A 53,833-nucleotide genomic window follows, 5' to 3' on the forward strand; every position below is an offset into this window, starting at 1 on the left:
GTTGGGCGGGGGCGCGCGTAGGGCCTCCACGGGGGTTTGGGTGGGCGCAACCCCCCCCCGCCCCCGCAGTTCCTGGGGGGGGGGGGGGGGGCGCGGCCGGGGGGGGGGGGGCCCGGGGGGCCCCCCGCCCCTCCCTTCTGTCTATGTGAAGAAGACCAGCTCCGCCTCCGTCACCCCGCTCAGCTCGTACCGGGTCCCGGCGAGCGGCCGGTTCCCGTAGAGCCGCATCAGGGTCGCCGCGTCCCCGACGTACACCGCATCCGCGTCCCCCGTCCCCTCATCCGCCCCGAGCCGTACCGTCCCCCGGTCCCCCAACTCGGCCCGCAGAGCAGCCGACTTGCGCACCCGCGTCAGATGCGCCAGCAGCTCCAGCGCGGGCCCCACGCTCCTCCCTCCGTACGCCCCGCCCACCCGCCACGCGTCCCGCACGTCCCCCGCATGCACCCACTCCCCGAACGCGATCGCATCCCACGTGCCGTCCTCCCGCCCCGCCATCACGGCCCCCGCCTCGCCGAACCCCCAGTCCAGCTCGTCGATCAGCCGCGCCAGGGGCCAGTCCGCCCGCTCCGCGATGTCGCGCTCATTGGTCTCCGGCGAGAAGGCGCCCTCCTCGAACCGCCCCGTGAGCACCCGGTCCAGCGCCGCCGAACAGTGCGCGACCACATGCCGCACCGTCCACCCGGGACAACAGGTCCGCACCGCGAAGTGCTCATCGGTGGCCCGTGACCTCAACAGCCTGACGAACGCCTCCTGTTCGGCCAGCAGCAACCGCTCCGGAAGCCGCGCGTCCCGCACTCCTGCACCCTCATCAGCCGTACGCGTCATACGAGTCATGCACCCACGCTAAAGCCGGTCGGTCCTTGATCACCGTGTCCCGCGCCAGCTTCGGTGATAACCATCGGCTATGGACGCACACACCCGAGACCTGCGCTATTTCCTCGCCGTGGCAGCGGAGTTGAGCTTCGCGCGCGCCGCCGAGTCCCTCTTCGTCCCGCAACCGGCCCTCAGCAAACAGATACGCCACCTCGAACGGGCCCTGGGAGCCGACCTGTTCTTCCGCGACCGCCGTGAAATACGCCTGACCCCGGCAGGCAGGACACTGCTCCCGTACGCCCAACAAACCCTCACCTCCTGGCAGTCGGGCGCGGAAGCCCTGGCCGCGCTCCGCCCGGCGAGCGCGGCCGCCCTGCGCATCGGCATGAGCGCCGGTCCGGGGCGCGGCGGGCTGCTCCCGGCGATCCGCTCCCGTTTCACGGCCGAGCACCCGGAGGTGTCCCCCTCACTCCGCCAGGTCGACCGGTCGGACCCGACGGCGGGCCTCGCCGACGGCACCAGCGACCTGGCCTTCGTCTGGCTCCCGCTCCCCGAACCGTCCCGCTACGCCCACCTGGTGCTGGCCGAGGAACCCCGCCTGGTCGCCCTCCCCACGACCCACCCCCTGGCGGACCGCATCGCGATCGACTTCGCGGACCTCCTCCACGAGCCCTTCCTCGCCCTCCCGCCCTCGGCCGGCCCGCTCCGCGACTACTGGCTGGCGACCGACGCCCGCAACGGCACGCCCCCGAGGATCGGTGCGGTGGTGGCAGGCCCCGACGAGACGTACGAAGCACTGGTGGCGGGCAAGGGCGTGGCCCTGGTCGCCACCGGCAACACCCATCTCCCCCTCCTGCACGGCGACGTGATCACGGTCCCCGTCATGGGCGTCACCCCGTCCCGCTTCGCCCTGGCCTGGCGCAGGGACGACACGCGCCCGCTGGTCCGCGCGTACGCGAGGGCGGCGCGGCTCTCGGGGGGCAGCAGGGCGGCACCCTAGGGACGGGGTACGCGGTCACGGCCGGGGTGCGCGTCCACAGCCCCGGGGCACGCACCCGCTCGCACGGCCGACGCGGGCTCCCGCTCCCGCTCCCGCTCCTGCTCCCGCCGGTCCGCCCCGGCCACCTGGCCGGTCAGCAGCCGCAGCGCGTCCGTCGATGCCGTGTCGTTCGGGGTATACACCTCCAGCCGGTGGTCGGGGCTCTCCGGCTGGAGCCACACCTGGTAGTCGACGTCGAGCCCGCCCACCGTCGGATGCCGCATCCGCATGTTCCCCACGGTGCAGTCGGCCACGTCCCCCTTGGCCCAGAGCTTCGCGAACTCCGCACTGCGCATGGCGAGTTCTCCGATCAGCTCGGCCAGCCGGGCGTCACCCGGGTGCCGCCCCGCAGTGAGCCTCAGGTAGGCCACGTGGGTGCGGGCCAGCGCGTCCCAGTTGCCGTACAGGTCCCGGGTCAGGGGGTCGAGGAAGAACATCCGGGGCACGGACGGCCGCCGCGCGAGGTCCCGCGGCGCGTCGAAGTCGACGTGTTCCGCGACGAGGGCGTGCCCGGTGCGGTTCCAGGCCAGTACGTCGCCGCGGCGACCGAGGACGACGGCCGGAGCGGACTCCCCGAGGAACGCCAGCAGCGACAGCACTCGTGCGTGCGGCTTCTCAGGGCGGGGACGTACCGGACGTGAAGTGGCGGACTTCCGGGCGAGGTTGTGCAGATGCGCCGTCTCGACCCGGTCGAGCCGGAGCACACCGGCGAGCGCGTCGAGGACCTGCCCGGAGGCCGTTCCGGCCTGCCCCTGCTCCAGCCGCGTGTAGTACCCGGCGCTCACCCCCGCGAGCTGGGCGAGTTCCTCGCGGCGAAGCCCCGGCACGCGGCGGGTGGTTCCGTACGTGCGCAGCCCGGCGTCGGCGGGTGTGACGCGGTCGCGACGGTTCTTGAGGTATGCCCCGAGGCTCTCCGGTTCCATGACGTCGAGCGTAGATCGAACACGACCGGAACGCCCCGGCCCCGCCTACCCCTGCGAGGTGTACCCACGGCACGGGGATGGCTGCCGTACGGGCCCGCCAGCAGGCTCTCCCCCATGAACAAGCGACGACCGAACAAGCGACAGCCGAACAAGCAACAGCAGCAGAACAGGCAACGACCGAGCAACCAACACCCTCCCCGCTCCCCCTGGCTCGGCCTCCTGGTGGTGCTTGGCCCCGTACTCCTGGTCGCGATGGACGGTTCGGTCCTCTTCCTGGCGATGCCCACGGTCTCCGAAGCGCTCTCGCCCACCGCCGACCAGGCACTCTGGATCCTGGACGTGTACGGATTCGCCGTCGGCTCGCTGCTGGTCGCGTTCGGCAACATCGGCGACCGCTACGGCCGGCTGAAGCTCCTCCTGGCCGGCACGGCGCTCTTCGGCCTGGCATCGGCGGCAGCGGCCCTCTCCACCACCCCCGAACTCCTCATCGCCTCGCGGGCGTTGATGGGAATCGCGGGCGCCACGCTCCTCCCCTCCGCCCTGGCCGTACTCAGTGAACTCTTCACCGACCCGCGCGAACGCACCAAGGCGATCGGCATCTTCGCCGCGACGTTCGCCGCCGGTTTCGCGGTCGGCCCGGTGGTCGGCGGACAGCTCCTCAACAGCTTCTGGTGGGGGTCGGTCTTCCTGATCAACCTCCCCGTGGTCGCGGCCTTCCTGGCCCTGGCGCCGCTCCTGCTCCGCGAGGTACGCACCACCCGCCCCGGCCGCGTCGACGCACCGAGCATCGTGCTCTCCGCCGCAGGGCTCCTCTTCACGGTCTACGCGATCAAGCACACGGCGGCGGAGGGCCCGGCCGCCGCCCCGCTGGCGATCGGGGCCGTCGGCACCCTCGCCCTCTCCCTCTTCGTACGCCGTCAACTCCGCCTGGAATTCCCCCTGATCGACTTCCGCCTCTTCCGCGACCGGGTCTTCACGATCGCCGCCATCACCGGCCTGCTCCCGCTCGCCGCCTGGTCGGCGGCGGCCTACCTCGGCGGGATCTACCTCCAGTCCGTCCTGGGCCTGACCGTCCTGCAGGCGGCGCTCACCGCCCTGCCGGGCGCCGCCGTACTGACCGTCACCTGCATCGTCACCCCGGCTCTCGTCTCCCGGATCGGCACCAAGGCCGCCCTGGTCACCTGCCACTTCCTGATCACCGGCGGCCTGCTGCTCCTCCTGGCCACGACCGTCACGTCCGGTGTCGCTTGGTACATCGCGTCCACCGTCGTCGCCGGCATCGGGTACGGAATCTCCTTCGCCGTGGTCGCGGACACCGCCATCGCAGCGGTTCCCGCAGAACGCGCCGGGTCCGCGGCCGCCATCGCCGAAACCAGCAACGAGATCGGCAACGCCCTCGGCATCGCGCTCCTCGGCTCCCTGGCCGCCCTGATCTTCCGCCTCCAGGGCCCGGACGCCGCAGCCACACTCGACGAAACCCTGAACCTCCCCGGCCTGACGGACACGCTCGCCACCGACGCGAAGTCGGCCTTCGTCACAGGCCTGCACGCGGCGGCACTGGTCGCAGCACTGCTGCACGCGGCCTTGGGCACGTTCGCCGTACGCCACCTGCCGAAGAGGCTGCCGGCCGAGAACAACTCAACACCGGAAGAAGCATTCAGCCCGTCCGGCGCTTGAGGACGGGCAACTTCAGCCCGTCCGGCGTTTGAGGACGCGCGGCGCAGCCGTGCACCGGGCGCAGCCCGGGACATCAGCCCCACCGGCACCAGCCGTAAACCGTCTTTGCCCCGCGGCCAGCGCCACGCGGCGGAGCCGCAAATGTCACAGCGGGAAGGGGCGGGGAGGGGCCCAATCCGCGAAGCGGCCCACCCACCCGCACCGGTGCAACGCCCCCTCAGCCCCCCAGCCCCCAGCCCTCAGCCCCACCACCCCACCGCCCCGTCACACTGGTCCCATGACGCCGACGCCCAGCGACACCCCCGACACCCCCGACCTGCACCGCCGCTGGTCAGCCACCATCCAAGCCACCCGCCCCACAACCCGGGAAGCCCAGGAGGGGCAAGGAGCCCCAGACCCCACCCCGTACGCCATCAACCTCCTCACCCGCTGGTCAGAACCCCAACGCCACTACCACACCCCCACCCACCTGGCCGCGGTCCTCACCCACCTCGACACCCTCGCCGCCCACGCCGCCGACCCGGACCTGGTCCGCCTGGCCGCGTGGTTCCACGATGCGGTCTACCACCCGGAACGCGACACCAACGAGGACCGCTCCGCCCGCCTCGCCGAACGCGCCCTCCCCGAACTCGGCCTCCCCGCCACCGCCACCGCGGAGGTCGCCCGCCTGGTCCGCCTCACCATCACCCACGACCCGGCCCCCGACGACACCAACGGCGAGGCCCTCTGCGACGCGGACCTGGCAATCCTCGCCGCGCCCCCGGAGACGTACGCCGCCTACGCCTCCGCCGTACGCGACGAGTACGCCTTCGTCCCGGACCCGGACTTCCGCAAGGGCCGAGCAGCGGTCCTCGCCCAACTCCTCGCTCTCCCCCGCCTGTTCCGCACCCCCCACGGCACGAAGCACTGGGAGACGCCCGCCCGCCACAACCTCACCACGGAGCTGACCCTGCTCTCCGCATAGCCGTACGGCCCACCGGGTGAAGACACCAGGTAGGCCGTACGCGAATGAGCATGGCGGGCCCTCCGGTTCAGAAGGCGTGCGCCATCAGCTCCGCGAACAGCTCGTGCTCGTCGACATCGAGGCCCCGCGAGCGGAACCAGCCGCAGATGTTGGCGCAGTCGCGCTGGAGGAAGTTCATCCCGTTGAGGTTGCCGACGAGGTCGACGATCTGTGGCAGGTCGATGATGACCAGCCGCTCGCCCGCCGCCAGGATGTTGTACGCCGAGAGGTCGCCGTGCACGAGGCCGTTCTGCACCAGCGTCGCGAGCGCGTCGGTGAGCTGCTCGAAGTACGACGCCAGCAGCTCGGGCGAGGGGCGGACCTGGGCGAGCCGGGGCGCGGTCCCGACGGTGCCGTCCTCGTCCACGACGGTGATCCACTCCATCAGGATCTCGGTGCCGTCGATCTGGACGGGGTAGGGCACCGGCAGCCCGAGGTTCCAGAGCCGCACCAGCGCACCCCACTCGGACACCGCCCACTCGCCCGCCGCGACCTGCTTGCCGAAGGTGCTCTTCCGCTTGACCGCCCGCTCGTCACGTGAGCGCTTCATCGAGCGCCCCTCGGTGTACGACGCGGCGCGGTGGAAGCTCCGGTGCTCGGGAGAGCGGTACCGCTTGGCCGCCATGACCACGCCGGTGCCGGGGGCGAGCGGGTCGGCGCGCTCGACGAGGTGGACGTCGGCCTCTTTGCCGGTCTTGAGGACGCCGAGCTCGGTGTCGATCGCGCCCTGCGAGGTCACCACCCAGTCCGGGAGCGGCTCGGGGCCCCGGCTGAGGGGTTCGACGCTGAGCCAGGTCGACCAGCGCTGGCCGTCCTCAAGGTCGTCGTACGTACGGAAGTCGAAGACGAACCGGTCGTCGACGCCGCCCCGGTCGTCCGTCGACGGGACGCGGCGGTGGGCGTCGCTCCTGAAGCCGTCAGGAAAGGCCGGGCTCTGAGAATGCTGAGGGTGCTGCAGGTACTGCGAGAGATCGTCGTGAGACATCGCTGAAGGTGCTCCATGAGGCGAGAGGAAGGCGGTCTGCGGGCAGGCCGAGGACAGTCGTGGTCACCGTCGTGCCTCCTCTCGTGAAGCACCGGGCAGCTCCCGGCGTCGCGCCCATGATGAAGGTCGGACACGGGGACCGGCAACCGAATAAAGACCCACCCCGTGCCGAGCACCCGGACAGTCCCGCGGGCTTCGGCACAACCCTCCGCACCGGGCCCGTCCGGGCCCTGGGCCGATTCGCTACCGGCCGACCCAGGTACCCGATCGACCCCCGACGCCCAGCGCGAGCGGGACGGGAGCCCCGTACCTCCCCAGGAGGGCAACGACGGCGCCGACCGTGCTGCACCACGACATCCGGGACAGCTACTCCGTCCGCACCGGGCAGCTCCACGGCCGGACCGTCCTCGACGTGCGCACCACCCGGGACCTGTCACGCTGCGACCGCGACTTCCTGCTGCAGGTTCTGCTCATTGCCATCCGGCAACCGAGCGGCCGCCACCTGGACCGACGTGCTCCCGCTCATCCGGCAGCGAGCCGCGAGCCAACAGTCGTCCCTGGCCCGCTACTCCCTCCCCGGAAACAAAACGAAGACCTCCGCCCCACGCTCCTCACGAGCACGGACCAGCGGGCCTGACGGAGTCCTGCTAGTGATGCCACGGCAACCGCACCGGCTCCACCGGAACCCGCCCAGCCATCAACTCACCCACCAACTCCGCCAACCCGAACGGATGTACGGTCTCCGCCGTCTCCCTCAACTCCTCGACCGTCCACCACCGATGCCCGGCATGGTGATCCCGCTCGACCGCCACCAACCCGCTCGCGTCCACCTCGTACGCACCCACCTGGCACTGAAAGAACACGTCACGGAACTCCCCGACCGCCCACCCCAGATCGGCATGCCCGGCGGTCTCCGCAACGACCCCGCCCAACGCCTCAGCAGCAACAACCAACCCGGTCTCCTCCCCCAACTCCCGTGCAGCCGCCTCCGCCAAGCTCTCCCCGCTCTCCACACCTCCACCGGGCACACACCACCCGTACCCGCCCCCGTGTCCCTCCCCGAACTCCCGGAACCGGAACAGCAACACCCGCCCCTCGCCGTCCCTCACCAACACCCGTGCGGACTCCCGCCGCGCTACCTCCTGTTGCTCACTCATACCCACAGCCTAGGAACCCGCGCCCCCCATCACGGCATGCTCATCCAATGGCCAATACCGGTGTATCCGCCGGGCTTTGAAGTTCCGTGCGACAGACGGATTCGCCTAGTGTGCTGCCAAAGGATCAACATCCACAGGGTGAAGGAAGGACAAGGGCATGGACCCCGAGCGCCCCGATGCCCCCAAGTTCGGCAGCAGCACCCCCGACTTGGCTTCAAGCCCCAGCCAGAAGAAGGCCGCTGCCAATGCGATTGAGAGACATCTGCAGCCCGACACGTCCAAGGACGGCAAGGCAGCCGCAGACGCCACTAACGCTGCAGTGCGCGAGTTCAGCGGCAAGGACGGCCACGGCTGGGACACCTCGGCAGCCCTGAAGAAGGCGCACGAGACCTGGGGGAAACAGGTCAAAACGCTGATCGATCGATTGGCCACGGAGAAGTACGCCCTTCGCGACACATCGGGTCTTCTTCGTAATCAGGACGTTGGTATCGGGACACAGATTCGACCGCGGTCACCGTTCGACAAGTTCTAGCCAGATCATCGCCGCACCTGAGGGACACATGCCGACCTACCACGAAGTCATGACCACGGATCTGGGAAAGCTCACCACTGCGGCGGCCAAGTGGAGCAGCATGGCTGAGTCGTTCAGGAAACTGGCGGATCGCTACCGAAGAGATGTACACGGCATCTCGCTGGGCCCTTCCTGGGTGGGGCTCAGCGCACAAGCCGCGAACAGCAGATTTGACGTCACGCTGAAGGAATTCCAAGGAGCTCAAGCAGAGGCGAAGGCAATCGCCACCGCCCTGACTGATGCACATACACAACTGGTGGGAATTCAGAAGAGGCTCAAGGCTGCGCGTGCGGACGCAATCCGAGCCGGCATGTCGGTATCAGAACAAGGCCATGTCTCCTACGACTACGAGCGCCTGGGCCAGAGCGAAAGAAGCACCATCCAACACGACCCCGACCTTCAGGAAGGCGTACGCAAGGCAATAGCTTCATGGACTGCGCACATCACCCAGGCGGTCCAAGCAGCGACTGATGCCGACGACGGGATCAGAATTGCTCTCGACAGCCTCACTCGCGACACCAACTTCTTGGACGGCACGGTCAACGGGTTCAACAGGAATCCTTCACCCAGCGGATACCCCTCATTCGAAGAAGCCGGTAAAGCAGAGCAGATCCCGAAAGACCGCGCGAAGATCTTGGAATGGTGGAAGTCGCTCGCCCCTGCAACCCGGGCGGTCCTCCTGCAGGAGAAGGGTGACGAGTTGAAGCGCTCGGGGATTCTGGACCCTGCCTACAAATGGAAACCTGCGGATGAAGGGGCCGGAGAATTCAACTCGGAAGATCCGACCCCTAGCGACCTCGGTTACCTGGCACTGGCACAGAGCATTTCAGCAGCAGGCGATATCACTGGCGAGACCGCTGCCTCCCGAAACATGGAGCACTATCTCAGGGCCACCGGGGACCCACTCGAAGTAGACGTGGATAAAATGCTGAACGACAACCCCGAGTACCGGTCCAATGCAGTGCAGACGCACATTACTTCCCAACAGGAGGAATGGAAGAAGCAAGCCCTGGATGAGTACCGAAAGGCGGGCGGCGACAGACCAGTAGTAATTCCTGTCGAGTCCGAGAAGTTCGGAAACAATGAACTAAACTCTGGTGAATGGTTTCACGCGATCGGCTCTCACCAGCAAAACGTTTCCGGAATGGTGACAGTAACTCCGGACGGGAATCGGGAGCCCAAGGTCTCGCTCGACTACCAAGTCAATATCTGGGATCGCTACAATTGGGACGAAGGAAAGCAGACGGAGTTCCCTGGGGGAATCACGATTGAAGACAAGGAGATGGCCCGCCTGCACAAGGTAGGATTCGCCCAAGAATTCGACATGCGCGGCAGCAGCTCTGTGTTCCATCACGATCTCGGTGGTGACACATCACCACAAATTCCCTCAGGTGAATCCGGCCGAGAGGGAACACGGGGCGATGTTTCCCGAGGCGACGAGGAGAACCGATGAATCCCACACCTGCGGCTTCCTGCAAAAAGCGGCCAAGCACTATCGCCGGTCTCACATCATCAATCGCCCTTCTCGCCGCAGTCACTCTGACTGCATGCTCCGCACAGAGCTCCGGAAGCCCTATTACCCGTGGCACAGATCCACATTGGCTGAAGGGTGCAGGAAGCAAGGAAGTCTCGACCGCGATGAAAATTGATGTACCAAGCGGGGCTTCCGAAGTGAAGGGTGCTGTACGCGTTAATCCCCGAGAGGACGATTATCTCCTGTCCTTTATCACCACACAGGACACAGCGGAGAAAATCGCCCGCGATCTGAATCCTGACAAACCACTGGGCCCAGCACGCAAGGGGAGGTCGACGAAGGACCTCTTCGGACACGTCGGGCTGGCCGCCCCCGAGTCACTGGAAAGGGTGCAGTGGGCCGGGGTTTGCCCACTCTGCACGGACTCGACCCGGAGCTCGCTCCAGTGGATCGAGATCTATGTAGCCCCCTTGCCCGATCACCGAGCCCGCGTCTACCTACAGGCCTTCTGACCGGCCGACCCACTGACCCCAGCAAAAGAGACCGCCGCAAGCCGAAGCTCACCCCCGTACCCAACTCCCAGCCCCGAAGCCCGCTTTGAAGTTCACCCTCCTGCTGGGACCGCCGTCGGGAACACCACCGGCCCGTCATGGCCCGCGAGCTCGGGTGAGATCATGACCGGGTGTCCATGATCTTGCGTCGCGCCGCCGCCGTCATCATCCTGCTTGCCGGGATCACCCTCGGTTTCTGGGTCGTGTTCGGTTCGCCCCACGACTGGTCGGGCGGCATGCGGCTGCTCAAGTTGGCCCTGGGGCTGACGTCCGTATGCGTGATCACCGCCAGCACCTGGCTGATGTTCCCCGGCTCTCCCGACGAGAGCGACGAGGCCGACGCGTCGGCCGCCCCGGTGGTGGGCCCGCTGAACGCCCTGTAGGCCGCGCGGGCGCCACAACCACCGCGGGAACGTGCCAGGTACACGCGCGTCCCCGCTGCAGGCCTGTTGATCGAGTTGGCCCCTCTGATACCAGCCGGCCCGCCGCTACCCCTCCATCGCCGCACGCTCCTCCGCGCTCCGCAGCACGCAGAATTCGTTCCCCTCGGGGTCGGCGAACACGACCCACCCGCTCCCGTCCGGCTTGCGTCGGTCGTCCAGGAGGTTCGCGCCGAGCGCCACGTATCGCGCCACCTCGTCGTCCCGCCGCCCGTCCGGCTGGAGGCACAGGTGCACCGGGTTCTTGGCGGTCTTTCCGACGCCGCCGGGCTTCCGTTCCGGGACCTCCGCGAAGAACAGATGCAGCCCGCCGGGCATCATGACCCGCGCCGTCGAGTCCCCCGGCCGGTCCGCCTCGTCCATCGGGTGTCCGACCACCCGGCTCCAGAACTCCGCCAGTCGGTACGCATCCCCACAGTCGAAGTTGACGTTGAACACGCTCGCGCTCATCGACCCCCACCTTCCTCGTCTCCGCAATGGCGAACACCCTTGCACAGGAGGGGTCATGGGCGTCGATGACGATGTGGTGCAGCGAGACGGGCATGTCGGGTCCGCCACGTACGTACCCTGCTTCGGGTCCGTGTCGGTGGGAGCGGGGCTGGTTCTCAGCCGGCCAGGCGTTCCACCAGCAAGAAGACGCCGATGGCGATCATCATGACACCGCTGATGCGGGTGACGGCCCGGGCGGCCGACGGCCTGGTCGTCAGGACCGTACGGGCGAGGACGCCGACGGCGAGGTAGACGACGGCGCACGCGGTCAGGTGCATCGTGCTGAGCAGACCGGTCTGCACGGCAACCGGCCAGCCGTCACCGGTATCGGTGTCGATGAACTGCGGAAACAGGGAGAAGTACAGCAGCAGCGCCTTCGGGTTCAGACCGCTTATCCCGATCCCCTTGAGCATGACCTGCATGCGGGAGGCGTCCGCGTTCCCTCCGGCGGCCGCCGGTACCGCGGACTGCCTCAGAACGCCCCAGCCCAGCCACAGCAGGTAACCGGCGCCTGCCACGGTCAGGGCGGTGAGCACGGCCGGCGAGCTCGCCACGATCACCGCCAGACCCGCGACGGCCACCAGCGCGTAAGCCGCATGTCCGGCGACCAGCCCCGTGACTGCGGGTGCGACCGAGCGCCCCCGCAGTCCGGCGGAAATCGCGTAGGCCCAGTCCGCGCCGGGGGTGAACACCAGCAGCAGATCCACTGCCAGGAATGCCGCCAGCGTCGTCGTATCCATCGATCGTTCCCTCTCGCACTTCTTGATCCAGAGGGAAGGCTAGGCCGGATATGCCCGAAGATGTTTGCGTCTTTACCTCATGATCGCGAGATCTGGGAGAGAATCTTCTCCATGGATGCCCTTGACCGGAAGATTCTTACCGAGCTGCAGTTGGACGGCCGTCTGACGATCACCGAGCTTGCCGCCCGTGTGCAGCTCAGCGTCTCGCCCTGTCACCGGCGGCTGCGTGACCTCGAACGCGAAGGTGCGATCCGCGGCTATCAGGCGGTCATCGACCCGGCAGCCGTCGGCCTGAACTTCGAGGCCCTCGTCTTCGTCACCTTGCGCTGGGAGGCTCCCGACACCGTCGCCGCCTTCGAGTCGGCCGTCGCCGACATCCCGCACGTACTCCAGGCCCAGCGCCTCTTCGGCGAACCCGACTACCTTCTGCGCGTCGCCGCCGCCGATCTGGTCGCCTTCCAGCAGTTGTACGACCAGCAGCTCGCCCGGCTGCCCGGGGTCCAGCGCCTCACCTCCACCCTCGTCATGAAGAACGTCATCGACACCAGGCCGCTGCCTGCCTAGCCAGCCGTACAGGGGAGGGGGAGGGCCTGCCCGGCGAGTCTCGCCGAACAGGCCATCCCCCGTGCGGACTTACCGCTTGAGCAGGAAGCCGAAGTCGCCGGAGGTCCTGCCGCTCAGGCGGACCGCCGAGACGAGCTTCCCCTCGGCGAGCAGTCTCTCGACCTCGGCACGCGAAAGGCCGAAGCCTTCAGCGATCAGCCGCACCGGCCGGACCGGAATCCGCGCCGCGAAACGGACCGAGACCTCGACCGCCTCACCGTCCGGCTCCGCGCACGTCTCGCCCGCACCCGCACCCTCACCCTCACCCTCGCCCTCCGCCCGAACCGGCCCACCGGTGTCGAGACGCCAGGCGTTCTCCCAGTCGAGGGCGATGCGATTGCGGCGTCGCACGACCGGATTCTGGAGCAACTCGGCTGCCAGAGCAGGGTCGTTGTTGTGCAGCTGGTCGAGGAGCTCGGGACGTACGGAGCGTACGTTCGCCCGCTCCAGGACCGTGATCCTGGTGGTGTCCCCGCACATGGCGCACAGCGCGAGGAGCCAGGCGTCGATGAGCTTGTGGTTGGCGTTGACGCGGAACTTGCCGTTTGCCCGGAAGTACGAGGAGGCGCACTTGTGGCAGCGGCGGAGAACGACAGGCAGGCAGGTGGGAGCGACCACCCAGGTTCTGGACATGGAAATACACCGGTTCCCGTGAGAAGACCGCAGCGAAAAGGAGCACGGCGCCCGTGGGCGACGCGCGACGAATCAGCGCTAGGGGTGTCTCACTTGGTGTACAACGGCACGTCCTCAACAGGCCGACAGCGGGCGGGAGCACGGTAGCGACGCACGGGAGTGCGGCTCAACGGGTTTTCGGGGCACCTGCTCGGGCAGCCGGGTCACCTGCCCGGACAGCCGGGTCACCTGCTCGGGCAGCGGTGCCTCCCGGCGCCTGTTCGGGCAGCAGCGCCTTCGCGAGGGACCTGCCGGACGCGGAGATCCACCTGGTGCCCGGCGGCGGACACCTCCTGCTGGAAAGCCACCTGGACACCGTGGCGGGGTGCATACGCGGGTTCCTGACCAGCGCCGTCACCGCGACAGCAGAGCGTTAGCGGGACGTAAGCGACGGACGGCACGCTTGAGGCCGTCAGCAGGTCCGCCTGCGCGTCACAGCAAGGAGCAGGGAGCAAGGGGCAAGTGGGAATGAAGAGGATCAGGGCCGCCGTTGTCGCGGCCGCCGTCCTGGCGGGTCTCGCCGCGACGGCCGCGCCCGCCCAGGCGGTGAGCCACTGCAGCGGGAGCGGCGGCGCCCGCTACATCTGCGAGTACGGGGTCACCGTCCACCGGCTCCCCGACGGTACGAAGCAGGAGTTCCTGGTCGGCACCGACTCGGCGGTGTGGACCCGCTGGAACGACAAGCGCGGGAAGTGGACCGGCTGGCAGTCCATGGGCGGGATCGTCTCGGGCCCGGTCGTCGTCATCGACCGCTTCAGCGGTGGCGACCCCTGGAAGTTCGCCCTGAGCGTCCCGACCCCCGACGGCTGGCGCTACGTCAACATCCGCACCCACGAGGGCGGTTGGAGCGGCTGGCGCCCCATGCCCGACCCGGACTGACCGGGACCGGCTCCGGCGGGGACGGGTGCGCGTGCGCCCGTACCCGCCACCTGTGCCCGTACCCACCACCGCAGGTCCGCCGAAGCAGCACCATTCGCTTACATGGATACTGCAACCGCCTCCGGCGCGCTGTTGTCTTTGCCGTACGTAGCCAAATGATCAACAGTCGACACCAGGGAAGTTCATGCGCCCCCGCACCGCCCCGCTCGCCGCCGCCGTCCTCGCGGTCTGCCTCGGCCTCACGGCCTGCAACGACAGCTCCGACGACAAGGGAGCGGGCGCGAAGGCGGGCAGCAGCGCCCCGGCTCCCGGCCAGTCGTCCGCGTCGTCCGGCACGGGGAGTACGGGAGGTACAGGGAGTACGGACGGCTCCGGCGAGGACACGGGCGCCGACACCGGGAACGGGAGCGGCAAGAACCGCAAGAGCGGCAGCAAGGGCAGCAAGAATCGCAAGGCCGGTGCCACCAGCGGCAACGGGGCTTCCACCCAGTGCACCACCGCCGGACTCGACTTCGCCGTGGCCCCCGGCAGCGGCGCCCAGGCGGTCGACTCCCAGGGCGGCGTCACCATCACCCTCACCAACACGGGCACCGCCCCCTGCTCCCTCAACGGCTACCCGGGCGTCAACCTGATGAGCACCCCCGGCGACACGTGGTCGCTGGCCCGCCAGACCGCGAAGAAGCCGCAGCCAGTGACGCTCCAGCCGGGCGCCGAAGGCTCCTTCACGATCACGTACCTGCCCTTCTCCGCGGCGGGCAACAGCGCGAAAAGCGAGTTCAAGGCCTCGAAGATCGTGGTCACCCCGCCTGGCGAGACCCGCAGCACCTCGCTGCCCTGGACGTTCCAGCCGGTGCTGCGCCAGGACGGCGCGACGCACCCGGGGACGTACGTGGGCCCGATCGAGACCAGCAGCACCGCCGGCAAGAAGCCGACAAAGGTCCGCCCCCCTGCCCCTCACAAGCCGCGCCCCGCAAAGCGGAAGACCCGCTAGACCCACCGGCCCCCCAGCTCACGGAGCCATCCGTACGATCCGCGCGGGCGAGTCCAGCCACACGTACTCCCCGCCCGAGGTCACGCTCAGCCCTGCCCGGTCCCGCGCGGGACGCCCCAGCCGCCCCCACTCCCGGTATGCCTCTTCCACTTCGTCCCACAACCGCCGCGGCCCGTACTGCCCGACCACGTACGACTCCTGCCCGGGTACGAACTCAACGGCCGCCCACGACGACCGATCGTCCGCCAGCACCCAGAGCGTCGCCTCACCGCTCCCGTCCTCAGCCTCGGCCAGCAGGTACCAGGCATCGGCCATCCCCAGCCCCACCCAGAACAACGCGTCACTGTCACCGCACAGTTCACGCGGAGAGATCCGGGTCCGGGACTCGTCCTCCTCACCCCGATGGTGCAGGAAATCCGCGAGGAACCCGCGCCCCGGCCGCCCGTTCCTGCTCCGCATGAACGCCGGAAACCCGCTGAACCGCCCCCGCGCGACCGGCCCGCGCCCCGCGCCTTCCACCACGTCCAGCGCCACGAACGAGTACGGGAAGAAGCTCCCGCCCCACGGCGCGACGATCCGCCCACCGGGCACGACACTCTGCTCGACCCAGGCGTACGGAACGGCCGGCACGGCATAGGTCGCCACCACACGGTCGTACGGCGCCGAATTCGCCCACCCCAAGTCCCCGTCACCACACACCACTTGCGGCGTGAACCCGGCCGCCGCGAGGTTCTTCCCCGCCCGCTCAGCCAGCCCCGGATCGACCTCCACGGAAGTCACCCGCTCCCCGCCCACCCGGCAGGCCAGCCACGCCGCGTGATACCCGGTCCCGGCCCCGAGCTCCAGCACGCGGTGCCGGTCCCGTACGTCCAGCAGCCCGAGCATCTCCAGCATCAGCGACGGCATCGAGCTGGAGGAGGTGGGCAGCCGGTACTCGCCCTCGTCGCGGTCCCCCACCCCCCGCCCGTCGTTCACCTGCGTGACCAGTGCGAGATCCCCGTACGCAGCGACCATCCATCCCTCCGGATCCGCCGCCCGCGAAACGACGCGCCCCGACGTCTCCATCGCCTCCGGCAGAAACCACTCCCGCCGAACGCTGCCGACCGCCTCACGCCAACTGTCCTCCAGCACACCCTTGTTACTGAGGATCTCCACGAGCCGCTCCGGATTGCTCACCCCGACCCCACCCCTCACTTCTTCGGCGGGTTCGAGATGGGCCTGCTCCACTGCCCGTCCGACTCCTTCGGCGACTGCTGCTTGTCCCCGTCGGACCCGCCCTTGCCGTCTCCGTGCTTGCCCATGCGGGTGCCTCTCCCGTGCGGATGGTTGCGAAGCTCGACGTCCACGTCGGTGACGGCCGAGTAGTCGTGCAGGTCTTGAGCCTGCTGCCGCTGCCGCGCCAGGGCCGCGCACACGTCGCAGTCATCAGCGGGCACCGGTGGCCGACCGGGGAGCATCAGATGGACGGGCGGGCTCATCGTCGTCGCTGGCTTCAGGTTGGTCATGGGGCGAGTGTGCTGTCCCCTTGTGGACGTTTCTCCGCCCGATTCACGGACAGTTGGGACGGTGAGCGCTACCGTTCAAGAAGGCCCAAACGTCGCTGGGGGAAGTCTTGAACGTCGCTCTACGATCAGCTATGGCGGACGCGCACTTGACCCCTCGGAAGCTGGCAGCCCGTATCGGGGTATCGACCAAGACGATCGAACGGTGGCTAGCCGACGCCGAGTTGGTCCCCCATGCAAGGAACCGTGTCGACGCCTGTCAGGCGCTGAAGGTGGACGAAGAAATGATCTGGCCGAAGGCTGTGCAGGACCGGGTGAAGACGGGCCACGACCGCGAGCTGGTGCACGCGTACCCGTACCGCTCCGCGTGCCCGTCCACCGTATGGGGCGAGTTGGTCGACAGGGCCGCCGAGGACGTCCTCCTCGCCGGGTACACCAACTACTTCCTGTGGCTCGAACAGCCGGCCTTCGTGGACACCCTCCGCCGCAGACTCGACTCGGGCTGCCGCGTGCGCGTGCTGCTCGGCGACCCCGACGGAGAGGTGACCCGACAGCGCGAGACCATCGAGGACGTGGCGCTGAGCGTGTCCACCCGGATCCGCATCACCCTGGAGCACCTCGAAAGGCTGGGCCCTTCCGACGGCCTGGAAACCCGGTTCAGCAGCACGGAAGACGCCGTCAACCACGTCTCGCTGTCCGTCTTCCGCTTCGACCACGACGCCCTGGTCACCCCCCACCTCGCCCGCCTGGTGGGCCACGATTCCCCCCTCCTGCACCTGCACCGCCGCGAGGAGGGCGGCATGTTCGACCGCTTCGCCGAGCACGCGGAGGAGCTGTGGGGCCGGGGAGTCCCACTCCACGGGTAGGACCCGCGCACGCCCCGCACCGAGTACTACGACGACCCGAACGCCCCGAATCTCAGCCGTGCTCGCTTACGTACTCGGAAAACGGGACCGACGCCTCCAACGCGGTCCGTCGCCACTCGCGATAGGGCTCCAACTCACCGGCGTATGCCCGCCGGTCGATCTGCGTACCGTCCGGCCGGAAGTTCAGGAGGACCACTCGCTCGCCGTCGAACAGCCACCAGTCGGTTCCGGTGAGCGGCAGCCCGTAGTCGTCGTCCGTCACGTCGAGAACGCGGATGTCCTCGCCTGCCGCGATGTTTCCCGGGATGCCCCATGCGAACTGGTATCGCTGGTAGTCGGTGAGGGGACGACTCACCACCCGCACCCGGCCCAGCCGCCTGCCGGAGGCAACGTAGCCGCCGACTCTCGCGTGCCAACGCGCGTTGTGGGCAGCCGATTTGAGCTCGCCGCGCAGGAAGCGGGCAACATTCTCGGCCTCGCTGGGCATGGCGTACGTGGGCTAAGCCTCGAAGCGCCACGCGTCCCGCTCGAAGGAGTCGAACGTCCGACGCCAGGCGTCGCCGTCTAGGAGTATCGCATCACCTCTGCCCACACGTCGATTGTGCCCACACAGGAGCCATGAGACTCGGGACTCGACAGTCGAGACGTTTTCTCTGAGGAATGGATGGTGAGGCCTTACCCGACCACCCGCCCCGGTCGCGGGCGCGTGTGCGCGAGCCTGCGCGGCCGCTCAACTTGCCGTCGTGGCACGCGAGATGACTTTTCGTGACCGTGTCGCGACCACACGTGGCGAGCGTGTACCGTGCGTCACAACAGAACGACCCCCACGCGGTGTTGGCGCACCTCGCAGGGGTCTGACCACTGCGATCGAATCGAGCGATCCCCATGGCTGTTCAGCAGCTTAGCCCTGCCCCGCACGCCCCCGCGCACCCGATGGCCAGTCCCGGGTTCGGGAAGCGGTCCGCGCCCGATCAACAACCGCGCAGCAAAGCCGACTTCGGGCATCTGGGCGCACGAGAAGCCGCGATCGCCTGGTACGTCGACAGGTTGCCGGACGGCGCCGACATCAGCATCAAGACCCTCGCCCGCGAACTCCCCGCCTACGGCCAGCAGGCCGTCGCCACCGCACTCCGCAACCTCTCCGCCGCCGGTCACCTGCGGCGATTCCGCGAACCCCTGTGCGGCGCCGACGACACCGTCCGCTGGGTGCAGCGCACCTACTTCTCCCGCACGCAGCGGCCCGACGCCTGGTGGCAGTCCATGGTGCGCGGCGAGAGCACGGAGGAGGAGGCGGCGGAAGGGGGCGGGGGCACAGAAGAGCGCGCCTACCGCGCGATGGCCCAACTCGCCCATCAAGTACCCCAGTTGACCCTCTCCGAGAACGCGTGCCGCGAGCTCGCCCCCTACGCCGCCGAGTGGCTGCGGCGCGGGGCCTCCGAGGACCGGCTGCTGCGGGGGATCGGGCAGATCGTGCCCAAGGTGGTCCACAGCCCGTTCGCGTTCGTACAGGCGAAGCTGATCAGGGAGCTGCCGCCCGAGCTGCCCGCGCCGCGCCAGGGCGTACGGACCATGGAGTGCAGCGTGTGCCACGCGCCCGGGGAGCCCGCCGCGCTGCCCGGTGGGCTCTGCCGTCCCTGCCGCAGCCAGCCGTACGTGCCCGAGGAGCGCGGGCTGGCCGCCGATGTCGTACGGGGGAAGGCCGCGCGCATCCGGTACGACATGCGCGAGCGGGAACTCGCACAGCCCTGAACGTGCGGCCCCTCAGCCCCCGCCCCCCGCCCGGATCAGGCTCGCCAGCCGCCGCGCCGTCCCCACGTCGCAACGCCCCAGGTCGATCAGCGGCACCGGGACCTCACGTGCGCAGGACGCCGAGTCCAGCGTGAGGGACGGGAGGCTCAGGCCGGCGGCGGTCAGAGCCTCGCGGAGGGCGCGGATCGCTTCTTCGGCAGCTCGGATGTCGAGCTCTTCGGTAGGCATGATCCATATCTCTACCGTCCGTACCGTGCTTATGCATCAAGAGAGTTGAAAGCCGAGCCAAGTGGACCAAATCGACGTGCGTCGGGACGGGAATGGGCGGGTTCTGCGGCTTGTTGAAGGCGGATATGCCTCCCTCTGATCAGTCGCCTCAGTCGCCTCCACGCGCCCGCGCCCGCGCCCGTATGCCCCTCGCCGTCTACATGCTCGGCCTCTCCGTCTTCGCACTCGGGACGAGCGAGTTCATGCTGTCGGGGCTGTTGCCGCCGATCGCGCGGGACATGGACGTGTCCATTCCGCAGGCGGGGCTGCTGATATCCGCCTTCGCGATCGGGATGGTGATCGGGGCGCCGCTGCTGGCGGTGGCGACCCTGCGACTGCCGCGCCGTACCACGCTCATCGCGCTGATCAGCGTCTTCGGGGTCGGGCAGGTGGCGGGCGCGCTGGCCCCGACGTACGAGCTGCTGTTCGCCTCCCGCGTGGTGAGCGCCTTCGCGTGCGCCGGGTTCTGGGCGGTCGGGGCGGCCGTCGCGATCGCCATGGTGGACGTGGGCTCGCGGGCCAAGGCGATGGCCGTGATGATCGGCGGACTCAGCATCGCCAACGTGCTCGGCGTCCCGGCCGGGGCCTTCCTGGGCGAGAGCCTCGGCTGGCGCTCCGCCTTCTGGGCCGTCGGCGCCGCCTCCGCGGTCGCCCTGGTGGGCGTGGTCACCCTCATCCCCCGTATCCCGCTGCCCGATGAGAAGCCGCAGCTGAAGCGGGAACTGGGGATCTACCGGGACCGCCAGGTGCTGATCGGGATCGCCATCACCGCCCTCGCCGCCGGTGGCGTCTTCTGCGCCTTCAGCTATCTGTCGCCGCTGCTGACGGACGTCGCAGGACTGGACGCGAAGTGGGTGCCGTGGGTGCTCGGCCTGTTCGGGGTCGGGGCGCTCGTCGGGACGACCGTGGGCGGCATGATCGCGGACGCGCGGCCGTTCGGGGTGCTGTTCGGCGGGATCAGCACCTCCACGGTGCTGCTGGCGGCCCTGGCGCTCTTCGGCGGGACCGCGGCCGTCGCGGTCACCCTCTCCTTCGCCCTCGGCTTCTCGGCCTTCTTCACTGCCCCGGCGCTCAACGCCCGGATGTTCAACGTGGCGGGCGCGGCCCCGACCCTCGCGGGCGCGACCACCACCGCCTCCTTCAACCTCGGCAACACGGGCGGCCCGGCCCTCGGCGGCTCGGTCATCGACGCCGGGTGGGGCTTCTCCGCCACGGCGTGGGCGGGCGGCGCGATGACGGTGGTCGCGGTGGGCCTCGTACTCCTGTCCCTGCGCTGGCAGCGCTCGGACACGGAGCGCTCCCTGCTGGTGGCGGGCTCGGCGGGCACCGTGAAGGGGAACGGGAACGTGTCCGCGCCGACGGGCGCCGCCGTGGAGGGCGTCGGCTCCAACCGGTAGCGGCGGTGCCCCGGGGTCTCCCCCGATCGGTCACCACTCATTTACATGTACACCGCAACCGGCCCCGGTCCAACGGTGTCTTCACGTACGACACGTAGAACACGTAGAACACGTACGACCACTGAAGACCCACACGTCACACCCACCCCCGGGGGACACTCCATGCGCCTGCGCTCCCTGCCACTCGCCGCCGCCATCCTTGCCGCAGGCCTCGGCCTGACCGCCTGCAACGACGATTCCGGTACGGGAGGTACCGGGGCGGGGACAGCCGCCCCGAGCGCTCCGGCAGCCGCCTCCTCGGTGGGCTCCGGCAGCAGCGGCGGCGACGGCTCGGGAGACTCGCCCGCCCCCGAGCCGTCCAAGGCGTCCGGTGGATCCGCCTCGACCGGCGGCTCCACCGGCGGCTCCACCGGCGGCGGAGGCATCGCCGCCGCCGCGAAGTGCAAGACAGCCGCGCTGGGCTTCGCGGTCGATCCCGGCGGCGAGCCCCAGGGGACCGACGGCGCGGGCCACGTCACGATCACCCTCACCAACAAGGGCACCGCCCCCTGCTCCCTCAACGGCTACCCGGGCGTCGACCTGATGAGCGCCCCCGGCGACACGTGGTCGCTGGCCCGCCAGACGTCCGAGAAGCCCAAGGCCCTCACCCTGGACCCGGGCGGCGACGTCTACTTCAAGATCACGTACCTGCCGTACACGGCGGAGGGCAACTCCAAGCAGAACGAGTTCAAGGCCGCCACGATCACCATCACTCCGCCCGGCGAGACGGAGTCCAAGGACGTGCCGTGGCCGCACAAGAAGCCCGTCCTGCTCCAGGACGCCGCCACGCACCCCGGTACGTACGTGGGCCCGGTCAGGGGCGAGTAGCCGAGCGGCCCGCCGGACCCCGGGTGCGCCCCGCCGGACCCCGGGTGCGGTCCGGCGGGCCTCGGACCGGGTCCGGCGGGCCTGGGACCAGGTCCTGCGAGGCCCGGACGGGGCTGCTGACGTACCCCTCAGGCGTACTGCGGGCGCGCGGCGGCGACCCCGACCCGCCTGGCCCCCGAGGACGGCACGTTCAGCCCGTGGGCAAACAGCGTCGCCTCGACCCGGTTGGTCACCCCGCACTTCATGTAGACCGAGCTGATGTGGTCCTTCACCGTGCCGACGTGCAGCGCGAGCCGGCCCGCGATCTGGTCGTTGCTCAGACCGTCGCTGAGCAGCGTCAGCACGTCCCGCTCGCGCGGAGTGAGGTAGCCGAGGCGCACCGCCCGGTCCGGCATGGTGGCCCACACCTTCAGCCCGCTCGCCAACAGGCGCACCACGTGCACGAGTTCGGGGCCGGTGAGCGACGCGGGCAGGATCCCGTTCAGGTACCGCGTGTACCCGGCGGCCGACGCGCAGCTGCCGAAGCCCCCGTATCCGGCCAGGGTCAGGGGCTCGGGGCGGGCCAGCGCCGCCGAGAGGAGCATCTCGTGCCGCCCCGCGGGCCCGTCGATCCGGCCGATCAGCGCCAGCCCGGCGTCCACGGCGGCGAGCGCGCCCGGCACCTCCGCACTGGTCAGCACCGCGCGGACCGCCATGTCCGGCGCGCCCTCGCGGGTGAGCAGCGACTCCAGTTCTCTTCCCGCCGACTCGTCGTCGTCAATGATCAGTACGCCTATCACGGCTGATTCCCCCTCGGAACCGCGACCGAACGGTGCGCCACAGCCTGTGAAGTGATGGTCAGTCACCTCTGTGGACTGCGATCCGGTCGCTTGGTCAGTTCTTGATCCACTCGACGGTGATGGTAGCTCCTGAGATGGGCCGATTCGATCCGAGAAGGGCGTGATCCGACCCCCTTCGATCGGCGGAGTACGTACGACGGGGTGCGAAGTGCGGGGTACTCGGCGGCGGCTGCGGCTGGCACGCTGGCAACCGCGCTCGAACAAGATCATTCCGATCTCGGCTCCCGCCCCGCTCGAATCGGGGCGGGAGCCCTCCCCCGCGAAGGGGGAAATCGAGCCTAGTCCCCGAACCAGTGGGCCCGTCAGCGGCCCCATGGAGGTTGTCATGAAGAAGTCCTACAGCCGTGCCGCCGTCGCCGGTGCCGGTGTCGCTCTCGCGGGCAGCGCCCTGATGCTGCTCGGTGTCGTCGCCCCGTCGGTCCTGACCGCGTGGTTCGGCTTCACCTCGGCCCAGGCCACCGGTGCCGCCGCCGCCATCATGGCCGGCATGGACGTGGCCACCGCCCTGTCCGTCTTCGGCGGCGTGACCGCCGCGGGCGGCTGGGCCCTGTGGCTGCTGCGCAAGGCCGTCGGCCGCCAGGCCATCGTCAAGTAACCCATGTGCGGCGGGGGCCGCGGCACGAACCGCCCCGCGGGACGTCCCGCGGCCCCCGCCGACCGGAACCGAGGCCTGCCGCATGAACGCACTCCGTCCCCCCGCCCTGCCCGCGGTCCTCGCACTGCTGCACAGACAGCGGGCCGCACTCGCACTCGGTGCGCTGTGCTGGTTCGGCGCCCTGCTCACCGGCTGGTTCGCCGGTGGGGAGATGCGGGGCACGGTGGTGCGGACACCGGCGGAGCCAGGTGCCGGGCTGTGGTGGTCGATCTTCAGCGCCAACGCGAGCGTGGCGCTCCTCGCCTTTGCGGGCGTCATCACGTTCGGGCTGGTCACCGCACTCTTCAGCCTGGTCTCCGGGATGCTGACCGGCCTCGGGCTCGCTCAGGCGACGGCCCTGGGCGGCTCCGCCGTGATGGTGCGGCACATCCTCCCGCACGCCGTGGTGGAAATGCCCGCGATCGCGGTCGCCGTCGGCGCCGGGCTGGTACCGCTGGCGGCCGGGATCCGTGTCCTGGCCGGCCGGGCGCACAAGCGGCCGCGCGTACGGGACATGCTCGTCGACTCCGTTGCGCTGCTCGGCTGTTCGCTCTTCCTCCTCCTCATCGCCGCGACGATAGAGACTTGGGTAAGCACGTGATGAACCGCTCCACCGCGCAGGCCGCCACCCCGTCCGCGCAGGTCACCGCTCCGTCCCCCGGCCCGTGGGGAACGGCGCCCGTGCCCGCCGACCCGAAAACCTCAAGGGCTCCGGAGACCCTGCAGACCCTGCAGACCTCGGAGACCTCGGAGACCCCGGAGACCTCGGAGACCCTGCAGCCCCCGGCTCCGTCGGCCCGCGGCGGCAGCCGGAAGGCTCAGTTCCTGGCGCTGCTCGCGATGTGCCTGCTGATGGGCGCGACCATGAGCCGGTTCACCGACGTCTTCCGCACCGAGGCCGCCAAGAAGCTGCCCGACGCGACGCCCGGCGAACTGAGCCTCGCCACCTGGTCGGCCTGGGCTGCGAGTTCCTTCTTCAACGTCCTCGCCTACCTCGCCCTGGTCCTCGCCCTGGGCGCGCTCGGCGCCGTCATCTGCCGACAGTTCGGCGCACGGGCGGACTTCAGGCCGCTGCGGCAGCTCGTCGGCACTGTCCTGGCCGGCTACCTGGCCCTGCGCACCGCCGCCTTCCTCGTCCTCACCACGGCCGATGTGAACCTGCACGCCCTGCTGGAAGGGCTCTCCGCACCGGACCCGAGCCTGCTCCTCGCCGCCGGAGCTCTCGCCCTCACGATCCGGCGCGCGCACCCCGGGCTCGGGGCGGCCCGGCTGGGGACGGCCGCGGTGCTGCCGGTCGCGGCCCTCGGGCTCCTGCAAGCAGTGCTGTGACCAGTACGCCCCCGGTCGATGGAAGTCACCGGAACACTGTGACCAGCACACCCCCCGTTCCACGAAAGTCGCCGGTATGAACTCACGCCACAACACCCCGAAGGGCCGCTCCGGTTCGGCCTCCGCGAGCGGCAGGAAGGGCGCTCCCCGCCGAATGGCGACTCTGGGCAAACGGCAGCGGATCCTGATCGTGGCGGCCCTGCTAACCACGGCCCTGGCCTGGACCCGGGCCTCCGTCTACGGGCGGTCCGCCGACCAGGTGCACGACGCGGTCCGGCTGTCGGGGCGGGTGGCCGAGAACAACCAGGACTTCGTGATCAACGCCCAGGACGCCCTGCAGTACGGATGGTTCGCCTTCCCCGCGGTGCTGCTGCTCCTGACGGCGGCCGTCGCACTCGTACGGGTCGGGCAGTACGTACTGATCGGCGTCGCGGGCCTCGCCGGTCCTGTGCTCGGGCTCGCGGGTCTGCTGTTCCCCTCGACCGGGCCGCTCCAGGTCCTGGCGGGGCTGTTCCTGGCCACCACCGTGCTGACCGTCGCGACCGCCGTCGTCCCCGGGCGGAGCCGGTGACCCGAGGTGCCCGTGCCGTGCTCGCCCTCGCACTGGCCGACGCCCGGCGCAAGATCAATCTGCTCCAGGGGCGGGCCGCGCCCCGCTGGGCCGTCGGCGCGGTACTGGGCTTCTACGCGCTGGGAGTGCTGGCCGCACTGGGCGTCGCGCTCGGCGCGGGAGCGCTGACCGCGCACTTCGCACCGGTGGAACCGGCAGTAGCGGACCTGGTCCCTGCGGTGGCCCGCCACTCCTGGCTGCCCGCCGTCCTGGCGACCGCCGCACTCGCGCTCGCCGCACGCCCCGGACTCGTCCGGCAGGTCGTCCACCCGGCCGACCTTCCCGTACTCCGTACGCTGCCGGTGACGCCCGGTCAACTCCTCGCCGTACGCCTGGTGTTGCCGACCTTCGCACCCGCTGCCGGGTTCGCCGCCGCCCTCGCGGCCTTCCTGTGCACCTGGCTCGGCGCCACCGCGGCCGGGCGGGCGCTGCTGCCGCTCGTGCTGGCCGTCGGGTGGGGCGCAGTGCTGGTGGGCACGGCGGCACGGCTGTGCGCGGAAGGACTCGTCGCCGTGGCGCCCGCCCGCGGCGCCCGGCTGCACACGTTCGTGTGGGTGGCCGTGGCGGGGGCCGTCCTGGGCTGGGCCGCCGCACCGCTGGCCCAGGGGCTGCGGGCCAGGGGCCCGCTCACCGAGACGCTGCCCCGTGCGCTCGGCGACACGCTGGCGGGGTCCCGCCCCGACTGGTGGGACACCCTGCTCCGGCAGGGACCCGGCGGGCCGGCCCTGGCGGCGGTGACGCTCGCCGCCCTGCTCGCCGCCCTCGGCTGCGCGGCCCTGCGCCACGCGGCCGGGCACCGGGTCATGCGGGAGGAGACGGCGCCCGCGATCCGGCTGCGAACACAGCACGGCACCGGCGCACCGCACGACACCGACGAGCACGACACCGACAAGGCGGTACGGGGGAACGGCCCGGCCGTCGCCGGGCACGGCGCCGCCGGGCACGCCGTCCCCGTCGGACGGCCCGGCCTGCGAGAGGTCGTCCGGCTGCTGGTCGCCAAGGACGTCCGCGGTGCGCTCCGTGCGCCGCGGACCGCCGTCGCCGGGCTGCGGTTCGTCCTGCTGGCCGGTACGGCCGTGCTCGCCGCCGGTGTCGCGCACGCCCTCACCGCCGACGGGCGGGCGGCACTCGCGATTCCGCTCCCCGCGTCCGCCGGTGTCCTGGTGACCGTCCTGCTGCTGGCCGCCGACGAGGCGGTGCAGATCTTCGGCATCGAGGCCGAGCGGCGTTCCTGGGACCTGCTGCGGATGTCCCCGCTTCCACTCGGTGCGCTGCTCGCGGGCAAGGCGGCCGGGTTCGCGCTCGCCGTCGCCGTGGTCGCCGCCCCCGCCGCGGCGGGCTGGGCGCTGCTCGCCGTCGGTCTCGGGCCGCAACTGCTGCCGCTGGCGGCGATCGGTGCCGCGGCCGCGGCCGCAGCGGCCGCGGCGGTGATCGTCACGGCACTGGTGATGCCCCCGGCCGAGGCCCCCGGACACGGCCGCCTCACCCGCTCCCCTGCGGCCCCCCTCGTCCAGGCCGTGCTGGCGGCGATCCTGATGCTCCCGGCGACGGCTTCCCTCCCCCTGCTCCCCGAAGGACCGGGCACCGGTCCCGCGCTGGCACGCGCGCTTCCCGCACTGCTCACCCTGGCGGCCCTGGCCGCGGGAGCGTGGGCACTGCGCCGTCACGACGGACTGCTGCGAAAGGTACGGCCATGATCCGGATCGAGAACCTGACCGTACGGTTCGGTGCCGACACCGTCCTCGACCGGCTCGCCCTGGAGGTGGCGGCCGGCCGGCTCGCCCTGCTCAGCGGGGCGAACGGGGCGGGCAAGAGCACACTGCTGCGCGTCGTCGCCGGACTGACACCGCCGTCGGACGGCCGGGTCACCGTCGGCGGGCACGACCCGCAGGACCGGGCGGCCCGCGCGCTGCTCGGCTTCGTACAGGACCAGCCGCCGCTGTACGAGTACCTGACCGTGCGCGAACACCTGGCCCTGGTGGCGCGGCTCTGGCGCACACCGGTGCGGGAGTCCCTGGACGGCCTCGACAGGTTCGGCGCCGCGCGGTGGTCCGAGACCCTGGTCCGCGACCTCTCCCTCGGGACCCGCAAGAAGGTCGGCCTGGCGGCTGCCACCCTGCACCGGCCGCACGTGGTGCTGCTGGACGAGCCGTTCAACGCGCTCGACCCGGAGGCCGCCGACGAACTCGCCCTGCTCCTGGGCGAGTGGCGCGACGAGGGCCGCACCGTGGTCGTCTGCAGCCACGAGCGGGCCCGCGTGGCCGGGCTCGCCGACCGGCACGTCGTCCTCGACGCGGGCCGGATACGGGACGCCGGATCAGCAGGCACGGACCGGGTACGGGACGACAAAACAGCAGACACGGACCGGGTGCCGTCACCGCGCACCGAACACGAACAGGAGGCCCAGGGCCGGTGATTCAGCTCCGCTCCCTCACCAAGCGCCACCAGGCCCTGACCGCGGTGGACTCACTCACCTGCGACATCCGGCCGGGCGCCGTCACCGGCTTCCTCGGCCCCAACGGCGCGGGCAAGTCCACCACCATGCGCATGATCCTCGGCCTGGACCGCCCGACGTCCGGCACGGCCACGGTCGCGGGCCGGCGCTGTGCCGACTTCCCCGACCCCCTGCGCGAGGTCGGCGCCCTGCTCGACGCGGGGGCGGTGCACGGCGGGCGCACCGCCCGCGACAACCTGCTGCACCTCGCGCAGAGCAACCGCATACCCGCCCGCCGGGTGGACGAGGTCCTCGGCCTGGTCGGGCTGGACGCCGTCGCGGGGCGCAGGCTCAAGGGCTTCTCGCTGGGGATGCGCCAGCGCCTGGGCATCGCCGGCGCGCTGCTCGGCGATCCGTCGGTGCTGGTGCTCGACGAGCCGGTCAACGGGCTCGACCCCGAGGGCATCCACTGGATCCGGCACCTTCTGCGCGGGCTGGCGGCGGAAGGCCGTACCGTCCTGATCTCCAGTCACCTGATGAGTGAAGTGGCCCTGTCCGCCGACCACTTGGTCGTCATCGGCAAGGGAAGGCTGCTCGCCGACCTGCCGATGGCGGAGTTCGTCGAACGGTCGTCGGTCGGGACGGTACGGGTCACGACACCGCGGCCCGCTGACCTCTCCGCCCTGCTGGACCGGGCCGGGATCGCCCACGAGGAGGTCGCGGACACGCCGGGCGCCTTCGAGGTGCACGGGGCGCGGGCCGCGACGGTCGGCGACCTGGCGGCCGGGGCGGGGGTGGCGCTGCACGAGCTGCGCACCCGCCGGGCGTCCCTGGAGGACGCCTACTTGAGCATGACCTCGAACCATGGCGAGTACCGGGCCCTCACCGGCCGGTACCCGACGGACGGAGCCTGAACGATGTCGGTCGAGACAAGACCCGTGCCGGTCCAGCGGCAGGCCCGGTTCACCCCCGTGGCCCGGCGCAAGGTGCCCGCCGTTCTGCTCGCGGAGTTCACCAAGCTCCGTACCGTCCGCTCCACCGCCTGGACGCTGCTCGGCGCCTTCGCGGTGACGGTCGTACTCGCCGGGTGCTTCTCCCTGCTCTCCCGGCACGCGTCGGGCCGGATCGCGCCGGGGGACGACCCCGGCGCCGACCCGGTGTTCACCAGCTTCGCGGGAATGGTGCTGGGCCAGCTGGCCATGGTGGTGTTCGGGGTGCTCGCGGTGTCCGGCGAGTACGCGAACGGCGCACTCGGCACCTCGCTCCAGGCCGTTCCGCGCCGTGGTCTGCTGCTCGGCTGCAAGGCGGCCGTCGTGGGCGGACTCGCACTGGTGGTGGGCGAGGTGACCGCGTTCGCGTCGTTCTTCCTGGGCCAGGCCGTCCTCGGCCCGTACGGCAGCTCGATCGGCGCGCCCGGGGTGCTGCGGGCCGTGGCAGGGGCGGGCCTGTACATGGCGCTGCTGGCGGTGTTCGCGCTGGGCGCCGCGACCGCACTGCGCTCCGCGCTGCTCTCGCTCGGCCTGCTGGTGCCGTTCTTCTTCCTGGTCTCGCCGATCCTGGGCGCGCTGTCCACGACCGGCAAGGTCGCGGAGTTCTTCCCGGACTCGGCGGGCATCCGGATCGCCCAGGTGGTGCAGCAGCCGGGAGTGCTCGGGCCGTGGAGCGGTCTCGGCGTGCTGGTGCTGTGGACGGCGGCGGCGCTGGGGGCGGGCGCCGTCGCGCTGTGCCGCAGGGACGCCGGCTGACCGGACGGCAGGGCGGCAGGCAGCAGGCGGCAGGCGGCAGGCGGGGCCTAGCCGGTGACCGTACGGAAGTCGGTGCCGGTCAGGTCCTCGCTCGCGTCCCACAGCCGTGCCGCGACCGAGGTGTCGGCGAGGTGGTTCCACACCGGTTCGCGCCGGGGCCTGCCGCGCAGGCCGAAGACGCGCGGGCCCCACAGCTGTCCGCCGCGCACGCCCGGGTCGAGCACCGCCCGGACGGCGGGCCTGGCACCGGCGTGCTTGCCCTGGACGAGGAGGGCGGCCGGTGCCGCACGAAGCCGCGCGCCGGTGGTCCGCACGTGGACCGGCGGGCGGGACGGGGTGAGCGGGTCCAGTGCGCCGCCGGGATGGACCACCACGCTCGCCACCGTGCTGCGGGCGGCCCGCAGCCGTCGGTCGAGTTCCAGACCGAAGTACATCTGGGCCAGCTTGGAGCGTCCGTAGGTGCGCTTGGGCCGGTAGTCGTGCCGGGACTGCAGGTCGTCCAGGTCGAGCCGCTCGGACTTCGCCGCGAAGCTGCCCGTGGTCACGATGCGGGCCGCCGGTGCGGCCGACAGCAGCGGCATCAGCCGCCCGGTCAGCGCGAAGTGCCCCAGGTGGTTCGTGCCGAACATGAACTCGTGGCCGTCCGCTGTCTCCTCGCGCGGCGGGTCGTCGAGCGCGACCCCGGCGTTGAGGACCACCGCGTCGAGGCGCTCCACCCCCAGGTCCGCTTCCAGCGACCGCACCGCCGGTCCGAGCGAGGCGAGGTCGGCGAGGTCCAGCCGTACGGCCAGTACCCGCGCGCCGGGTACGTGCGAACGGATCGAGGACCGGGCGGCTTCGGCCTTCGCGGGATTCCGGCCGGCCAGTACGACAGTGGCTCCGGTCGCGGACAGCTGCTCCGCGACGAAGTACCCGATGCCCGCGTTGCCGCCGGTGACCAGGAAGACGCTCCCGTCGGCACGCGGCAGCCGGTGGACGTCCCAGGGCGGGGTGGCGGCTCGGGAAGATCCGGAGGTTCTGGGTGATGGCATACGGCCAAGGTGCCAGCGCCCACCGACAGATCACCCATCGATCACCGACAGGCGTCCACCGACAGGCACGGCGTCGGACAGACACGGCGTCGGACAGACACGGCGTCGGACAGGCTCGGCGTCGGACAAGCACGGCGTCACTCGCCGTCGTACCCGTGCTTCCTCCTGCGCAGCCCCGCCGCCGTGATCCGCCGCACCAGTTCCTTGCTGCCGATCTCCACCGCGCCCGCCGCGACGGCGTCCGTGTACCGCCCCTCCGGCACGTCGTAGTGGTCGCGCTCGAAGGCGCGGGGCGGGCAGCCGATGCCGGCGGCGAAGGCGTGGAGTTCGTCGTACGACACGTCGCTGACCAGGTGGGACCAGAGGCGGCCGTGGCCGGGCCAGGTCGGCGGGTCTATGTAGATCGTCATGCGGACGGCAGCCTTCCGACCGGGGCGACCGCGACGACGGCCTTGGTGCAGACCCAGTGGGGATCGGGGCCGAGATCCGGTTCGACCTCCAGCGCGTGCGGGTCACCGTCGTGACAGACGGGGCACAGGGGCCAGCGGCCGTACTTCTCCAGGAGGGCGTCCTGTACGTCCTGGGCGACCAGGCCCGCGACGAACGCGGCCCCCTCGGGCCACTGCTCGACCCACCAGCGGCGGTGGGTCACCGCGTCCTCGACGAGGGACACCACGTCCGCGTCGGCGACGTCACGGGCGGCGAGGTCGGCCATGACGAGGGCGCGCGCGGTGTGCAGGGACTGTTCGAGGGGGTCCATGGGGCAATTGTCGCGCGGAGTGGAACGCGGAGTGAAAGGTGACCGAAGTCCCACCGCTCTCAGGACCTCCGGACCGTTGACGAACCCCCGCCCTGAAAATATCTTTCAGATGTGAGCGATCCACTGAAGAAAAGTTCCACACGTTCCACCAGTTCCACCGGCACGGCAGGACCTGCCGGATCCGCCGGGGCCACGGGGCCCGGCGGATCCGGCGACCACGGCGGAGCCACCGCACAGGCCACCGCGCAGGCCACCCCTCCCGCCCCGGCCGCCCTCGCCGCCAAGGTCCGTACCCTCGCCCCCTCCATGACCCGCTCCATGCAGCGCGTCGCCGAGGCCGTGGCGAGCGATCCCGCCGGGTGTGCCGCGCTCACCGTCACCGGGCTCGCCGAGCTGACCGGGACCAGCGAGGCCACCGTCGTACGGACCTCGCGCCTCCTCGGCTACCCCGGCTACCGCGACCTCCGCCTCGCCCTCGCCGGTCTCGCCGCCCACCAGCAGTCCGGGCGCGCACCCGCCGTCACCGCCGACATCGCCGTCGACGACCCGATCGCCGACGTCGTCGCCAAGCTCGCGCACGACGAGCAGCAGACCCTCGCCGACACCGCCGCAGGGCTGGACACGGTCCAACTCGGCGCCGCCGTCAACGCGTTGGCACAGGCCCGGCGCATCGAGATCTACGGCGCAGGCGCCTCCGCCCTCGTCGGCATGGACCTCGCGCAGAAGCTCCTGAGGATCGGTCTTTTCGCCCACGCGCACAGCGACCCGCACCTGGCCGTGACCAATGCCGTACTGCTGCGCGCCGGTGACGTCGCCATCGCCATCACCCACTCCGGTTCGACCGGCGACACCATCGAGCCGCTGCGGGTCGCCTTCGAGCACGGCGCGACGACGCTGGCCGTCACCGGCCGCCCCGGCGGGCCCGTCGCCCAGTACGCCGACCACGTCCTCACCACCTCCACCGCCCGCGAGAGCGAGCTGCGACCGGCCGCCATGTCGAGCCGGACCAGTCAACTCCTCGTCGTGGACTGCCTGTTCGTGGGAGTTGCCCAGCGTACGTACGACACGGCGGGCCCCGCACTCGCCGCCTCGTACGAGGCACTCGCCCACCGCCACGACCCCCGCACCGCCCGATAAGGACCCCTCCCCCATGACCAGCACCCCCACCGACACCCACACCGAAGGCAGCTCCCCCTACGGCGAGCTGCGCGCCCAGCTCGACACCCTCACCACCGAGGCGTTCCGGCCCGAGCTCGCCGAGATCGACCAGCTGTCCACCCCCGAGCTGGCCGCCCTGATGAACAGCGAGGACGCGACCGTTCCGGCGGCCGTCGCCGCGCAGCTGCCGCAGATCGCCGCCGCCATCGACGGGATCGCCGAGCGCATGGCGCGCGGCGGGCGGCTGGTCTACGCCGGCGCCGGGACCGCCGGGCGCCTCGGCGTGCTCGACGCCTCCGAGTGCCCGCCCACCTTCAACACCGACCCGGGCGAGGTCGTCGGCCTCATCGCGGGCGGCCCCTCCGCCATGGTCACGGCGGTGGAGGGCGCCGAGGACAGCAAGGAGCTGGCCGCCGATGACCTCGACACGCTCGGGCTGACGGCCGACGACAGCGTCATCGGCATCTCCGCCTCCGGCCGCACCCCGTACGCCATCGGCGCCGTCGAGCACGCCCGCACTCTCGGCGCCCTCACCGTCGGCCTCTCCTGCAACGCGGACAGCGCCCTCGCCGCAGCCGCCGAGCACGGCATCGAGGTCGTCGTGGGACCCGAACTCCTCACCGGGTCAACGCGGTTGAAGTCCGGGACCGCCCAGAAGCTCGTCCTCAACATGATCTCGACGCTCGTCATGATCCGGCTCGGCAAGACGTACGGGAACCTGATGGTGGACGTCCGCGCCTCCAACGAGAAGCTGCGCGCCCGCTCCCGGCGCATCGTCTCCCTCGCCACCGGCGCCGACGACACCGAGATCGAGGCCGCCCTCACCGCCGCCGACGGCGAGGTCAAGAACGCCATCCTGATCATCCTCGGAGACGTGGACAAAAGCACCGCCGCGGCCCTGCTCGACGAAGCGCACGGCCATCTCCGCGCGGCCCTCAAGTCAGTCTGTACGAACACCGCCTGACGCTTCGTCAGCACACCGTCCCCCGCACAGCAAGGCACCACGCACCATGAGCACCGACACCCCTGAGAACAAGAACCGCGCCACCGCCGCCGCGATCCTTCCGCTCGTCGGCGGCGCGGACAACGTCACTTCGGTCGTCCACTGCATGACCCGCCTCCGGCTGGGCCTGCGCGACCGTACGCGCGTCCAGGACGACGCGCTCAAGGCGTTGCCCGCGGTCATGGGCGTGGTCGAGGACGACACGTACCAGATCGTCCTCGGGCCCGGCACGGTCGCCCGGGTCACCCCGGAGTTCGAGGCCCTCGTCGAGGAGGGCAGGTCCGAGGCCCCGCACACGACGACGGCCGAGGAGCTGGCCGCCGAGGGGGCGGCGATGCGGGCCGCCCGGAAGGCGAAGAACGCCACCCCGTTCAAGCTGTTCCTGCGCCGCATCGCCAACATCTTCGTACCCCTGATCCCGGCCCTGATCGGCTGCGGCATCATCGCCGGTCTCAACGGCCTGCTGATCAACCTGGGTTGGCTCCCCACCGTCACCCCGGCGCTCGCCGCCATCGCGTCCGGCTTCATGGCGCTCATCGCGGTCTTCGTCGGCTTCAACACGGCGAAGGAGTTCGGCGGCACCCCCATCCTGGGCGGGGCCGTCGCCGCGATCATCGTCTTCCCCGGCGTCGCGAAGATCGACGCGTTCGGCCAGACCCTCGCCGCGGGCCAGGGCGGTGTGCTCGGCGCGCTCGGCGCGGCCGTACTCGCCGTCTACATCGAGAAGTGGTGCCGTCGCTGGGTCCCCGAATCCCTCGACGTCCTGGTCACCCCGACCCTGACCGTCCTCCTCTCCGGGCTGGTCACCATCTTCGGCCTGATGTTCGTCGCCGGTGAGATCTCCACCGCCATCGGCACGGGCGCGGACTGGCTCCTCGACAACACCGGCGCCTTCGCGGGCCTCGTACTCGGCGGCCTCTTCCTCCCCCTGGTCATGCTCGGCCTGCACCAGGCCCTCATCCCCATCCACACCACCCTCATCGAGCAGCAGGGCTTCACCGTCCTCCTGCCGATCCTGGCGATGGCGGGCGCGGGCCAGGTCGGCTGCGCGGCGGCCGTCTTCCTCCGCCTCAAGAACAACCGCTCGATCCGCAACACCATCAAGTCCGCCCTCCCGGCAGGCGTCCTCGGCGTCGGCGAGCCCCTCATCTACGGTGTCTCGCTGCCGCTGGGCCGCCCCTTCATCACGGCGTGCGCCGGCGGCGCGGCGGGCGGCGCGTTCGTCGGGCTCTTCTCGATGCTCGGCGACAAGGTCGGCTCGACGGCCATCGGCCCGTCCGGCTGGGCCCTCTTCCCGCTCCTCCAGGGTAACCACGGACTCGGCACGACGATCGCCGTCTACGCGGGCGGCCTCCTCATCGGCTACATCGTCGGCTTCGCCGCCACGTACTACTTCGGCTTCACGAAGACGATGCTGGCGGAACTGAACACGCCCGCCGCAGACACGGCTGCCGACCCGGCCGCCCCCAAGGAGCCGGTTGCGGTCTAGCCCGTACCCGTACGAACGAGAGCGGTGCGCCTGTTTGGGAGCACCGCTCTCCCCTTTGATGGTTACGTGCGGGTGCGTCGTGGCTGGTCGCGCCCACGCGGCAGAGCCGCACATCCAACAGAGCCCCGCGCCCCTATGGGGCTCTACCGCTCCCAGCAGTCCACGTCCCGCAGCCCCTCCAAGCGGTCCCGTACGAACACCGGGTCGATCCCCATCCGGCGCTGTGCCCGGTAGTCCTCAAGCAGCCGGAACGCGATGCCCGACAGCGGAATGATCGCCACCATGTTCACCAGCGCCATGAACCCCATGAAGATGTCGGCGAGGTTCCACACGATGGACACCGACCCGAGCGCTCCGAGGAACACCACCGCCAGCACCAGCACCCGGTAGGTGGGCAGCACCCACTTCTTCTCGTCGCCGGTGATGAACTCGATGTTGGACTGCCCGTAGTAGTAGTTCCCCATCATCGAGCTGAACGCGAGCAGGAAGACGACCACCGTCAGCACGTGTCCGGCCCAGCCGCCCAGCGACGACGTCAGCGCGTTCTGCGTGAGGTCGGCGCCCTGCCTGGCCCCCGCCAGCTCCGGGTTGGTCGTCAGGATAATGAACGCGGTCATGGTGCAGATCAGGATCGTGTCGAAGAAGACCCCCAGCGACTGCACCAGCCCCTGCTTGACCGGGTGCGAGACCTCCGCCGCCGCGCCCGCGTTGGGCGCCGAGCCCAGTCCCGCCTCGTTCGAGAACATCCCGCGCCGGATGCCCTGCTGGATCGCGGTGCCGACCGCCCCGCCCGCGGCCTCCCGGAAGCCGAAGGCACTGCCCACGATGTCCGCGAGCACCCGCGGCAGATCAGTGATGTTGAGGACGACCACGGCCACGCCCAGGAACAGGTACAGCACCGCCATCACCGGCACCAGCACCTGCGTCACGCTGCTGATGCGCCGTACGCCGCCGAAGACCACAAGACCGAGCAGCACCGCCAGCGCCACCCCGATGACCGGCTCCCGCCAGGAGGCCGCACCGCCGAAGGACCCGCCGACGACCGAGACGATCGTGTTGGCCTGCACCGCGTTGAACACGAACCCGAAGGTCACCGTGATGGTGACCGCGAACAGCACGCCCAGCCACCGCTTCCCGAGCCCGCGCTGCATGTAGTAGGCGGGCCCGCCCCGGTACGTACCGTCGTAGTCGCGCACCTTGTACAGCTGCGCCAGCGCCGACTCCACGAACGCGGACGCGGCACCGACCGTCGCCATCACCCACATCCAGAACACCGCGCCAGGACCGCCGAGCGTGATCGCGGCGGCCACGCCCGCGATGTTCCCCGTCCCGACCCGCGCCGCCGCCGAGATGGTGAAGGCACCGAACGACGAGACGGACTTGCGGCCCTGCGCGTCCGGCAGCGCCTTGTCGCCGAGCACCCGGATCATCTCGGGGAACATCCGCACCTGGACGGCCCTCGAACGGACCGTGAAATAGAGCCCGGCGCCGATCACCAGCGGGATGAGCAGATAGCTCCAGAAAGCGTCGTTGATGTCGACGATGTATGAGTCCAGGTTTGCCATGGGGCACAGCTTGCGCAGGAATAGTCCGCTTTATCCAACTGAAACATCCGAACGCGCCCGCAAAACCTGTAAAACCCGTAAAACGCCACTGGGGCGGCACCCCCGAAGGGGTACCGCCCCAGTGGACGTACCTACTGCGTCAAGCAGTACCTACTGCGTCATGCAGAGGGAGCAGGACTTAGAAGTCCATGTCCCCGCCCGGCATGCCACCCGGGGCGGCAGCGCCGGCCTTCTCGGGCTTGTCGGCGATGACGGCCTCGGTGGTGAGGAACAGCGCGGCGATCGACGCGGCGTTCTGGAGGGCGGAGCGCGTGACCTTCGCCGGGTCCAGGATGCCCTCGGCGATCATGTCGACGTACTCACCGGTGGCGGCGTTCAGGCCGTGACCGATGGGCAGGTTGCGGACCTTCTCCACGACGACGCCACCCTCAAGACCACCGTTGACGGCGATCTGCTTGAGCGGGGCCTCCAGCGCGAGCTTCACGGCGTTGGCGCCGGTCGCCTCGTCGCCCGTGAGCTCCAGCTTCTCGAAGACGGCCGAGGCCTGGAGGAGGGCGACGCCACCACCGGCGACGATGCCCTCTTCGACGGCGGCCTTCGCGTTGCGAACGGCGTCCTCGATGCGGTGCTTGCGCTCCTTGAGCTCAACCTCCGTCGCGGCACCGGCCTTGATGACGGCCACGCCGCCCGCGAGCTTCGCCAGGCGCTCCTGGAGCTTCTCGCGGTCGTAGTCCGAGTCGCTGTTCTCGATCTCGGCGCGGATCTGGTTGACGCGACCGGCAACCTGCTCGCTGTCACCGGCACCGTCGACGATGGTCGTCTCGTCCTTGGTGATGACGACCTTGCGGGCGCGGCCGAGCAGGTCGAGACCGGCGTTCTCCAGCTTGAGGCCGACCTCCTCGGAGATGACCGTGCCGCCCGTGAGGATGGCGATGTCGTTCAGCATGGCCTTGCGGCGGTCGCCGAAGCCCGGGGCCTTGACGGCGACGGACTTGAACGTGCCACGGATCTTGTTGACGACGAGGGTGGAGAGCGCCTCGCCCTCGACGTCCTCGGCGATGATCAGCAGCGGCTTGCCGGACTGCATGACCTTCTCCAGCAGCGGAAGGAGGTCCTTCACGTTGCCGATCTTGCTGTTGACGATCAGGATGTACGGGTCGTCCAGCGCCGACTCCATGCGCTCCATGTCGGTCGCGAAGTACGCCGAGATGTAGCCCTTGTCGAAGCGCATGCCCTCGGTGAGCTCAAGCTCCAGGCCGAAGGTCTGCGACTCCTCGACCGTGATGACGCCTTCCTTGCCGACCTTGTCCATCGCCTCGGCGATGAGCTCGCCGATCTGAGTGTCGGCGGCGGAGATGGAGGCCGTCGAAGCGATCTGCTCCTTGGTCTCGACATCCTTCGCCTGCTCCAGGAGGGCGGCGGAGACGGCCTCGACGGCCTTCTCGATGCCACGCTTCAGGGCCATCGGGTTGGCACCCGCGGCGACGTTGCGCAGACCCTCGCGGACCAGCGCCTGCGCGAGGACGGTCGCGGTGGTCGTACCGTCACCGGCGACGTCGTCCGTCTTCTTCGCGACCTCCTTGACGAGCTCGGCGCCGATCTTCTCGTACGGGTCTTCGAGCTCGATCTCCTTGGCGATGGAGACACCGTCGTTGGTGATCGTGGGGGCGCCCCACTTCTTCTCAAGGACGACGTTGCGGCCCTTGGGGCCAAGGGTGACCTTGACGGCGTCGGCGAGCTGGTTCATGCCACGCTCGAGGCCGCGCCGGGCCTCCTCGTCGAACGCGATGATCTTGGCCATGTGAAGTGGTCCTCCCAGGACGGGGTGGATTTCTCCGGACCGGGGGTTCGATGCCCGCGACGGACGGCTTCGCAATGCCCGGGATTCCTTACCCCGACACCGCTCGGCCTCACCGAACCTGGTCCAAGTTCTGTCACTCTCACTGGGAGAGTGCTAACGCCAATGATTAGCACTCGACCCCTGCGAGTGCAAGCGGCTACCACAGTTCTTGGCGCGCGCAGCACGCTGTACGCCGGATGCGGGACGTCCTACGCCGGACGCAGCAAGGGCCCGTACCCCTGTGAGGGGATACGAGCCCTTGGTGCGTGAGTCGCTGAGTAGTGCGTCGGTGGCCGATCGCGCCGAGATTCAGACGGCGAGCTTGACCATGTCCGCCTGCGGACCCTTCTGGCCCTGCGAGATCTCGAATTCGACTCGCTGACCCTCTTCAAGGGTGCGGTAGCCGTCCATCTGGATCGCGCTGTAGTGGACGAAAACATCCGCACCACCGTCGACCGCGATGAAGCCGTACCCCTTCTCCGCGTTGAACCACTTGACGGTGCCCTGAGCCATGCCTAACTCCCCTATTACTGGCCCTTGCGCGGGACCGCACTTCGCGGCCCCGGGTCAGACCCCACCCGCCGACAGGAACGCGGAAGGTGTGCGCCGAAGCGCGTCGACCGCGGCTGAATGTATCCGCCCAACTGCCCTCTGCAACAGGTCAATCGGACGAGAATTCTGGGTACGCCTGAACGGCCGGATCGGTCAACTGCCTTGATTCCGGGGCAAGTCGGGCCGGACATAGTGTGCGCTTCGGCGGCAAAAGGCTCGAACGCGCGGGCCGCATCTTCTCTCGTTCTCATATGCTCGGGGCACAGGCGGAGAGCGGGCCTTCCCCTACTCTACCCCTTTCAACCATGCAGAATTGCCCCCTCCGCTTGTGAGCGGAGGGGGCAACTTCCGTTAACGCAGAGATCTTTGGGCAGAGATCTTTGGGCAGAGCGCCCCGAAGGCTCAGCCGCCGGCGACGGCCGGAATGATCGAGACGCCCGCACCGTCCGGCGTGGCCGTCTCCAGGCCGCTCTCGAAGCGCACGTCGTCGTCGTTCACGTACACGTTCACGAAGCGGCGCAGCTTGCCCTGGTCGTCCAGGACGCGGGCGGCGATGCCCGTGTGGTTCTTCTCCAGGTCGGCGATGACCTCGGCCAGGGTGGCGCCCTCGGCGGCGACCTCGGACTCGCCGCCGGTGTACGTGCGGAGGATGGTGGGGATGCGGACCTTGACGCTCATGGTGTTCAGCCTTCCGTTGCGTACGTACTCGACGAGATGGTCAGCGGGCCAGGCCGGCGTCGCGGAACGCGTCCAGGCTCGGGCGGATGGTCGCGGAAGGGCCGGTGGTCGGGGCCACCGCGTCCAGCGTCTTGAGGCCGTCGCCCGTGTTGAGCACGACGGTGGTCAGTGTCGGGTCGAGCAGACCGGCCTCGATGAGCTTCTTCGTGACGCCGACGGTCACGCCGCCCGCGGTCTCCGCGAAGATGCCCTCGGTGCGGGCCAGCAGCTTGATCGCGTCGACGACCTGCTCGTCGTTCACGTCCTCGACCGCGCCGCCCGTACGGCGGGCGATGTCCAGGACGTACGGGCCGTCCGCCGGGTTGCCGATGGCCAGGGACTTGGCGATGGTGTTCGGCTTCTGCGGCCGTACGACGTCGTGACCGGCCTTGAAGGCCGTCGACACCGGCGAGCAGCCCTCCGCCTGGGCGCCGAAGATCTTGTACGGCCTGTCCTCGACCAGACCGAGCTTGATCAGCTCCTGGAGACCCTTGTCGATCTTCGTGAGCTGCGAGCCCGAGGCGATCGGGATGACGATCTGGTCCGGCAGCCGCCAGCCGAGCTGCTCGCAGATCTCGTACGCGAGGGTCTTGGAGCCCTCGCCGTAGTACGGGCGCAGATTGACGTTGACGAAGCCCCAGCCCTCGCCGAGCGGGTCGCCGATGAGCTCGGAGCAGAAGCGGTTCACGTCGTCGTAGTTGCCCTCGATGCCGACCAGCTCGCCCCCGTACACGGCGGCCATGACGACCTTGCCCTGCTCCAGGTCGTGCGGGATGAACACGCAGGAGCGGAAGCCGGCGCGGGCCGCGGCGGCGCCCACCGCACCGGCCAGGTTGCCGGTGGAGGAGCAGGAGAGGGTGGTGAAGCCGAAGGCGCGGGCGGCCTCGACGGCGATGGCGACGACGCGGTCCTTGAAGGAGTGCGTCGGGTTGCCGGAGTCGTCCTTGACGAACAGGCCGCCGGTGACGCCCAGTTCACGGGCCAGGTTGTCCGCCTTGACCAGCTTCGTGAAGCCGGGGTTCAGGCTGGGCTTGGTGGCCACGTCGGCGGGGACGGGCAGGAGCGGGGCATAGCGCCAGATGTTCTCGGGGCCTGCCTCGATGCGCTTCTTCAGCTCTTCGGGGCTGCCGGTCGGGAGGTCGTACGAGACTTCGAGCGGACCGAAGCAGAGCTGACAGGCGAAGATCGGGCCGAGCTCGAAGCGCTCGCCGCACTCGCGGCAGGACAGCGCCGCGGCGGGGCCCAGGTCAACAGCGGTGGTGGTGCTCTCGGTGGATGTCACTGCGGTGGTCTGCACAGCCATGATGGCGAGGTCCTTCCTCATCTTCCCCGTGACGGCTTTCGCCACGAGACGGAATTGGCACCTTCCGGACCTGACCTCGCGGTCGGTCGGGGGGTTGCCGGGACTTCAACGGGCCGTTTCCCTCTGTCCCTCTGGATGAGCGCTATGACTCCGGGTGCCGTGTGTACGGCCCGGGTGTTTGTGTGCGTACAGACCCCGACATGCGACGGTCGTCCGCGTTGTTCAAGACTGTAACCGAACCCCCGGACGGGCGTGCCAGACGTCCGGACCGCGAGATAGATCACAGAGTCGGGAGTGACGGGCGTGCTGGAAGAGGTGGAGCGCTGGCTGAGTACGCGGTCCTGGGCCGCTGCCGACCGCCCGCTGGAACGGCTGCTCGCCGCCAAGGCCGCCCGCAACCAGAGCGTCAGCGTCGTCCTGCCCGCCCTGAACGAGGAGGCGACGGTCGGGGCGATCGTCGCCACCATCCGGCGGGACCTGATGGGCCCCGAGGTCCCCCTGGTGGACGAGCTGGTGGTGATCGATTCCGGGTCCCGCGACGCCACCGCCCGGGTGGCCGCCGAGGCGGGCGCCCGGGTGGTGCACCGCGACGCGATCCTGCCGCGCGTCCCGGCGCTGCCCGGCAAGGGCGAGGTGCTGTGGCGGTCACTGCTGGTGACCGGCGGTGACGTGGTCTGCTTCGTGGACGCGGACCTGAAGGACTTCGACGCGTCGTTCGTGTCGGGGATCGTGGGCCCGCTGCTGACCGACCCGGACGTGCAGTTCGTGAAGGCGACGTACGACCGCCCGCTCGGCGGGGCGGCCGGCCAGGGCGGCCGGGTCACCGAGCTGATGGCCCGCCCCCTCCTCAATCTCCACTGGCCCCAACTGGCCGGATTCGTACAGCCGTTGGGCGGCGAGTACGCGGTCCGTCGCTCGCTCCTCGAACGTCTCCCCTTCCCCGTCGGGTACGGAGTCGAGCTCGGCCTCCTCATCGACTCGCTGCACACCGTAGGACTCGACGCCCTCGCCCAGGTCGACGTGGGCGTCCGCATCCACCGCCACCAGGACGGCCAGGCGCTGGGCCGGATGGCGGCCGCGATCTACCGCACGGCCCAACTCAGGCTCTCCCGCGGCCATTTGATCCGCCCCGAACTCACCCAGTTCGAGCGCGTCGGCACCGCCTTCGTCCCCCGTACACACCCTGTGGACACGGAGGAGCGCCCGCCGATGCGGGAGATCGAGGAGTACGCGGAGCGGCACGCCGCCTGAGGCGCGGGCGACGTGGACGTCACGTCGCCGACCCGGCCGGCCCCACCGGGACCGACACCGCCGAACAAGCCGACGACCTGGCACCCGGCAGCGCACAAGCCGCAGCTGCAGACCCGATCGCAGACACAGACGCAGAGGTCCCTGTCGTCCCGCGCGTCCCGCGCCACGCTCGCCCGCACCGGGGCCGAGAGCTTCCGGGCCGGTTCGCCGGCGCTGCTCGCGCTCGGGTCCTGCGGGGCCGGGGCCCTGCTGATGGGCCTCGCGCGCCGCCGGCACTGAGCAGGCCGTACGGGGCGGCGGCCGGCCCGCCGCCCCGTACGCACGTTTGAGGGGATCCCGTACCGGCTAGGTTTCGGCACATGGCTTCCCAGTACGACCCTCCGCAGCCCGCCGCCGCCCGGGTCCTCGTCGCGTCCAACCGCGGTCCGGTGACGTACTCCCTCGGCGACGACGGCGCTCTGACCGCCAGGCGCGGCGGCGGCGGTCTGGTCTCCGGGCTCTCCGCGATCGGCCCGGACGCGGACGCGCTGTGGGTGTGCTCGGCGCTCGGCGAAGGAGACCGGGAGGCGGTACGCCGCGGAGTCGGCGAGCCGGGCGTCCGCATGCTCGACATCGACGCGGACACGCACGCCGCCGCGTACAACGGCATCGCGAACTCGGTCCTGTGGTTCGTCCACCACCTGCTCTACCAGACCCCGCTGGAGCCCGTCTTCGACGCGGAGTTCCGGCACCAGTGGGCGGCCTACGAGACGTACAACAAGGCCTTCGCCGAAGCCCTGGCCACGGCAGCGGCCCCGGGCGCCACCGTCCTCGTGCAGGACTACCACCTCTGTCTCGTCCCCGGGATGCTCCGCGCGCTCCGCCCCGACCTGCGCATCGGCCACTTCTCGCACACCCCGTGGGCCCCGGTCGACTACTTCCGGCTGCTCCCCGACGACATCGCCCGCCAGCTCCTGCACGGCATCCTCGGCGCGGACCGGGCGGCCTTCCTCACCCGGCGCTGGGCGGACGCGTTCACGGCGTGCGCGCTGGAGCACCTCGGCGAGGAGGCCCTCGACGGCAAGCGGATCGGCGTGCACGGCCTCGGCGCGGACGCCGACTTCCTGCGCGAGCGCGCACACCGGCCGGACGTCGAGCAGCGCCTGACCGCGCTGCGCGAACAGGTCGGCGGCCCGGACCGACGCACGATCGTCCGCGTCGACCGCACCGAGCTCTCCAAGAACATCGTGCGCGGCCTCCTCGCGTACGAACACCTCCTGGACACCCGCCCCGAGTGGCGCGAACACGTCGTGCACATCGCCTTCGCCTACCCCTCCCGCCAGGACCTGGCCGTCTACCGCGACTACACGGAGGCCGTGCGGCGCATCGCCGACGACATCAACTCCGAGTACGGGACGCCCACTTGGACCCCGGTGGTGCTCCACGTCAAGGACGACTTCGCCCGCTCGCTCGCCGCGTACCGGCTCGCCGACGTCGCCCTGGTCAACCCGATCCGCGACGGCATGAACCTGGTCGCGAAGGAGATCCCGGTGGTCTCCGACGAGGGCTGTGCGCTCGTCCTGTCCCGGGAGGCGGGCGCGTACGAGGAACTCGGCGACGACGCGCTCGTCGTCAACCCGTACGACGTGACGGGCACGGCCGACGCGCTCCACGAGGCGCTGACGATGGAACCGGAGGAGCGCGCGGAACGCACGAAGCGACTGGCCGCCGCGGCGACGGCGCTGCCCCCGCAGCAGTGGTTCCTGGAACAGCTGGAAGCCCTGCGCGGCTGAACCGCCTACCGGTGTGTGCACCGGCACGCCGAAGGCCCGGGACTCTCGCGAGTCCCGGGCCTTCGGTTTCTTCCAGTAGCGGGGACAGGATTTGAACCTGCGACCTCTGGGTTATGAGCCCAGCGAGCTACCGAGCTGCTCCACCCCGCGTCGGTAGACCTGACAGTACGGGGTTTCGGGTGCGGTGGGAAATCGATTCCTCACCGGCTCCTGGCGCGCTCCTGGGAGAGGCGTCGCGCGAGGGACTCCAGGAAGGCGGTCACCTCGGCCGGTCCAGGCAGCAACACGTCCGCCTGCTCGGCGAGTTCGGGAATCGCCGTGCCGCTGCACAACAACAGCCCCGGGAGGCCGTCGGAGCGGAGCTTCTGGACGGCGGCGTAGGCGGGGAGGTCGCCGAGGTCGTCGCCCGCGTAGAGGACGGAGGTCGCACCGACCTCGTGCGCGTACTCGGCCAGGGCGACGCCCTTGTCCATGCCCGGCGGCCTCAACTCCAGTACCAGGCGCCCCGGTTCGAGGATCAGACCGTGCCGGGCGGCGAGCGCGGCGAGGGGTGCTCGGAGCGCCTCGAAGGCGGCTTCGGGGTCGTTCGCCCGGCGGGTGTGGACGGCGAGGGCCTGCCCCTTCTCCTCCACCCAGGTGCCGTGCCACGCACCGTGCGCGTCGAGCACCCCGGGCAGCTCGGCGCGGACGGCGGCGATGCCGGGGTGGGGGGCGGGGGCGCGGACGGTGCCGGTACGGGCGTCCCAGCGCTCGGCACCGTAGTGGCCGAGGACGGTGAGGTGCTCAAGCCCCGGGACCCCGGCGAAGCCGCCGTACCGCACGGCGACTCCGGCCGGCCGCCCGGTGACGATGGCCACGGAGGCGACGAGCGGCGCGAGGGCGGAGAGGGCGGGGACCGCACCGGGGTGAGCACGGGCCTGCTCGGGGTCCGGGACGATGTCGGCGAGGGTGCCGTCGAAGTCGAGGGCGATGAGGGCGCGTTGAGGCGCGGAGAGAATCGCGGAGAGGGCGTCGCGACCGGCAGGGGTGGACGGTTCGGGAAGAGTGTCCATGGCCCCGACGATACCGGGGGCGGGGTCGGGGGCGTGCGGTCGCGGAGGGGTGCGCTCCGCGTGGGGGGGGCGGCGGCGTCAGCCGCCCAAGGGGCTAGGGGGCGGGCATTTAGGGGCGCGGGGAACTGCGCGATCAGCCACGACGCACCCGCACGACGACCACCGGCCCGCCCCGCCCCAGCCCTGTCCCGCCCTGCCCTGCCCGCCGCAGGCGTCGGCTACCTCCGCCCCCGCTGCCCCTCCCGCACCCGCCGCAACCTGTTCACCGTCACCGGGTCGTGCACGAGCGCCCGCTCGTCGTCGAGGAGCGCGTTCAGCAGCTGGTAGTAGCGCGTCGGCGAGATCCCCAGCTGTTCCCTGATCGCCCGTTCCTTCGCCCCGGGCCCGGCCCACCCCTGCCGCTCCACGGCAAGGACGGCCAGCTCCCGCTCGGACAGGACAGGACCGGGCCCCGCGCCCGCACCCTCGTACGGCGATTCCATCCGCCCAGCCTATTGCGAGTTGTCCGTGGCCGCCGCCTCCCGCGACAGCACGCCCAGCACGCCCGCCGGCGTGCCCGGGTCCTCGACCGTCTTGCCGATCTCCTTCTTGACGCTCTCGCTCACCGTCGCCCACGACGTCTTGGAGACCGGGTACAGCTGCGAATTCGGCATCGCCTCAAGGAACTTGCGCACCTTCGCGTGCTTGCCGTCGGCGGCCATCTTGTCGGTCGCGGTGACGGTCGGCGGCAGCAGGTCGAACTCGTCGGCGAAGGTCATCACGTTCTCGTCGCTGTACGCGAAGTCGAGGAACTTGCCGATCTCCGTGCCGTGCCCGTTCTTCTTGAAGCCCATCATCCAGTCGGCGACGCCCATCGCGGGCATGACCTTGCCGCTCTCGGAGGGCAGCGGCACCATCTCGTACTGGACACCGTTCTTCTCCGCCTGCTTCATCAGCGACGGGTGGCCGTTGAGCATGCCGACCTCGCCCTTCGCGAAGGCCTCGAAGGCGGCCTTGCGGTTGAGCTTGCCGGGGGCGACGGGGCCGGTCAGACCGGGCTTGACCAGGTCGTTCTTGAGGAAGTCGAAGGCGCCGATGTTGCTGGCCGAGTTGATCGTGTACGTACCGATCTCATCGGTGTAGCCGGAGCCGGAGGACAGCATCCAGTTCATGGTCTCGGCCTGTGCCTCCTCCGGGCCGAGCGGCAGCGCGAACGGGTACTTCACACCGTCCGCCTTGAGCTTCTTCGCGTCGGCGGCGAGGTCGGCCCAGGTCTTCGGCGCGGACTCGATGCCGGCCTTCTCGAAGAGGCTCTTGTTGTAGAACATCAGCCGGGTGCTGCCGATGAACGGCATGCCGTACTGCATGCGGTTCACCTCGCCCGCGCGGGCGAGCGGTTCGAGGAAGTTGGCCTGGGTGGCGATGGAGACCAGGTTGTCGACGGAGTACAGCTTGTTGGCCGCCGCGTAGTCGGCGTACGCGCCGATCTGGGCGATGTCCGGGTCCTCGCCGCCCTTGACCATCTCGGCGACCTTGCGGTCCACGTCCTCCCACGAGTAGATCGAGACGTCGATCTTGATGTCGGGGTTCTTCGCCTCGAAGGCGCGGGCGAGCTTGTTCCAGTACTGCTTGGTGCCGTCGCCGCCGTCGAGGTTGTAGTCCGCGGCGACGAGCTTCAGGGTCACCTCGTCGGAGCCGCCGATGCCGAGCGTGCCGCAGCCCGCGACGGTCGCTGTCATACCGAGTGCGGCTATCGCCGCGGTCAGACCCAAGTAGCGCCGCTGCACAGCCCGTTCCACCCTTTGTTGCCCGTTTTGGTGTTGATTTGCGTTGATAGGTACGTACCTTTGTGAGGTTGTCCGCGTCCCACCAACGCTCTTGTCCGCATGAGTTGCGAGAAGATGCGATGAGTATCGATTTTCGCCCATGCGTGACCGCGAGGTCTACACCACTTGGGTATCTCTTCCGCAACACCTTCCGCAAATCACGTACGGCCTGCTAAGCAGGGCTTCGACAAGGTCTTCATGGTCATCCACGTTCCCGAGGAGCCGTCGCGCATGTCCCGCACCGCAGTTGAGATAGCCACCCAGCCGACTTGTTGGCGGCGCGCCGTCGAGTACGCGGCCGACTTCGAGGGCCTTCCCCTGCCTGGTGAGCGCGTCGCGGTCACCGGCTGCGGCACGTCGTGGTTCATGGCGATGGCGTACGCGGCACTGCGCGAGGCGTCGGGCCAGGGCGAGACGGACGCGTTCGCCTCCTCCGAGTTCCCGGCGGGGCGGTCGTACGACCGTGTGGTGGCAATCACGCGCTCGGGCACGACGAGCGAGGTCCTGACCCTGCTCGGCGAGATCCGCGGCAAGGTCCCCACCCTCGCCCTCACCGGCGACCCCAAGACCCCGGTCATGGACGCGGCCGACACGATCGCCGTCCTCGACTGGGCCGACGAGGAGTCGGTCGTCCAGACCCGCTTCGCGACGACCGCGCTCGCCTTCCTGCGCGCGGGCCTTGAGCGCACGGGCACGCTCCCGGCCGGGGTGAAGACGGTCACGGCGGCCGCCGTGGACGCCGAGCTCGCGATCACGGAGCCGCTCCCGGAGGCGGTCACGTCCGCCGAGCAGTGGACGTTCCTCGGCCGCGGCTGGACGTACGGGCTCGCCCAGGAGGCCGGTCTGAAGATGCGCGAGGCGGCGGGGGCGTGGACGGAGTCCTACCCGGCGATGGAGTACCGCCACGGCCCCATCTCGATCACCGGACCGAACCGGGTGGCCTGGATGTTCGGCACGCTGCCGGAGGGCCTGGCCGGGGACGTCACCGACGTCGGCGGAACGGTGGTCGCCCACGCCACCGCCGACCCGATGGCAGACCTGATCCGCGCCCAACGCCTCGCGGTCGTCCTCGCCGAGTCCAAGGGCTACGACCCGGACCACCCGCGCAACCTGTCGCGCAGCGTGATTCTGGGCTAGTCGGGATGTGCGGTCGGGGGGCGCGCTCCGCGCAGGGGCCGCCCCCTCACCCACCAACCCTCTGTTTCCCGGGCTCCGCCCGGACCCCGGGGTTGCCCGTCCGGGCGGATTGCGTTCCGCGCGGGCGCGTCGTCGTCGGCCGCGCAGTTCCCCGCGCCCCTATGGGCGCGCCCCCGTACCCCGCCACACCCGCGGACAGCGGTCCAGTGGACTAGACCTGTCCGGGGTCAACGCGCGACACTGACCCCGTGAAACACGTCATCGCCCTCGATGTGGGCGGCACCGGAATGAAGGCCGCCCTGGTCGGGACCGACGGCACCCTCCTCCACGAGGCCCGCCGCCCCACCGGCAGGGACCGCGGCCCCGAAGCAGTCGTCGAGTCGATCCTCGCGTTCGCCGCAGACCTCCGCGCCCAAGGCGAAGCACAGTTCGGCGAGAGCGCGTCCGCCGCCGGAGTGGTCGTTCCCGGCAACGTCGACGCCGCCAACGGCATCGCCCTCTACTCCGCCAACCTCGGCTGGCGCGACGTCCCGCTGGGCGCCCTCCTCGGCGAGAGGCTCGGCGGCATCCCCGTAGCCCTCGGCCACGACGTCCGCACCGGCGGCCTCGCCGAGGGCCGCATCGGCGCGGGCAGAGGCGCCGACCGCTTCTTCTTCGTACCCCTCGGCACCGGCATCGCCGGCGCCATCGGCATCGACGGCACCATCGAGCCCGGCGCGCACGGCTGGGCCGGCGAGATCGGCCACGTCGTCGTACGCCCCGGCGGTGTCGCCTGCGGCTGCGGCCAGTACGGCTGCCTGGAGCGGTACGCGTCCGCCTCCGCGGTCTCCCTCGCCTGGGCCCAGGCGAGCGGCGACCCCGACGCCGACGCGGCCGACTGCGCGAAGGCCGTCGAGAGCGGCGACCCCAGGGCCGTCGCCGTCTGGCACACGGCCATCGACGCGCTTGCCGACGGCCTGATCACCGCGCTCACCCTCCTCGACCCGCGCACCCTCATCGTGGGTGGCGGTCTTGCCGAGGCCGGGGAAACCTTGTTCGTACCGCTGCGCACGGCGGTCGCGGAACGCATCACGTTCCAGACGCCGCCGACGATCGTGCCGGCGACCCTCGGCGACACGGCCGGCTGTCTGGGCGCCGGGATCCTCGCCTGGGACCTGCTCGCCACGTACGAAGGCACCAGCACCGAAGTGTCTGGAACCGACGCTCACGGCAACCCCGCCACCCCCACCCCCCACGCCATGCACACCGACGTCATGGCCCCCACGGAGGTAACCGACTGATGGCCAGCAACAAGGTCCAGGTCCTGTCCGGCGCCAAGGTGGTGCTCCCCACCGGCACCGTCGAGGACGGCCGGGTCATCGTCGACGGTACGCGGATCTCGGGGGCGCTCCCCGATTCCGCCTCCGGCACCCCCGCCCTCGACCTGTCCGGCCACTGGATCGTCCCCGGCTTCGTCGACATGCACGTCCACGGCGGCGGCGGCGCGTCCTTCACCTCCGGCACCCCGGACGAGGTCCTGCACGCCGTCCGCACGCACCGCGAGCACGGCACGACCACGATGGTCGCCTCCACCGTCACCGAGGAGATGGACGTCCTGGCGTCCCGCGCCGCCCTCCTCGCCGAGCTCGTACAGCAGGGCGACCTGGCCGGGATCCACTTCGAGGGCCCCTTCATCTCCCCCTGCCGCAAGGGCGCGCACAGCGAGAGCCTCCTGCGCGCCCCCGACCCGGCGGACGTGCGCAAGCTGATGGACGCGGCGCACGGCACGGCGAAGATGTTCACGCTGGCCACGGAGATGGCAGGCGGCATCGACTCCGTACGTCTGCTCGCCGAGAACGGCGTGATCGCCGCCATCGGCCACACCGACGCCACGTACGAGCAGACCGTCGAGGCCATCGACGCGGGCGCCACCGTCGCGACCCACCTCTACAACGCGATGCCCGCCATCGGCCACCGCACCCCGGGCCCGATCGTCGCGCTGCTCGAAGACGAGCGCGTCACCGTCGAGCTGATCAACGACGGTACGCACCTGCACCCCGCCTCGTTCCGGTTCGCCTACCACCACGCGGGCGCGGCGCGCGTCGCGATGATCACGGACGCGATGGACGCGGCGGGCTTCGGCGACGGGCAGTACCAGCTCGGCCCGCTCGCCGTCGAGGTGAAGGACAGCGTCGCGCGTCTCGTCGAGGGCGGCTCGATCGCGGGCTCGACCCTCACGCTCGACACGGCCTTCCGCCGCTCGGTCACCGTCGACGGCCTTCTCGTCGACGACGCCGTACGGTCCCTTTCGGCCAACCCGGCCCGCCTCCTGGGCGTCGACGACCGCGTCGGCTCCCTCGAACCCGGCAAGGACGCCGACCTCGTCGTCCTGGACGCGGACTTCGCGGTCGCCGGTGTCATGCGCAAGGGCGAATGGGTGGTTGCGCCCCAACTGGGTTGATTTCCTGCTCAATTGTTTTGAAGTGGCTGGCCCGGCCCCCTGGGCCAGCCATTTTTCTTTTGGCATGATCCCCCTGGCGGACAGCCGGGAAAGCGTTTTCTGGAACAACGCCGTTTCCTAGAACAACGCCGTTCTCCAGAACAACACCGTTCTCCAGAACAACGCCGAGCAACGCTACGGGGGTGGACGCGGATCATGACCATGATCCTCACCGTCACGCTGAACACCGCACTCGACCTGACCCACCACGTCCCCCGACTCGTCCCGCACGCCTCCCACCGCGTCACCGACGTCGCGGAACGCCCCGGCGGCAAGGGCCTCAACGTGGCGCGCGTGCTGGCCGCCCTGGGCCACGAGACGGTCGTCACCGGCTTCGCGGGCGGCCCGACGGGCGAGGTCCTGCGCACGCTCCTCGCCGCCGAGTCCCCGGTCGACGCGCTCGTCCCCATCGCAGGGAACACCCGCCGCACGCTCGCGATCGTCGACGGGTCGACGGGCGACACGACCCAGCTCAACGAACCGGGCCCGACCGTCACCCCGGCCGAGTGGGAGACCTTCCTCTCTTCGTACGAGGAACTCCTCCGCAGCGCACAGGCGGTGGCCCTCTGCGGAAGCCTCCCGCCCGGCATCCACGTGGGTGCGTACGCGGACCTGATCCGCCGCGCCCGTACGGCAGGGGTCCCCGTCCTCCTCGACACCAGCGGCGAACCCCTCCTGCGCGGCATCGCCGCCCGCCCCGACCTGGTCAAGCCCAACGCCGACGAACTCTTCCAGCTGACCGGCTCCCGGGACCCCGCCACGGCCTCCCCCGACGCCCGCCGCAAGGGCGCGCACGCGGTCGTCGCCTCGCTCGGCCCGGACGGGATCCTCGCCACGACGGACGTGGGCGTCTGGCAGGCCACACCTCCCACCCTCGTACGGGGAAACCCCACCGGCGCGGGCGACTCGGCGGTGGCGGGCCTCCTCGCGGGCCTGGTCACGGGCCTCCCGTGGCCCGACCGCCTGAAGCTGGCGGTAGCCCTGTCGGCGGCAACGGTCGCCGCCCCGGCGGCGGGCGAATTCGACCGGCCGACGTACGAGTCCCTACTCCCCCAGATCAAGGTCACCCCACACGCGAGCGGCATCACACCCCGATGAAACCGCTACCGCAGGGACGGTGGTCATCGTGCGGGTCCATCGTGGCTGATCGCGCAGTTCCCCGCGCCCCTAAATACCGCCGTCTCCTTGGGCAGCGGGGCCGCCCCCCGGGGGCGGAACGGGTGGGCAAGGGGGCGGCCCCCACGCGGAGCGCCCCTCCCCTCGGCCGCACGCCCTCACCACCGCACTACCCCAGGACAGGGACCCTCACATGCCACTAGTCACCACCGGTGAACTCATCACCTCCGCCGCCTCCACCCACCAAGCCCTCGCCGCCTTCAACGTCATCACCCTCGAACACGCCGAAGCCATCGCCACCGGCGCCGAGCGCGCGAACTCCCCCGCCGTCCTCCAAATCTCCGAGAACGCCGTCAAGTTCCACGGCGGCAACCTCCTCGCCGTCGCCGCCGCAGCCGCCGCCGTCGCCCGCGCCTCCTCCGCCCCCCTCTCCCTCCACCTCGACCACGTCGTCTCCGTGGACCTGCTGCACGCCGCCCACGAGGCCGGCTTCAGCTCCGCGATGTTCGACGCCTCGAAGCTCTCCTACGAGGACAACGTCAAGGCCACCGCCGAAGCCGTCCGCTGGGGCCACGAGCGCGGCATCTGGATCGAGGCCGAACTCGGCAAGGTAGGCGGCAAGGACGGCGAGGCCCCGCTCGACGCGCACGCCCCGGGCGTAAGGACCGACCCCCAGGAGGCCGCCGCTTACGTCGCGGCCACCGGCATCGACGCCCTGGCGGTCGCGGTCGGCTCCTCCCACGCCATGACGGAACGCACCGCCGCCCTCGACCACACCCTGATCGCCCGCCTCAAAGAGGCGGTCCAGGTCCCCCTGGTCCTGCACGGCTCCTCGGGCGTCCCCGACGAGGAGATCCGCCGGGCAGTCGCCTCCGGAATGGTCAAGATCAACGTCGGCACGGCCCTCAACACGGCCTTCACGGGCGCGGTCCGCGCGTACCTCGAAGCGAACCCCTCCACGGTCGACCCCCGCAAGTACATCGCCCCGGGCCGCGAAGCGATGTCCGCGACCGTGGCGCACTTCCTGACGACGATCGGCTGACGACGATCGGCTGACGCCGGACCGTCCTCACACGTGAGTGGGCCCCACCGGGATACCACCGGTGGGGCCCACTCACGTACGTACCGACGTCACGAGCTCCTGTGGCCCGCTTCCAGCGACACCCGCGCCAGGTTCGCCTGACAGCCCGACGGGCACGAGATCACGAAGGTGTTGTCGCCCTCCTTGAGACTGAGCCAGGAGTAGGTGCTCTGCCAGCCCTTCGCCCAGTCCCCGTCCGGCGTGCCGCCGAAGTTCTTCATGTTGATGCCGGAACCGTGCGGCTTGCCGTTGACCGTCAGGTCGGCCTTGGCGTCCTTGCCCGGAATGCCGTAGTCGACGGACAGCGTGTACTTGCCCGCCTTCGGCACCTTGACGGTCCACGTCGCCGACGCGCCGGGCGTGCTCAGCGGCACATACGTCCCGGACTCCGACTTCGCCCCCGGCACGTCCTTCACCGCACTGAGCCCCGTCGACAACTGCAGAAGCCCCGCGTCCGACTTCGGCAGCGCCTCCGGCTCCTTCTCGCCCTCCGTCGGCTCCTCCGTGGGCTTCGGCTGCTGGGTCTGGCCCTGGCCGGCCGTGGCGCCGTCCTTGCCGGACGCCTGGTCCTTCTCGTCGCTGTTGCCGAAGTACACCGCCGCTCCGATGCCGATGCCCACGGCCGCGACCACCGCGATCGCACCGATCAGCAGACCGCGCGTGTTGGGACCGCGCCCGCGGCCACCGCCGCCGGGTCCCTGACCGCCGGGGTACGGAGCCGGACGGCCCGGTGCGCCGCCGGGCTGCGTCTCGGGCGCCGCGTAGTGAGCGTTGGGCTGCCCGTACTGCGGCCCCTGGCCCTGTGCCTGGCCCTGCTGCGGAAACGGCTGCGTGGCCTGCGCCTGCTGCCCGTACTGCTGCCCCTGGCCCTGCGCCTGCTGCCCGTACTGCCGCTCGCCGACCGCCCGCACCTGGTTGTACGACGTCCTGGGGACCCCGCGCTGCGAAGTCGGACCCGGGTAGCCGTAGCCGCCGCCCGAGCTCGGCGGCTGAGCGCCCGCCGCACGGCCGTCCTCATAGAGGTAGCCGAACGGGTCGTCGTCCTCGGGCGTGCTCGTGCCGTTGTTCCCGGCCGTCATCCCTGGTCACTCCTCACCATGTTCGCCAGCGTCGCCGACCCGGCGAGCCTACCCGGTACGGGCAAAGGGCTTCTGGGACATGGGAAACAGTGGGAAACAGCACGCACGGGTGCGGGCTATCCGGCCCGCCTGTGCACCTTCGACCTGGACCGCTTTTCGATGTACATGCGCTGGTCGGCGGACTGCAGCACCTCGTCGACCGTCATCCCGCACTCCGCCCAGCCAATGCCGAAGCTGGCCCCGACCCGTACCGCTCGGCCGTCGACGCGGATGGGAGGGATGATCGCGTTACGGAGCCGGACGGCGAGGTCCGCCGCGTCCGCGTTGCCGAGGCCGTCCGCGAGGACCACGAACTCGTCGCCGCCGAGCCGCGCGACAGTGTCACCGTCCCGGACAC

General features: G+C 70.5%; 57 protein-coding genes, 1 tRNA gene, 2 pseudogenes and 1 riboswitch (1 of these 61 cut by a window edge). Of the genes and pseudogenes, 33 read left to right on the forward strand and 27 right to left on the reverse strand.

Translation table 11 applies throughout. From position 1 onward, the window contains the following. Positions 1-141 precede the first annotated feature (141 nt). Entirely contained in the window at positions 142-834 is a 693-nt protein-coding gene (locus ACH4SP_RS40480) for a maleylpyruvate isomerase family mycothiol-dependent enzyme (protein ID WP_398423168.1), read from the reverse strand. A 70-nt stretch (positions 835-904) separates the two neighbouring features. Here ACH4SP_RS40480 and ACH4SP_RS40485 point away from each other — a divergent pair, with 70 nt between their 5' ends. Next, a complete protein-coding gene (locus ACH4SP_RS40485) occupies positions 905-1,813 on the forward strand; it encodes a LysR family transcriptional regulator (protein WP_398423171.1) in 909 nt (302 codons plus the stop codon). Here ACH4SP_RS40485 and ACH4SP_RS40490 read toward each other — a convergent pair. Then, positions 1,810-2,775 carry a helix-turn-helix transcriptional regulator gene (locus ACH4SP_RS40490; RefSeq protein ID WP_398423173.1) on the reverse strand — a complete coding sequence of 322 codons (966 nt, stop codon included), beginning with the start codon at positions 2,773-2,775 and terminating at the stop codon, positions 1,810-1,812. The two genes, ACH4SP_RS40485 and ACH4SP_RS40490, sit on opposite strands and share 4 nt — an antisense overlap. Positions 2,776-3,027: 252 nt before the next feature. Here ACH4SP_RS40490 and ACH4SP_RS40495 point away from each other — a divergent pair, with 252 nt between their 5' ends. Both ACH4SP_RS40495 and ACH4SP_RS40500 read left to right on the forward strand, forming a co-directional pair. After that, complete coding sequence (locus tag ACH4SP_RS40495) at positions 3,028-4,452, forward strand: MFS transporter (RefSeq protein ID WP_398423487.1); 1,425 nt, start codon at positions 3,028-3,030, stop codon at positions 4,450-4,452. Positions 4,453-4,729: 277 nt separating this feature from the next. Further along, the gene (locus tag ACH4SP_RS40500; RefSeq protein WP_398423175.1) at positions 4,730-5,416 is read left to right on the forward strand and encodes a hypothetical protein; all 687 of its coding nucleotides are present in this window, start codon (positions 4,730-4,732) and stop codon (positions 5,414-5,416) included. Between the two features lie 67 nt (positions 5,417-5,483). On the opposite strand, the gene ACH4SP_RS40505 is transcribed toward ACH4SP_RS40500, so the two are convergent. Both ACH4SP_RS40505 and ACH4SP_RS40510 read right to left on the reverse strand, forming a co-directional pair. Continuing rightward, positions 5,484-6,440, reverse strand: coding sequence for a serine protein kinase RIO (locus ACH4SP_RS40505; protein ID WP_398423177.1), 957 nt, complete (start codon positions 6,438-6,440; stop codon positions 5,484-5,486). 647 nt (positions 6,441-7,087) lie between these two features. After that, positions 7,088-7,597, reverse strand: a complete 510-nt coding sequence (locus ACH4SP_RS40510) for an NUDIX hydrolase (protein ID WP_398423180.1) — start codon at positions 7,595-7,597, stop codon at positions 7,088-7,090. 157 nt (positions 7,598-7,754) lie between these two features. Here ACH4SP_RS40510 and ACH4SP_RS40515 point away from each other — a divergent pair, with 157 nt between their 5' ends. The 3 genes from ACH4SP_RS40515 to ACH4SP_RS40525 all read left to right on the forward strand — a co-directional run bounded on the left by ACH4SP_RS40515 (position 7,755) and on the right by ACH4SP_RS40525 (position 10,576). After that, a complete protein-coding gene (locus ACH4SP_RS40515) occupies positions 7,755-8,129 on the forward strand; it encodes a hypothetical protein (RefSeq protein ID WP_398423182.1) in 375 nt (124 codons plus the stop codon). Positions 8,130-8,178: 49 nt separating this feature from the next. Continuing rightward, positions 8,179-9,621 (forward strand): WXG100 family type VII secretion target, encoded by a 1,443-nt coding sequence (locus tag ACH4SP_RS40520; protein ID WP_398423184.1) that lies wholly within the window; start codon positions 8,179-8,181, stop codon positions 9,619-9,621. Between the two features lie 703 nt (positions 9,622-10,324). Continuing rightward, positions 10,325-10,576 carry a hypothetical protein gene (locus ACH4SP_RS40525; protein ID WP_398423186.1) on the forward strand — a complete coding sequence of 84 codons (252 nt, stop codon included), beginning with the start codon at positions 10,325-10,327 and terminating at the stop codon, positions 10,574-10,576. Positions 10,577-10,681: 105 nt separating this feature from the next. Here the strand turns inward: ACH4SP_RS40525 and ACH4SP_RS40530 are convergent, their stop codons facing one another. Both ACH4SP_RS40530 and ACH4SP_RS40535 read right to left on the reverse strand, forming a co-directional pair. Then, positions 10,682-11,083 (reverse strand): VOC family protein, encoded by a 402-nt coding sequence (locus ACH4SP_RS40530; protein ID WP_398423188.1) that lies wholly within the window; start codon positions 11,081-11,083, stop codon positions 10,682-10,684. Between the two features lie 155 nt (positions 11,084-11,238). Then, entirely contained in the window at positions 11,239-11,862 is a 624-nt protein-coding gene (locus ACH4SP_RS40535; protein ID WP_398423190.1) for a LysE family translocator, read from the reverse strand. A 111-nt stretch (positions 11,863-11,973) separates the two neighbouring features. Between ACH4SP_RS40535 and ACH4SP_RS40540 the strand changes: the two genes are divergently transcribed. Then, positions 11,974-12,426, forward strand: coding sequence for an Lrp/AsnC family transcriptional regulator (locus ACH4SP_RS40540; RefSeq protein WP_398423192.1), 453 nt, complete (start codon positions 11,974-11,976; stop codon positions 12,424-12,426). A 69-nt stretch (positions 12,427-12,495) separates the two neighbouring features. Here ACH4SP_RS40540 and ACH4SP_RS40545 read toward each other — a convergent pair whose 3' ends face one another. Then, positions 12,496-13,098, reverse strand: coding sequence for a DUF1062 domain-containing protein (locus ACH4SP_RS40545; protein ID WP_398423194.1), 603 nt, complete (start codon positions 13,096-13,098; stop codon positions 12,496-12,498). Positions 13,099-13,212: 114 nt separating this feature from the next. Continuing rightward, positions 13,213-13,338 (reverse strand): hypothetical protein, encoded by a 126-nt coding sequence (locus ACH4SP_RS40550; protein WP_398423489.1) that lies wholly within the window; start codon positions 13,336-13,338, stop codon positions 13,213-13,215. Positions 13,339-13,358: 20 nt separating this feature from the next. Here ACH4SP_RS40550 and ACH4SP_RS40555 point away from each other — a divergent pair. From ACH4SP_RS40555 to ACH4SP_RS40565, 3 genes and pseudogenes are all read left to right on the forward strand, one after another. After that, positions 13,359-13,514 (forward strand): annotated as a pseudogene (locus tag ACH4SP_RS40555) (alpha/beta fold hydrolase); the annotation flags it as partial. A 91-nt stretch (positions 13,515-13,605) separates the two neighbouring features. Next, on the forward strand, positions 13,606-14,016 hold the full coding sequence (locus ACH4SP_RS40560; protein WP_398423196.1) for a hypothetical protein: 411 nt from the start codon (positions 13,606-13,608) through the stop codon (positions 14,014-14,016). Positions 14,017-14,200: 184 nt separating this feature from the next. Continuing rightward, complete coding sequence (locus tag ACH4SP_RS40565; protein WP_398423198.1) at positions 14,201-15,007, forward strand: DUF4232 domain-containing protein; 807 nt, start codon at positions 14,201-14,203, stop codon at positions 15,005-15,007. A gap of 18 nt (positions 15,008-15,025) precedes the next feature. Here the strand turns inward: ACH4SP_RS40565 and ACH4SP_RS40570 are convergent, their stop codons facing one another. Next, on the reverse strand, positions 15,026-16,183 hold the full coding sequence (locus ACH4SP_RS40570) for a methyltransferase domain-containing protein (protein ID WP_398423200.1): 1,158 nt from the start codon (positions 16,181-16,183) through the stop codon (positions 15,026-15,028). 14 nt (positions 16,184-16,197) lie between these two features. Then, entirely contained in the window at positions 16,198-16,512 is a 315-nt protein-coding gene (locus tag ACH4SP_RS40575; protein ID WP_398423202.1) for a hypothetical protein, read from the reverse strand. 281 nt (positions 16,513-16,793) lie between these two features. Between ACH4SP_RS40575 and ACH4SP_RS40580 the strand changes: the two genes are divergently transcribed. Continuing rightward, complete coding sequence (locus ACH4SP_RS40580) at positions 16,794-17,375, forward strand: XRE family transcriptional regulator (RefSeq protein WP_398423204.1); 582 nt, start codon at positions 16,794-16,796, stop codon at positions 17,373-17,375. Positions 17,376-17,427: 52 nt separating this feature from the next. On the opposite strand, the pseudogene ACH4SP_RS40585 reads toward ACH4SP_RS40580, so the two are convergent. Next, positions 17,428-17,949: pseudogene (locus tag ACH4SP_RS40585) on the reverse strand (DUF6879 family protein). 359 nt (positions 17,950-18,308) lie between these two features. Here ACH4SP_RS40585 and ACH4SP_RS40590 point away from each other — a divergent pair. After that, on the forward strand, positions 18,309-19,124 hold the full coding sequence (locus ACH4SP_RS40590; RefSeq protein ID WP_398423206.1) for a hypothetical protein: 816 nt from the start codon (positions 18,309-18,311) through the stop codon (positions 19,122-19,124). Between the two features lie 12 nt (positions 19,125-19,136). Here ACH4SP_RS40590 and ACH4SP_RS40595 read toward each other — a convergent pair whose 3' ends face one another. After that, positions 19,137-19,352: a hypothetical protein gene (locus ACH4SP_RS40595; RefSeq protein ID WP_398423208.1), complete on the reverse strand. Its 216-nt coding sequence runs from the start codon at positions 19,350-19,352 to the stop codon at positions 19,137-19,139. Positions 19,353-19,534: 182 nt separating this feature from the next. On the opposite strand from ACH4SP_RS40595, the gene ACH4SP_RS40600 reads away from it, so the two are divergent. After that, positions 19,535-20,788 carry a Cmx/CmrA family chloramphenicol efflux MFS transporter gene (locus ACH4SP_RS40600; protein WP_398423210.1) on the forward strand — a complete coding sequence of 418 codons (1,254 nt, stop codon included), beginning with the start codon at positions 19,535-19,537 and terminating at the stop codon, positions 20,786-20,788. A 162-nt stretch (positions 20,789-20,950) separates the two neighbouring features. Beyond that, complete coding sequence (locus ACH4SP_RS40605) at positions 20,951-21,655, forward strand: DUF4232 domain-containing protein (RefSeq protein ID WP_398423212.1); 705 nt, start codon at positions 20,951-20,953, stop codon at positions 21,653-21,655. Between the two features lie 128 nt (positions 21,656-21,783). Here the strand turns inward: ACH4SP_RS40605 and ACH4SP_RS40610 are convergent, their stop codons facing one another. Further along, positions 21,784-22,434: a LuxR C-terminal-related transcriptional regulator gene (locus ACH4SP_RS40610; protein WP_398423214.1), complete on the reverse strand. Its 651-nt coding sequence runs from the start codon at positions 22,432-22,434 to the stop codon at positions 21,784-21,786. Positions 22,435-22,819: 385 nt separating this feature from the next. Between ACH4SP_RS40610 and ACH4SP_RS40615 the strand changes: the two genes are divergently transcribed. From ACH4SP_RS40615 to ACH4SP_RS40650, 8 genes are all read left to right on the forward strand, one after another. Beyond that, the gene (locus ACH4SP_RS40615) at positions 22,820-23,089 is read left to right on the forward strand and encodes a hypothetical protein (protein WP_398423216.1); all 270 of its coding nucleotides are present in this window, start codon (positions 22,820-22,822) and stop codon (positions 23,087-23,089) included. Between the two features lie 82 nt (positions 23,090-23,171). Beyond that, entirely contained in the window at positions 23,172-23,729 is a 558-nt protein-coding gene (locus ACH4SP_RS40620; RefSeq protein WP_398423218.1) for a stage II sporulation protein M, read from the forward strand. Beyond that, positions 23,714-24,457: a hypothetical protein gene (locus ACH4SP_RS40625; protein WP_398423219.1), complete on the forward strand. Its 744-nt coding sequence runs from the start codon at positions 23,714-23,716 to the stop codon at positions 24,455-24,457. The genes ACH4SP_RS40620 and ACH4SP_RS40625 overlap by 16 nt, the downstream gene beginning before the upstream one ends. 76 nt (positions 24,458-24,533) lie before the next feature. Beyond that, the gene (locus ACH4SP_RS40630; protein ID WP_398423221.1) at positions 24,534-25,028 is read left to right on the forward strand and encodes a hypothetical protein; all 495 of its coding nucleotides are present in this window, start codon (positions 24,534-24,536) and stop codon (positions 25,026-25,028) included. A 17-nt stretch (positions 25,029-25,045) separates the two neighbouring features. Next, positions 25,046-26,764, forward strand: a complete 1,719-nt coding sequence (locus ACH4SP_RS40635) for a hypothetical protein (RefSeq protein ID WP_398423222.1) — start codon at positions 25,046-25,048, stop codon at positions 26,762-26,764. Then, positions 26,761-27,483 (forward strand): ABC transporter ATP-binding protein, encoded by a 723-nt coding sequence (locus ACH4SP_RS40640; RefSeq protein WP_398423223.1) that lies wholly within the window; start codon positions 26,761-26,763, stop codon positions 27,481-27,483. Before ACH4SP_RS40635 ends, ACH4SP_RS40640 begins: the two co-directional genes overlap by 4 nt. Further along, entirely contained in the window at positions 27,480-28,415 is a 936-nt protein-coding gene (locus tag ACH4SP_RS40645; RefSeq protein WP_398423226.1) for an ATP-binding cassette domain-containing protein, read from the forward strand. Before ACH4SP_RS40640 ends, ACH4SP_RS40645 begins: the two co-directional genes overlap by 4 nt. 3 nt (positions 28,416-28,418) lie before the next feature. Then, positions 28,419-29,246: an ABC transporter permease gene (locus ACH4SP_RS40650; protein ID WP_398423228.1), complete on the forward strand. Its 828-nt coding sequence runs from the start codon at positions 28,419-28,421 to the stop codon at positions 29,244-29,246. A gap of 47 nt (positions 29,247-29,293) precedes the next feature. Here ACH4SP_RS40650 and ACH4SP_RS40655 read toward each other — a convergent pair whose 3' ends face one another. The 3 genes from ACH4SP_RS40655 to ACH4SP_RS40665 form a co-directional block, all read right to left on the reverse strand. Then, entirely contained in the window at positions 29,294-30,277 is a 984-nt protein-coding gene (locus ACH4SP_RS40655; protein WP_398423230.1) for an SDR family NAD(P)-dependent oxidoreductase, read from the reverse strand. 137 nt (positions 30,278-30,414) lie between these two features. Continuing rightward, a complete protein-coding gene (locus tag ACH4SP_RS40660) occupies positions 30,415-30,687 on the reverse strand; it encodes a DUF4031 domain-containing protein (protein WP_398423232.1) in 273 nt (90 codons plus the stop codon). Then, on the reverse strand, positions 30,684-31,037 hold the full coding sequence (locus tag ACH4SP_RS40665) for a hypothetical protein (RefSeq protein WP_398423233.1): 354 nt from the start codon (positions 31,035-31,037) through the stop codon (positions 30,684-30,686). The genes ACH4SP_RS40660 and ACH4SP_RS40665 overlap by 4 nt, the downstream gene beginning before the upstream one ends. A 111-nt stretch (positions 31,038-31,148) precedes the next feature. On the opposite strand from ACH4SP_RS40665, the gene ACH4SP_RS40670 reads away from it, so the two are divergent. From ACH4SP_RS40670 to ACH4SP_RS40680, 3 genes are read left to right on the forward strand one after another with little or no spacing between them, the layout of a single operon-like run. Beyond that, complete coding sequence (locus ACH4SP_RS40670; RefSeq protein ID WP_398423235.1) at positions 31,149-32,174, forward strand: MurR/RpiR family transcriptional regulator; 1,026 nt, start codon at positions 31,149-31,151, stop codon at positions 32,172-32,174. Between the two features lie 13 nt (positions 32,175-32,187). Then, positions 32,188-33,159 carry an N-acetylmuramic acid 6-phosphate etherase gene (murQ, locus tag ACH4SP_RS40675; RefSeq protein ID WP_398423236.1) on the forward strand — a complete coding sequence of 324 codons (972 nt, stop codon included), beginning with the start codon at positions 32,188-32,190 and terminating at the stop codon, positions 33,157-33,159. Positions 33,160-33,205: 46 nt separating this feature from the next. Next, the gene (locus ACH4SP_RS40680) at positions 33,206-34,687 is read left to right on the forward strand and encodes a PTS transporter subunit EIIC (RefSeq protein ID WP_398423238.1); all 1,482 of its coding nucleotides are present in this window, start codon (positions 33,206-33,208) and stop codon (positions 34,685-34,687) included. A gap of 143 nt (positions 34,688-34,830) precedes the next feature. Here ACH4SP_RS40680 and ACH4SP_RS40685 read toward each other — a convergent pair whose 3' ends face one another. The 5 genes from ACH4SP_RS40685 to thrC form a co-directional block, all read right to left on the reverse strand. Next, complete coding sequence (locus ACH4SP_RS40685; protein ID WP_398423240.1) at positions 34,831-36,252, reverse strand: alanine/glycine:cation symporter family protein; 1,422 nt, start codon at positions 36,250-36,252, stop codon at positions 34,831-34,833. Positions 36,253-36,430: 178 nt separating this feature from the next. Continuing rightward, positions 36,431-38,053, reverse strand: a complete 1,623-nt coding sequence (groL, locus tag ACH4SP_RS40690; protein ID WP_345221576.1) for a chaperonin GroEL — start codon at positions 38,051-38,053, stop codon at positions 36,431-36,433. Between the two features lie 348 nt (positions 38,054-38,401). Further along, complete coding sequence (locus ACH4SP_RS40695; RefSeq protein WP_005315736.1) at positions 38,402-38,605, reverse strand: cold-shock protein; 204 nt, start codon at positions 38,603-38,605, stop codon at positions 38,402-38,404. Positions 38,606-39,046: 441 nt separating this feature from the next. Further along, positions 39,047-39,322, reverse strand: coding sequence for a MoaD/ThiS family protein (locus ACH4SP_RS40700; protein ID WP_398423242.1), 276 nt, complete (start codon positions 39,320-39,322; stop codon positions 39,047-39,049). 40 nt (positions 39,323-39,362) lie between these two features. Then, on the reverse strand, positions 39,363-40,664 hold the full coding sequence (gene thrC, locus ACH4SP_RS40705; RefSeq protein WP_398423243.1) for a threonine synthase: 1,302 nt from the start codon (positions 40,662-40,664) through the stop codon (positions 39,363-39,365). Between the two features lie 14 nt (positions 40,665-40,678). Next, positions 40,679-40,806, reverse strand: a riboswitch (SAM riboswitch). Between the two features lie 161 nt (positions 40,807-40,967). Here thrC and ACH4SP_RS40710 point away from each other — a divergent pair. The 3 genes from ACH4SP_RS40710 to ACH4SP_RS40720 all read left to right on the forward strand — a co-directional run bounded on the left by ACH4SP_RS40710 (position 40,968) and on the right by ACH4SP_RS40720 (position 43,687). Further along, entirely contained in the window at positions 40,968-41,915 is a 948-nt protein-coding gene (locus tag ACH4SP_RS40710) for a glucosyl-3-phosphoglycerate synthase (protein WP_398423245.1), read from the forward strand. 12 nt (positions 41,916-41,927) lie between these two features. After that, on the forward strand, positions 41,928-42,194 hold the full coding sequence (locus ACH4SP_RS40715) for a hypothetical protein (RefSeq protein ID WP_398423247.1): 267 nt from the start codon (positions 41,928-41,930) through the stop codon (positions 42,192-42,194). 80 nt (positions 42,195-42,274) lie between these two features. Further along, positions 42,275-43,687, forward strand: coding sequence for a trehalose-6-phosphate synthase (locus ACH4SP_RS40720; RefSeq protein ID WP_398423249.1), 1,413 nt, complete (start codon positions 42,275-42,277; stop codon positions 43,685-43,687). Positions 43,688-43,763: 76 nt separating this feature from the next. Here ACH4SP_RS40720 and ACH4SP_RS40725 read toward each other — a convergent pair. From ACH4SP_RS40725 to ACH4SP_RS40740, 4 genes are all read right to left on the reverse strand, one after another. Then, positions 43,764-43,837 (reverse strand) — tRNA-Met (locus ACH4SP_RS40725). A gap of 50 nt (positions 43,838-43,887) precedes the next feature. Beyond that, positions 43,888-44,739, reverse strand: coding sequence for a trehalose-phosphatase (gene otsB / locus ACH4SP_RS40730; protein ID WP_398423250.1), 852 nt, complete (start codon positions 44,737-44,739; stop codon positions 43,888-43,890). Between the two features lie 218 nt (positions 44,740-44,957). Next, entirely contained in the window at positions 44,958-45,221 is a 264-nt protein-coding gene (locus ACH4SP_RS40735) for a DUF3263 domain-containing protein (protein ID WP_398423252.1), read from the reverse strand. Between the two features lie 9 nt (positions 45,222-45,230). Further along, on the reverse strand, positions 45,231-46,517 hold the full coding sequence (locus ACH4SP_RS40740) for an ABC transporter substrate-binding protein (protein ID WP_398423254.1): 1,287 nt from the start codon (positions 46,515-46,517) through the stop codon (positions 45,231-45,233). A 258-nt stretch (positions 46,518-46,775) separates the two neighbouring features. Between ACH4SP_RS40740 and ACH4SP_RS40745 the strand changes: the two genes are divergently transcribed. The 5 genes from ACH4SP_RS40745 (at position 46,776) to ACH4SP_RS40765 (ending at position 52,318) form a co-directional block, all read left to right on the forward strand. After that, positions 46,776-47,681 (forward strand): SIS domain-containing protein, encoded by a 906-nt coding sequence (locus ACH4SP_RS40745; RefSeq protein WP_398423256.1) that lies wholly within the window; start codon positions 46,776-46,778, stop codon positions 47,679-47,681. A gap of 248 nt (positions 47,682-47,929) precedes the next feature. Next, on the forward strand, positions 47,930-48,961 hold the full coding sequence (locus ACH4SP_RS40750; RefSeq protein WP_398423258.1) for an ROK family protein: 1,032 nt from the start codon (positions 47,930-47,932) through the stop codon (positions 48,959-48,961). Further along, positions 48,961-50,121: an N-acetylglucosamine-6-phosphate deacetylase gene (gene nagA, locus ACH4SP_RS40755; protein ID WP_398423259.1), complete on the forward strand. Its 1,161-nt coding sequence runs from the start codon at positions 48,961-48,963 to the stop codon at positions 50,119-50,121. The genes ACH4SP_RS40750 and nagA overlap by 1 nt, the downstream gene beginning before the upstream one ends. Positions 50,122-50,322: 201 nt before the next feature. Then, positions 50,323-51,258, forward strand: a complete 936-nt coding sequence (locus ACH4SP_RS40760; protein ID WP_398423491.1) for a 1-phosphofructokinase family hexose kinase — start codon at positions 50,323-50,325, stop codon at positions 51,256-51,258. A gap of 211 nt (positions 51,259-51,469) precedes the next feature. After that, complete coding sequence (locus ACH4SP_RS40765; RefSeq protein ID WP_398423261.1) at positions 51,470-52,318, forward strand: ketose-bisphosphate aldolase; 849 nt, start codon at positions 51,470-51,472, stop codon at positions 52,316-52,318. Between the two features lie 89 nt (positions 52,319-52,407). Here ACH4SP_RS40765 and ACH4SP_RS40770 read toward each other — a convergent pair whose 3' ends face one another. Together ACH4SP_RS40770 and cdgB are read right to left on the reverse strand one after the other, a co-directional pair. Continuing rightward, positions 52,408-53,436 (reverse strand): carbohydrate-binding protein, encoded by a 1,029-nt coding sequence (locus tag ACH4SP_RS40770; RefSeq protein ID WP_398423263.1) that lies wholly within the window; start codon positions 53,434-53,436, stop codon positions 52,408-52,410. A gap of 116 nt (positions 53,437-53,552) precedes the next feature. Beyond that, positions 53,553-53,833, reverse strand: partial view of a diguanylate cyclase CdgB gene (cdgB, locus tag ACH4SP_RS40775; protein ID WP_398423265.1) — the end only. It continues 1,378 nt past the right edge of the window; only the last 281 of its 1,659 coding nucleotides appear in the window; its start codon lies off the right edge, out of view — the gene reads right to left on this strand; its stop codon occupies positions 53,553-53,555.

This window comes from Streptomyces sp. NPDC021093, from assembly GCF_044333135.1.
Lineage (GTDB): Bacteria > Actinomycetota > Actinomycetes > Streptomycetales > Streptomycetaceae > Streptomyces.

Excerpts from the sequence above, each read along its gene's own strand:
- ACH4SP_RS40495 (WP_398423487.1), top strand. The coding sequence starts at position 3,028 with ATGGACGGTTCGGTCCTCTTCCTGGCGATGCCCACGGTCTCCGAAGCG.
- ACH4SP_RS40530 (WP_398423188.1), bottom strand. The coding sequence starts at position 11,083 with ATGAGCGCGAGCGTGTTCAACGTCAACTTCGACTGTGGGGATGCGTAC.
- otsB (WP_398423250.1), bottom strand. The coding sequence starts at position 44,739 with ATGGACACTCTTCCCGAACCGTCCACCCCTGCCGGTCGCGACGCCCTC.
- ACH4SP_RS40490 (WP_398423173.1), bottom strand. The coding sequence starts at position 2,775 with ATGGAACCGGAGAGCCTCGGGGCATACCTCAAGAACCGTCGCGACCGC.
- groL (WP_345221576.1), bottom strand. The coding sequence starts at position 38,053 with ATGGCCAAGATCATCGCGTTCGACGAGGAGGCCCGGCGCGGCCTCGAG.
- thrC (WP_398423243.1), bottom strand. The coding sequence starts at position 40,664 with ATGGCTGTGCAGACCACCGCAGTGACATCCACCGAGAGCACCACCACC.
- ACH4SP_RS40620 (WP_398423218.1), top strand. The coding sequence starts at position 23,172 with ATGAACGCACTCCGTCCCCCCGCCCTGCCCGCGGTCCTCGCACTGCTG.
- ACH4SP_RS40485 (WP_398423171.1), top strand. The coding sequence starts at position 905 with ATGGACGCACACACCCGAGACCTGCGCTATTTCCTCGCCGTGGCAGCG.
- ACH4SP_RS40695 (WP_005315736.1), bottom strand. The coding sequence starts at position 38,605 with ATGGCTCAGGGCACCGTCAAGTGGTTCAACGCGGAGAAGGGGTACGGC.
- ACH4SP_RS40515 (WP_398423182.1), top strand. The coding sequence starts at position 7,755 with ATGGACCCCGAGCGCCCCGATGCCCCCAAGTTCGGCAGCAGCACCCCC.
- ACH4SP_RS40760 (WP_398423491.1), top strand. The coding sequence starts at position 50,323 with ATGATCCTCACCGTCACGCTGAACACCGCACTCGACCTGACCCACCAC.
- ACH4SP_RS40505 (WP_398423177.1), bottom strand. The coding sequence starts at position 6,440 with ATGTCTCACGACGATCTCTCGCAGTACCTGCAGCACCCTCAGCATTCT.
- ACH4SP_RS40615 (WP_398423216.1), top strand. The coding sequence starts at position 22,820 with ATGAAGAAGTCCTACAGCCGTGCCGCCGTCGCCGGTGCCGGTGTCGCT.
- nagA (WP_398423259.1), top strand. The coding sequence starts at position 48,961 with ATGGCCAGCAACAAGGTCCAGGTCCTGTCCGGCGCCAAGGTGGTGCTC.
- ACH4SP_RS40700 (WP_398423242.1), bottom strand. The coding sequence starts at position 39,322 with ATGAGCGTCAAGGTCCGCATCCCCACCATCCTCCGCACGTACACCGGC.
- ACH4SP_RS40630 (WP_398423221.1), top strand. The coding sequence starts at position 24,534 with ATGAACTCACGCCACAACACCCCGAAGGGCCGCTCCGGTTCGGCCTCC.
- ACH4SP_RS40765 (WP_398423261.1), top strand. The coding sequence starts at position 51,470 with ATGCCACTAGTCACCACCGGTGAACTCATCACCTCCGCCGCCTCCACC.
- ACH4SP_RS40565 (WP_398423198.1), top strand. The coding sequence starts at position 14,201 with ATGCGCCCCCGCACCGCCCCGCTCGCCGCCGCCGTCCTCGCGGTCTGC.
- ACH4SP_RS40575 (WP_398423202.1), bottom strand. The coding sequence starts at position 16,512 with ATGACCAACCTGAAGCCAGCGACGACGATGAGCCCGCCCGTCCATCTG.
- ACH4SP_RS40510 (WP_398423180.1), bottom strand. The coding sequence starts at position 7,597 with ATGAGTGAGCAACAGGAGGTAGCGCGGCGGGAGTCCGCACGGGTGTTG.
- ACH4SP_RS40545 (WP_398423194.1), bottom strand. The coding sequence starts at position 13,098 with ATGTCCAGAACCTGGGTGGTCGCTCCCACCTGCCTGCCTGTCGTTCTC.
- ACH4SP_RS40480 (WP_398423168.1), bottom strand. The coding sequence starts at position 834 with ATGACTCGTATGACGCGTACGGCTGATGAGGGTGCAGGAGTGCGGGAC.
- ACH4SP_RS40655 (WP_398423230.1), bottom strand. The coding sequence starts at position 30,277 with ATGCCATCACCCAGAACCTCCGGATCTTCCCGAGCCGCCACCCCGCCC.
- ACH4SP_RS40520 (WP_398423184.1), top strand. The coding sequence starts at position 8,179 with ATGACCACGGATCTGGGAAAGCTCACCACTGCGGCGGCCAAGTGGAGC.
- ACH4SP_RS40535 (WP_398423190.1), bottom strand. The coding sequence starts at position 11,862 with ATGGATACGACGACGCTGGCGGCATTCCTGGCAGTGGATCTGCTGCTG.
- ACH4SP_RS40735 (WP_398423252.1), bottom strand. The coding sequence starts at position 45,221 with ATGGAATCGCCGTACGAGGGTGCGGGCGCGGGGCCCGGTCCTGTCCTG.
- ACH4SP_RS40680 (WP_398423238.1), top strand. The coding sequence starts at position 33,206 with ATGAGCACCGACACCCCTGAGAACAAGAACCGCGCCACCGCCGCCGCG.
- ACH4SP_RS40745 (WP_398423256.1), top strand. The coding sequence starts at position 46,776 with ATGTCCCGCACCGCAGTTGAGATAGCCACCCAGCCGACTTGTTGGCGG.
- ACH4SP_RS40540 (WP_398423192.1), top strand. The coding sequence starts at position 11,974 with ATGGATGCCCTTGACCGGAAGATTCTTACCGAGCTGCAGTTGGACGGC.
- ACH4SP_RS40560 (WP_398423196.1), top strand. The coding sequence starts at position 13,606 with ATGAAGAGGATCAGGGCCGCCGTTGTCGCGGCCGCCGTCCTGGCGGGT.
- ACH4SP_RS40580 (WP_398423204.1), top strand. The coding sequence starts at position 16,794 with ATGATCTGGCCGAAGGCTGTGCAGGACCGGGTGAAGACGGGCCACGAC.
- ACH4SP_RS40600 (WP_398423210.1), top strand. The coding sequence starts at position 19,535 with ATGCCCCTCGCCGTCTACATGCTCGGCCTCTCCGTCTTCGCACTCGGG.
- ACH4SP_RS40650 (WP_398423228.1), top strand. The coding sequence starts at position 28,419 with ATGTCGGTCGAGACAAGACCCGTGCCGGTCCAGCGGCAGGCCCGGTTC.
- ACH4SP_RS40770 (WP_398423263.1), bottom strand. The coding sequence starts at position 53,436 with ATGACGGCCGGGAACAACGGCACGAGCACGCCCGAGGACGACGACCCG.
- ACH4SP_RS40590 (WP_398423206.1), top strand. The coding sequence starts at position 18,309 with ATGGCCAGTCCCGGGTTCGGGAAGCGGTCCGCGCCCGATCAACAACCG.
- ACH4SP_RS40660 (WP_398423232.1), bottom strand. The coding sequence starts at position 30,687 with ATGACGATCTACATAGACCCGCCGACCTGGCCCGGCCACGGCCGCCTC.
- ACH4SP_RS40685 (WP_398423240.1), bottom strand. The coding sequence starts at position 36,252 with ATGGCAAACCTGGACTCATACATCGTCGACATCAACGACGCTTTCTGG.
- ACH4SP_RS40640 (WP_398423223.1), top strand. The coding sequence starts at position 26,761 with ATGATCCGGATCGAGAACCTGACCGTACGGTTCGGTGCCGACACCGTC.
- murQ (WP_398423236.1), top strand. The coding sequence starts at position 32,188 with ATGACCAGCACCCCCACCGACACCCACACCGAAGGCAGCTCCCCCTAC.
- ACH4SP_RS40720 (WP_398423249.1), top strand. The coding sequence starts at position 42,275 with ATGGCTTCCCAGTACGACCCTCCGCAGCCCGCCGCCGCCCGGGTCCTC.
- ACH4SP_RS40605 (WP_398423212.1), top strand. The coding sequence starts at position 20,951 with ATGCGCCTGCGCTCCCTGCCACTCGCCGCCGCCATCCTTGCCGCAGGC.
- ACH4SP_RS40595 (WP_398423208.1), bottom strand. The coding sequence starts at position 19,352 with ATGCCTACCGAAGAGCTCGACATCCGAGCTGCCGAAGAAGCGATCCGC.
- ACH4SP_RS40500 (WP_398423175.1), top strand. The coding sequence starts at position 4,730 with ATGACGCCGACGCCCAGCGACACCCCCGACACCCCCGACCTGCACCGC.
- ACH4SP_RS40665 (WP_398423233.1), bottom strand. The coding sequence starts at position 31,037 with ATGGACCCCCTCGAACAGTCCCTGCACACCGCGCGCGCCCTCGTCATG.